General features: G+C 61.0%; 56 protein-coding genes (2 of these 56 cut by a window edge). 52 read left to right on the forward strand and 4 right to left on the reverse strand.

Annotation, left to right across the window (positions count from 1 at the left end):
- From rpmA to rsfS, 5 genes are all read left to right on the forward strand, one after another.
- Positions 1-245, forward strand: partial view of a 50S ribosomal protein L27 gene (rpmA, locus tag DW037_RS02860; protein WP_006236075.1) — the 3' portion only. It extends 13 nt beyond the left edge of the window; the window shows 245 of its 258 coding nt (coding positions 14-258); its start codon lies beyond the left edge, outside the window; the stop codon is at positions 243-245.
- Between the two features lie 85 nt (positions 246-330).
- Positions 331-1,797: a GTPase ObgE gene (gene obgE / locus DW037_RS02865; protein ID WP_199408844.1), complete on the forward strand. Its 1,467-nt coding sequence runs from the start codon at positions 331-333 to the stop codon at positions 1,795-1,797.
- Between the two features lie 3 nt (positions 1,798-1,800).
- A complete protein-coding gene (gene nadD, locus DW037_RS02870) occupies positions 1,801-2,478 on the forward strand; it encodes a nicotinate-nucleotide adenylyltransferase (protein WP_117629159.1) in 678 nt (225 codons plus the stop codon).
- A gap of 87 nt (positions 2,479-2,565) precedes the next feature.
- Positions 2,566-3,099, forward strand: coding sequence for a bis(5'-nucleosyl)-tetraphosphatase (symmetrical) YqeK (gene yqeK, locus DW037_RS02875; RefSeq protein ID WP_199408850.1), 534 nt, complete (start codon positions 2,566-2,568; stop codon positions 3,097-3,099).
- A gap of 27 nt (positions 3,100-3,126) precedes the next feature.
- On the forward strand, positions 3,127-3,582 hold the full coding sequence (gene rsfS, locus DW037_RS02880; protein WP_117629161.1) for a ribosome silencing factor: 456 nt from the start codon (positions 3,127-3,129) through the stop codon (positions 3,580-3,582).
- A gap of 98 nt (positions 3,583-3,680) precedes the next feature.
- On the opposite strand, the gene dinB is transcribed toward rsfS, so the two are convergent.
- Positions 3,681-4,934, reverse strand: a complete 1,254-nt coding sequence (dinB, locus tag DW037_RS02885; RefSeq protein WP_199408845.1) for a DNA polymerase IV — start codon at positions 4,932-4,934, stop codon at positions 3,681-3,683.
- A gap of 201 nt (positions 4,935-5,135) precedes the next feature.
- Here dinB and rpsP point away from each other — a divergent pair, with 201 nt between their 5' ends.
- From rpsP to DW037_RS03015, 26 genes are all read left to right on the forward strand, one after another.
- Positions 5,136-5,477 carry a 30S ribosomal protein S16 gene (gene rpsP / locus DW037_RS02890; RefSeq protein ID WP_022094749.1) on the forward strand — a complete coding sequence of 114 codons (342 nt, stop codon included), beginning with the start codon at positions 5,136-5,138 and terminating at the stop codon, positions 5,475-5,477.
- Between the two features lie 42 nt (positions 5,478-5,519).
- Positions 5,520-5,765 (forward strand): KH domain-containing protein, encoded by a 246-nt coding sequence (locus DW037_RS02895; protein ID WP_171021534.1) that lies wholly within the window; start codon positions 5,520-5,522, stop codon positions 5,763-5,765.
- A 4-nt stretch (positions 5,766-5,769) separates the two neighbouring features.
- On the forward strand, positions 5,770-6,291 hold the full coding sequence (gene rimM / locus DW037_RS02900) for a ribosome maturation factor RimM (protein WP_117629163.1): 522 nt from the start codon (positions 5,770-5,772) through the stop codon (positions 6,289-6,291).
- 10 nt (positions 6,292-6,301) lie between these two features.
- Complete coding sequence (trmD, locus tag DW037_RS02905) at positions 6,302-7,060, forward strand: tRNA (guanosine(37)-N1)-methyltransferase TrmD (protein WP_055285126.1); 759 nt, start codon at positions 6,302-6,304, stop codon at positions 7,058-7,060.
- A 2-nt stretch (positions 7,061-7,062) separates the two neighbouring features.
- Positions 7,063-7,626 carry a signal peptidase I gene (lepB, locus tag DW037_RS02910; protein WP_117629164.1) on the forward strand — a complete coding sequence of 188 codons (564 nt, stop codon included), beginning with the start codon at positions 7,063-7,065 and terminating at the stop codon, positions 7,624-7,626.
- 59 nt (positions 7,627-7,685) lie between these two features.
- Complete coding sequence (locus DW037_RS02915; protein ID WP_006236091.1) at positions 7,686-8,597, forward strand: glycine--tRNA ligase subunit alpha; 912 nt, start codon at positions 7,686-7,688, stop codon at positions 8,595-8,597.
- A gap of 3 nt (positions 8,598-8,600) precedes the next feature.
- Complete coding sequence (gene glyS / locus DW037_RS02920; protein WP_117629165.1) at positions 8,601-10,697, forward strand: glycine--tRNA ligase subunit beta; 2,097 nt, start codon at positions 8,601-8,603, stop codon at positions 10,695-10,697.
- Between the two features lie 34 nt (positions 10,698-10,731).
- Positions 10,732-11,607 carry a pyruvate, water dikinase regulatory protein gene (locus DW037_RS02925; RefSeq protein ID WP_117629166.1) on the forward strand — a complete coding sequence of 292 codons (876 nt, stop codon included), beginning with the start codon at positions 10,732-10,734 and terminating at the stop codon, positions 11,605-11,607.
- A 297-nt stretch (positions 11,608-11,904) separates the two neighbouring features.
- Positions 11,905-14,655 (forward strand): pyruvate, phosphate dikinase, encoded by a 2,751-nt coding sequence (ppdK, locus tag DW037_RS02930; protein ID WP_118372805.1) that lies wholly within the window; start codon positions 11,905-11,907, stop codon positions 14,653-14,655.
- 210 nt (positions 14,656-14,865) lie between these two features.
- Complete coding sequence (gene rplS, locus DW037_RS02935) at positions 14,866-15,207, forward strand: 50S ribosomal protein L19 (protein ID WP_006236098.1); 342 nt, start codon at positions 14,866-14,868, stop codon at positions 15,205-15,207.
- Between the two features lie 93 nt (positions 15,208-15,300).
- Positions 15,301-16,089, forward strand: coding sequence for a ribonuclease HII (locus DW037_RS02940; RefSeq protein ID WP_117629168.1), 789 nt, complete (start codon positions 15,301-15,303; stop codon positions 16,087-16,089).
- 189 nt (positions 16,090-16,278) lie between these two features.
- On the forward strand, positions 16,279-16,764 hold the full coding sequence (locus tag DW037_RS02945) for a YraN family protein (protein ID WP_117629169.1): 486 nt from the start codon (positions 16,279-16,281) through the stop codon (positions 16,762-16,764).
- Positions 16,764-18,287, forward strand: coding sequence for a YifB family Mg chelatase-like AAA ATPase (locus DW037_RS02950; protein ID WP_117629170.1), 1,524 nt, complete (start codon positions 16,764-16,766; stop codon positions 18,285-18,287). The genes DW037_RS02945 and DW037_RS02950 overlap by 1 nt, the downstream gene beginning before the upstream one ends.
- Positions 18,284-19,219 carry a DNA-processing protein DprA gene (locus DW037_RS02955; protein ID WP_369831445.1) on the forward strand — a complete coding sequence of 312 codons (936 nt, stop codon included), beginning with the start codon at positions 18,284-18,286 and terminating at the stop codon, positions 19,217-19,219. Before DW037_RS02950 ends, DW037_RS02955 begins: the two co-directional genes overlap by 4 nt.
- A gap of 14 nt (positions 19,220-19,233) precedes the next feature.
- Positions 19,234-20,571, forward strand: coding sequence for a methylenetetrahydrofolate--tRNA-(uracil(54)-C(5))-methyltransferase (FADH(2)-oxidizing) TrmFO (gene trmFO, locus DW037_RS02960; protein WP_118372806.1), 1,338 nt, complete (start codon positions 19,234-19,236; stop codon positions 20,569-20,571).
- A gap of 8 nt (positions 20,572-20,579) precedes the next feature.
- Positions 20,580-21,488 carry a tyrosine recombinase gene (locus DW037_RS02965; protein WP_369831526.1) on the forward strand — a complete coding sequence of 303 codons (909 nt, stop codon included), beginning with the start codon at positions 20,580-20,582 and terminating at the stop codon, positions 21,486-21,488.
- Between the two features lie 219 nt (positions 21,489-21,707).
- A complete protein-coding gene (gene rpsB / locus DW037_RS02970) occupies positions 21,708-22,436 on the forward strand; it encodes a 30S ribosomal protein S2 (protein WP_006236109.1) in 729 nt (242 codons plus the stop codon).
- A 45-nt stretch (positions 22,437-22,481) separates the two neighbouring features.
- Positions 22,482-23,351 carry a translation elongation factor Ts gene (tsf, locus tag DW037_RS02975; RefSeq protein ID WP_118372807.1) on the forward strand — a complete coding sequence of 290 codons (870 nt, stop codon included), beginning with the start codon at positions 22,482-22,484 and terminating at the stop codon, positions 23,349-23,351.
- A 117-nt stretch (positions 23,352-23,468) separates the two neighbouring features.
- On the forward strand, positions 23,469-24,191 hold the full coding sequence (gene pyrH / locus DW037_RS02980) for a UMP kinase (protein ID WP_040359955.1): 723 nt from the start codon (positions 23,469-23,471) through the stop codon (positions 24,189-24,191).
- A gap of 2 nt (positions 24,192-24,193) precedes the next feature.
- Complete coding sequence (frr, locus tag DW037_RS02985; RefSeq protein ID WP_006236112.1) at positions 24,194-24,730, forward strand: ribosome recycling factor; 537 nt, start codon at positions 24,194-24,196, stop codon at positions 24,728-24,730.
- 1 nt (position 24,731) lies between these two features.
- Positions 24,732-25,526 carry an isoprenyl transferase gene (locus DW037_RS02990; protein WP_089573403.1) on the forward strand — a complete coding sequence of 265 codons (795 nt, stop codon included), beginning with the start codon at positions 24,732-24,734 and terminating at the stop codon, positions 25,524-25,526.
- A 2-nt stretch (positions 25,527-25,528) separates the two neighbouring features.
- On the forward strand, positions 25,529-26,428 hold the full coding sequence (locus DW037_RS02995) for a phosphatidate cytidylyltransferase (protein WP_233539903.1): 900 nt from the start codon (positions 25,529-25,531) through the stop codon (positions 26,426-26,428).
- On the forward strand, positions 26,428-27,615 hold the full coding sequence (gene dxr, locus DW037_RS03000) for a 1-deoxy-D-xylulose-5-phosphate reductoisomerase (RefSeq protein WP_117800138.1): 1,188 nt from the start codon (positions 26,428-26,430) through the stop codon (positions 27,613-27,615). The genes DW037_RS02995 and dxr overlap by 1 nt, the downstream gene beginning before the upstream one ends.
- Positions 27,616-27,640: 25 nt before the next feature.
- Positions 27,641-29,002: an RIP metalloprotease gene (locus tag DW037_RS03005; protein WP_117800137.1), complete on the forward strand. Its 1,362-nt coding sequence runs from the start codon at positions 27,641-27,643 to the stop codon at positions 29,000-29,002.
- A 13-nt stretch (positions 29,003-29,015) separates the two neighbouring features.
- On the forward strand, positions 29,016-30,098 hold the full coding sequence (ispG, locus tag DW037_RS03010; protein ID WP_117779087.1) for a flavodoxin-dependent (E)-4-hydroxy-3-methylbut-2-enyl-diphosphate synthase: 1,083 nt from the start codon (positions 29,016-29,018) through the stop codon (positions 30,096-30,098).
- Entirely contained in the window at positions 30,099-31,820 is a 1,722-nt protein-coding gene (locus DW037_RS03015; RefSeq protein ID WP_233542222.1) for a proline--tRNA ligase, read from the forward strand.
- A 173-nt stretch (positions 31,821-31,993) separates the two neighbouring features.
- On the opposite strand, the gene DW037_RS03020 is transcribed toward DW037_RS03015, so the two are convergent.
- Positions 31,994-32,758, reverse strand: a complete 765-nt coding sequence (locus DW037_RS03020) for an aminoglycoside phosphotransferase family protein (protein WP_006236119.1) — start codon at positions 32,756-32,758, stop codon at positions 31,994-31,996.
- A gap of 88 nt (positions 32,759-32,846) precedes the next feature.
- Positions 32,847-35,495, reverse strand: a complete 2,649-nt coding sequence (gene adhE / locus DW037_RS03025) for a bifunctional acetaldehyde-CoA/alcohol dehydrogenase (RefSeq protein WP_117800136.1) — start codon at positions 35,493-35,495, stop codon at positions 32,847-32,849.
- Positions 35,496-35,826: 331 nt separating this feature from the next.
- On the opposite strand from adhE, the gene DW037_RS03030 reads away from it, so the two are divergent.
- Entirely contained in the window at positions 35,827-36,603 is a 777-nt protein-coding gene (locus tag DW037_RS03030) for a transposase (protein WP_117564268.1), read from the forward strand.
- Between the two features lie 253 nt (positions 36,604-36,856).
- Here DW037_RS03030 and rpmB read toward each other — a convergent pair whose 3' ends face one another.
- On the reverse strand, positions 36,857-37,045 hold the full coding sequence (rpmB, locus tag DW037_RS03035) for a 50S ribosomal protein L28 (protein ID WP_022094725.1): 189 nt from the start codon (positions 37,043-37,045) through the stop codon (positions 36,857-36,859).
- 451 nt (positions 37,046-37,496) lie between these two features.
- On the opposite strand from rpmB, the gene pyrR reads away from it, so the two are divergent.
- The 20 genes from pyrR to DW037_RS03135 all read left to right on the forward strand — a co-directional run.
- A complete protein-coding gene (pyrR, locus tag DW037_RS03040; RefSeq protein WP_117800135.1) occupies positions 37,497-38,081 on the forward strand; it encodes a bifunctional pyr operon transcriptional regulator/uracil phosphoribosyltransferase PyrR in 585 nt (194 codons plus the stop codon).
- 4 nt (positions 38,082-38,085) lie between these two features.
- A complete protein-coding gene (locus DW037_RS03045) occupies positions 38,086-39,030 on the forward strand; it encodes an aspartate carbamoyltransferase catalytic subunit (protein ID WP_035138537.1) in 945 nt (314 codons plus the stop codon).
- Positions 39,014-40,303, forward strand: a complete 1,290-nt coding sequence (locus DW037_RS03050) for a dihydroorotase (RefSeq protein WP_117800134.1) — start codon at positions 39,014-39,016, stop codon at positions 40,301-40,303. The genes DW037_RS03045 and DW037_RS03050 overlap by 17 nt, the downstream gene beginning before the upstream one ends.
- A 116-nt stretch (positions 40,304-40,419) precedes the next feature.
- Complete coding sequence (locus DW037_RS03055) at positions 40,420-41,187, forward strand: dihydroorotate dehydrogenase electron transfer subunit (protein WP_117800177.1); 768 nt, start codon at positions 40,420-40,422, stop codon at positions 41,185-41,187.
- A gap of 14 nt (positions 41,188-41,201) precedes the next feature.
- Positions 41,202-42,110: a dihydroorotate dehydrogenase gene (locus DW037_RS03060; RefSeq protein WP_006236128.1), complete on the forward strand. Its 909-nt coding sequence runs from the start codon at positions 41,202-41,204 to the stop codon at positions 42,108-42,110.
- Positions 42,104-42,820: an orotidine-5'-phosphate decarboxylase gene (pyrF, locus tag DW037_RS03065; protein WP_117800133.1), complete on the forward strand. Its 717-nt coding sequence runs from the start codon at positions 42,104-42,106 to the stop codon at positions 42,818-42,820. The genes DW037_RS03060 and pyrF overlap by 7 nt, the downstream gene beginning before the upstream one ends.
- Before the next feature lie 239 nt (positions 42,821-43,059).
- Complete coding sequence (gene mihF, locus DW037_RS03070; RefSeq protein ID WP_117800132.1) at positions 43,060-43,368, forward strand: integration host factor, actinobacterial type; 309 nt, start codon at positions 43,060-43,062, stop codon at positions 43,366-43,368.
- Positions 43,369-43,938, forward strand: coding sequence for a guanylate kinase (gene gmk, locus DW037_RS03075; RefSeq protein WP_099431806.1), 570 nt, complete (start codon positions 43,369-43,371; stop codon positions 43,936-43,938).
- 5 nt (positions 43,939-43,943) lie between these two features.
- Entirely contained in the window at positions 43,944-44,225 is a 282-nt protein-coding gene (locus DW037_RS03080; RefSeq protein ID WP_035138532.1) for a DNA-directed RNA polymerase subunit omega, read from the forward strand.
- Positions 44,226-45,470: a tRNA uracil 4-sulfurtransferase ThiI gene (gene thiI / locus DW037_RS03085; RefSeq protein WP_117800131.1), complete on the forward strand. Its 1,245-nt coding sequence runs from the start codon at positions 44,226-44,228 to the stop codon at positions 45,468-45,470.
- Positions 45,471-45,683: 213 nt separating this feature from the next.
- The gene (locus DW037_RS03090; RefSeq protein ID WP_117800130.1) at positions 45,684-46,397 is read left to right on the forward strand and encodes a ComEA family DNA-binding protein; all 714 of its coding nucleotides are present in this window, start codon (positions 45,684-45,686) and stop codon (positions 46,395-46,397) included.
- On the forward strand, positions 46,394-48,697 hold the full coding sequence (locus DW037_RS03095) for a DNA internalization-related competence protein ComEC/Rec2 (RefSeq protein ID WP_117800129.1): 2,304 nt from the start codon (positions 46,394-46,396) through the stop codon (positions 48,695-48,697). Before DW037_RS03090 ends, DW037_RS03095 begins: the two co-directional genes overlap by 4 nt.
- Positions 48,698-48,775: 78 nt before the next feature.
- On the forward strand, positions 48,776-49,738 hold the full coding sequence (gene holA / locus DW037_RS03100) for a DNA polymerase III subunit delta (RefSeq protein WP_117800128.1): 963 nt from the start codon (positions 48,776-48,778) through the stop codon (positions 49,736-49,738).
- A gap of 133 nt (positions 49,739-49,871) precedes the next feature.
- Positions 49,872-50,138: a 30S ribosomal protein S20 gene (gene rpsT, locus DW037_RS03105; RefSeq protein WP_118372808.1), complete on the forward strand. Its 267-nt coding sequence runs from the start codon at positions 49,872-49,874 to the stop codon at positions 50,136-50,138.
- A gap of 96 nt (positions 50,139-50,234) precedes the next feature.
- Complete coding sequence (lepA, locus tag DW037_RS03110; RefSeq protein WP_117776228.1) at positions 50,235-52,046, forward strand: translation elongation factor 4; 1,812 nt, start codon at positions 50,235-50,237, stop codon at positions 52,044-52,046.
- Positions 52,047-52,050: 4 nt separating this feature from the next.
- Positions 52,051-53,094: a tRNA dihydrouridine synthase DusB gene (gene dusB, locus DW037_RS03115; RefSeq protein WP_117757121.1), complete on the forward strand. Its 1,044-nt coding sequence runs from the start codon at positions 52,051-52,053 to the stop codon at positions 53,092-53,094.
- 2 nt (positions 53,095-53,096) lie between these two features.
- Positions 53,097-54,329 (forward strand): radical SAM family heme chaperone HemW, encoded by a 1,233-nt coding sequence (gene hemW / locus DW037_RS03120; RefSeq protein WP_118372809.1) that lies wholly within the window; start codon positions 53,097-53,099, stop codon positions 54,327-54,329.
- 58 nt (positions 54,330-54,387) lie between these two features.
- Positions 54,388-55,491, forward strand: coding sequence for a DnaJ domain-containing protein (locus DW037_RS03125; RefSeq protein ID WP_199570264.1), 1,104 nt, complete (start codon positions 54,388-54,390; stop codon positions 55,489-55,491).
- Positions 55,492-55,572: 81 nt separating this feature from the next.
- Positions 55,573-56,721 (forward strand): molecular chaperone DnaJ, encoded by a 1,149-nt coding sequence (gene dnaJ, locus DW037_RS03130; protein ID WP_117800126.1) that lies wholly within the window; start codon positions 55,573-55,575, stop codon positions 56,719-56,721.
- Between the two features lie 9 nt (positions 56,722-56,730).
- Positions 56,731-57,671: the 5' portion of a MiaB/RimO family radical SAM methylthiotransferase gene (locus tag DW037_RS03135; RefSeq protein ID WP_118372810.1), read on the forward strand. The gene runs 352 nt beyond the window's last position; the window shows 941 of its 1,293 coding nt (coding positions 1-941); the start codon lies at positions 56,731-56,733; its stop codon lies off the right edge, out of view.

A 57,671-nucleotide genomic window follows, 5' to 3' on the forward strand; every position in this document is an offset into this window, starting at 1 on the left:
AAGGACTCGGTTCCTCCCGTAATGGCCGTGACTCCCGCGGTCAGCGCCTTGGCACGAAGCGCTATGCCGGCCAGACGGTAACCACGGGCACGATTCTCGTCCGTCAGCACGGCACTCACATCCACCCGGGTGAGAACGTTGGCCGTGGCAAGGACGACACGCTGTTCGCGCTGGTCGACGGTACCGTTGAGTTCCACAAGGGTATCAAGCACAGGGTCAGCGTACGCCCGCTCGCGAACGCGTAATTCACCCTTCATAGAGCACATATGTGGGAGGCACTTGAGTTTTAGGATTCAAGGGTCTCCCTCTTTTTTGTAGGAGGCGATTCTGTTGTCACAGTTCACCGATATCAGCCGCATTAACGTGTGCGGCGGCGACGGCGGAGCCGGATGCATGTCGTTTAGGCGTGAGGCATTTGTCCCCAAGGGCGGCCCCGATGGCGGCGACGGCGGTCGTGGCGGCAATGTCGTCATCCAGGCCGATGCTCAGCTGTCTTCGCTGATCGATTACCGCTTTAAGCATCACTTTCGTGCTGAGCGCGGAACGCATGGCCAGGGTGCTCGCCGCAATGGTAAGAGCGGCGAGGACCTGATTCTCAATGTCCCCATGGGCACCGTAGTTCGCGAGCTCGATCCCGAGACGCAGACCCCGATGTTCGAGATTGCCGACCTGGTACACGACGGCGAGCGCGTCGTCGTGGCGCCCGGTGGTGCCGGCGGCCTGGGCAACACTCACTTTGTGACGTCGGTGCGTCGCGCGCCCGCGTTTGCCCAGCTAGGCGAGCCCGCCGAGGAACACTGGATCGAGCTCGAGATGAAGCTTATGGCCGATGCTGCGCTCGTGGGCTTTCCCTCGGTTGGCAAGTCCTCTCTCATCGCGCGTATGAGTGCCGCCCGCCCCAAGATTGCCGACTACCCGTTTACCACGCTCGTGCCCAATCTGGGCATGGTGCGTGCCGGCGAATATTCTTACGTCGTTGCCGACGTCCCCGGTCTTATCGAAGGCGCGAGCGAGGGCAAGGGCCTGGGTCACCAGTTCCTGCGCCACATTGAGCGCACGGCCCTGATCATGCATGTCGTCGACATGACGGGCGGTTTTGAGGATCGCGATCCGGTCGAGGACTATCGCATCATCAACCGCGAGCTCGAGCAGTATGGCGCCGAGCTCTCGGAGCGCCCGCAGATCGTCGTCGCCAACAAGTGCGATGCGCCGGGCACGGCTGACAAGATTGCCGACCTCAAACGCGCTGCGCTCGACGATGGACATATGTTCTTTGCCGTGTCTGCTGTAACGGGCGCCGGCCTCAACACGCTGATGCTTGCCGTGGGCGAGCAGGTGGCTAAGCTGCGCACCGAGTTGGCTGTCTCCGATGAGCCGGTCGATCTGCGTGACGATGAGTGGGAGCGCCGTCGCCTGCAGCGTGAGAAGCGTTTCCGTATTGTTCAGGAAGAGCCCCACGCCTTCCGCGTGGTCGGTCGCGCCATCGAGCGCATGGTCATCCAGACCGATTGGGAAAACGAGGAGGCCGTCATCTACCTGCAGCATAAGTTTGCGCGCATGGGTGTCGACGATGCGCTCGAGAAGGCCGGCTGCCGTGCGGGCGACGAGGTTCGCATTTGCCAGCGCGCCTTTGACTTTGAGGGCGCTGAGGACTTCTCGGAGTACGAGGAGCTCGAGGACGCTGGCGAGGACGTTGCCGTTGAGGCCCTTGGCGTGACCGATGCCCCGGATGAGGGCGTCGAGGTTGTCGATGCGGCGGATGCCGCGGACGATGCCGAGACCTCGGAGGGCGAGTAAGCCATGTCGCTGCGCGGTGGAATCGGTCTGCCCGAGCTTCCCATAGAGGGCGGCCAGGAGTTTAGGCTCGGCATTATGGGTGGCACCTTTGACCCCATCCATTACGGGCATCTGGTGACCGCCGAGCAGGCGCGTGAGTCCCTCGATTTGGACGCCGTGCTCTTTATGCCGGCCGGCTCGCCTGCCTTTAAACTCGACAAACCGGTGACGCCTGCCGAGGACCGTTATGCCATGACGGTCCTCGCCACCGCTGCGAATCCGGCTTTTTTGGCGAGCCGATTCGAGATCGACCGTCCGGGCGTGACCTATACGGCCGATACGCTTCATGCCCTTCGCGACTTTTACCCGCCTCAGGTAAAGCTCTACTTTATTACGGGCGCTGACGCGATTATAGATATTGTGACCTGGCATGATGCTGACCGAATCGCCGAGCTTGCCACGTTTATTGCGGCGACGCGACCGGGCTTTGATATCGATACGGCGCGTGCCCGAATTAAAGAGTCGGGCCTGCCGTTTGACGTGCGTTATATCCAGATTCCGGCGCTGGCGATCAGCTCGACGAACATTCGCAAGCGAGTTGCCCGTGGCATGAGCGTGCGCTATCTTACGAGCGAGTCCGTGCTCGGCTATATTCGTAAACGCGGGCTGTATACCGATCTGGGTCAAGAAGATTTTGAGTGATGGGGGAGAACGTTGTCGGTAGAAGACCAGTTTGAGGGCGACGAGCGCGCGCTATTGACGCGTATCCACGAGTTGCTCGATGTGCGCATGAAGGATAAACGTAAACGCTACGTTCATTCGCTCGGGGTTGCCGAGACTGCGCTGCACCTAGCCGAGGTATACGGTGTCGACCGCTTTGATGCCGCTGCCGCCGGCCTGATCCATGACTGGGACAAAGTGCTCTCCGACGACGAGCTGGTCACGCGCGCCCTGCATTACGGCATTAAGATTGCCGGCTCTCCGTCTGCCGCGACGCCGCTTTTGCATGGCCCTGTTGCCGCCTATGAGCTTCCGCAGCTATTTCCCGAGCTATCGCCGGCCGTTTTCCAAGCTGTCGACCGTCACACCGTGGGCGCCTGCGACATGACGCCGCTCGATATGGTGGTCTTTGTGGCCGATGCCATCGAGCCCAACCGCCATGGTGATTATGCCCACGCGCTGCGCAAGATGATGGGGGAGTCGACGCTTGACGAGTTGTTCTTCTCCTGTTTTGCGCAGGGTTTGGTCTATGTGATCCAGTCCGGGCGCTATCTTTATCCCACGGCTATTTCGATTTACAACCATTACGCCCAGCTACGCTAGCTCGGGCTGTCTAGAAAGAGGTATTCCATGGCCGACGAGACCATGACCGACGAGCAGATTCTTGAAGGTGTGGAGCACAAGAGCTTCGTTGCCACGTCCGACCGCACCGCTGCCTCGCTGTCCACGAGCGGTGTCGCCGCCGAGGATGTCGCCCGCGCCGCCGCGCAGGCCGCCTACGACAAGAAAGGCGAGGACGTGCAGGTGCTCGATCTGACCGAGCTCTCCGACGTGTGCGATTACTTTGTGCTCGCCACCGGTACCAATAACCGTCAGGTCGATTCGATCGTCGACGAGATCGAGGAGAAGGTCGCCGAGGCTTGCGGCGAGCATCCGTTCTCCATCGAGGGCCGTGAGCAGAAGACCTGGATGCTCATGGACTACGGTTCGGTTGTCGTCCACGTCTTCACTCCCGAAGCCCGCGACTTCTACCGCCTCGAGAAACTCTGGGGAGACGCTCCCCAGCTCCCCCTCAATCTCCTCTAGTAGCTCATTTGAGACGGGGGTTTTAGCTACCCTCACGCATATCGCCGGGCAGTTGCGGTTTTCCGCACCTGCCCGGCTTTCTTTTTGCCCAAAGGCGGTTAATCGTTGAAGCGGGATTGGCGGCCGAAGGATAGGGCGGTGTCGCCGAACTTGTCGCGGACGGCGTCAATTGCGACGGAGAGGTCGCGTCGGTCGCTGGATTGGGCCCCGCGGTCATCGACTTCGCAGAACAGGTCGGTTTGGATACCGCCTTGGTGGTTGAAGTCGCTCATGCCGATACCTGCCAGACGCACGTGCATGCCTTCTTGCCAGATATTGTCGAGCAGCTCGAGCGCCACGGCAACAAAGATATTCTCGTCGTCGGTGGGGTGGGGAAGCCGCCGCTGCGCCGTTCGCCCGCTTCCATACGAATACTTGAGCTTGAGCGTCACCGTGGCGCCCGTTAGTCCCTGACGGCGCAGGCGGCGTCCCACTGACTCTCCCAACAACGCAATCGCCGCTTCGATGTCCCCACGCTCAGTCAAATCTTTCGCAAAGGTGCGCTCATTGCTCACCGATTTAACCTCGCGTTCCTCGTCCAGACTCGTGACTTCGGAAACCTCGAGTCCCAGCGCACGCTGGCGCATGCGTTCGCCGTTGACACCAAAAATAGAGGCCAAGGTGGATTCCGGTGCACGTGACAGCTCGCCGAGCGTGTAGATGCGCATGCGGCGCAGTCGCTCCTCGGCCGAGCGCCCGATGCCGCTCATGGCAGATACCGGCAGCGCGGCCAAAAAGCGCTGCTCGGTTCCGGGGCGCACGATGGTCAGCCCAAACGGCTTATCCCGCTCGCTTGCGATCTTTGCGACCGTCTTGTTGCAGCCCACGCCAATGGAGCAGGTCACTCCCAGCGCTGCCACGCGGTCGCTTATGCGCCGCGCAACCAGCAGCGGGTCTTCGGGCGCAAAGCGGCCCGGTGTGATATCGATAAAGGCTTCGTCGATGGATACGCGCTCCACGCGCGGCGTCTCCTCGGCGAGAATCGCCATGACCTGCGCGCTGACCTCACGATAGCGATCAAAATGCCCATGCGTCCAAATGGCTTGCGGACAGAGGCGCCGCGCCTCGGCCGAGGGCATAGCGGAGTGCACGCCAAAGCGACGTGCCTCATACGAACACGTGGACACGACGCCACGCGAATCGGCATCGCCACCCACGATGAGTGGCTTTCCGCGCCATTCGGGATGATCGAGCATTTCCACGCTCGCAAAAAACGCATCGAGGTCCATCAGGCCCACCGCCGGACCCGTCCAGGGAGGCGGCGTGACGCCCATGGCATCCTCATAACCGTATGTATGTTCGCGTCTTTCCATGTCATGAGTATACCGCGCAGCTCATGTGGGGTGCGTGTATGTGCTTGCAAATCCCGAATTCTTGTCTAAGATATGGATTTGCCCTCGACTACACCGAAGAAGTTGGTCTCACGGACTTCACCTGCCCGCGTCGATGGCGTATTATGTTCAACTGTTTGTTTGTAGTTGCAGCCTAAAGCTGCTTGGTTGGAGGAGTTTCCTTTGGCAGTCAAGATTCGCCTTGCTCGTCACGGCGCTAAGAAGCGTCCGTACTACCGTGTCGTCGTCGCCGATTCCCGCGCCCCGCGTGACGGTCGTATCATCGAGGAGGTTGGCCGCTACAACCCGATGACCGCCCCCAAGACCATCAACCTCGACCTCGAGAAGATCGCCGACTGGCAGTCCAAGGGCGCTCAGCTCACCGACGCCGTCGCCGCTCTGGTCAAGGCCGCCAACGAGGGCGAGAAGACCGAGACCGTCGTCAAGAAGTCCAAGAAGCAGCTCGCCAAAGAGGCCGAGGCCGCTAAGGCTGCCGCTGAGGCCGCTGAGGGCGCCGAGGAGTAAATCGTGCCTGAGGTTGACGCTGCACAGCTCGAGGGTGAGGCAATGCTCTCAGATCGCATCGCCGATCTCGTCGAATATCTCGTTGTTCAGATCGTCGACGACCCGGATTCCGTGAGCCTTGAGGTCATCGATGGTGACGACGCCTCTACGATTGAGGTTTCGGTCGCCGAGGATGACGTCGCCAAGGTCATCGGCCGTCGTGGCCGTACCATCAAGGCCATTCGCACGCTCGCCCGTGCGCTGGCCGCTCGCCTCGACACTGCTGTCGAGGTCGAGGTTCTGGGCTAGGACCTTGAGGTCCCAGTACAAAAACATCGCCCGTGTGGTCAAGCCGCACGGAAGGAAGGGGGAGGTCCTCGCGCAGCCGCTGCGGGGGCTTCCTTCTGTATTAGAGCCGGGTATGCGCGTCGCCCTGACGCCGCCGGCGCTCAAGCGCGACCGCTTTTGCACGGTCGTGTCCGTCACCGATGCGGGCGATGGCGATCTGGTCTCGTTTGAGGGCATTGACGATTTGACGGCCGCCGAGGGCATCACGGGATGCTACGTGCTGGCAAGTCGTGACGATTTTGAGCTCGATTCGCTCGACGCTGCCTATACCGACCTGATGGGTCGCGAGGTGGTCGACGAGCGCTTCGGTTCGCTCGGCACGATCGTCGAGATCATGTCGACGCCCGCTAACGATGTTTGGGTTGTCGAGGGCGATCGGTACGGCGAGGTACTGATTCCCGTGATCGAGCAGGTTGTGCTCGATCTTCCCGACACAGGAACAATTTCCGTCCACGTTATGGATGGTCTGATCGATATGGACAAGTAGGGAGGACAACATGCTGATCGAGACCCTTTCGGTCTTTCCCGAGATGTTTGAGCCCGTCATGTCCACATCGATCCTGGGCCGCGCCCGCAAGGCCGGCCTTTTTGATTTTAAGGCGTATAACCTGCGCGACTGGACGCACGACCGCCATCGTACCGTCGATGACGAGCCGTACGGCGGCGGGCAGGGCATGCTCATGAAGGTCGAGCCTATCGCAGAGGCCATCGAGGCCATTAGTGCGGAGGGTCCCAAGCCGACGGTGGTGTTCTTCACCCCGTGCGGCGAGCCCTTTACGCAGCATGTGGCCGAGCGCCTGCTCAAAAGCGAGCGCCTGCTGTTTGTGTGCAGCCGTTACGAGGGCGTCGACGAGCGCGCGTATGCGTATGCCGACGAGCGCCTGTCGATCGGCGATTACGTGCTCACGGGCGGCGAGCTGCCCGCTATGGTCGTTGCCGACGCTGTCGTGCGCCTGATTCCCGGCGCCCTTGGTGACGAGATGAGCAACGTCGACGAGTCGTTCTCAACCGCCGAGGACGGAGGCCTGCTCGAGTACGCGCAGTACACCCGTCCTGCCGAGTTCAACGGCGAGGGCGTGCCGCCGGTGCTCGTGAGCGGCGATCACGCCAAGGTCGATGCCTGGCGTCGCAAGAACGCCATCGAGCGCACCTGCCGCTGGCGTCCCGACCTGATCGAGACTGCGCGGCTCACGCCCGAGGAGCGCGCTTACGCGCAGGAGATCCTTGACGCTTCGTATTCGCAGAGCGAGGAGTGAGTATGGTTCCTACGCAACATTCCGCGTTGAGGGGCGCTTTTGAGTGGATCGCGGTCATCGCGATCGCGCTTGTGGCCACCTTTCTGATCCGCACCTTTGTGGTCGAGCCCTTTGTGGTGCCCACCGGCTCTATGGAGGACACAATCGAGATTGGCGACCAGATCCTGGCGCAAAAGGTGAGCCTCGAGCTCGGTCAGCCCGTCAAGCAGGGCGATATCGTGGTGTTTCACAACCCCGATGGCACCTCTGAGCATGATGTTCTTGTCAAACGCGTTATTGCCACGGCCGGCCAGACGGTCGAACTGCAGGACGGCAAGGTGGTCGTTGACGGCCAAGCGCTCGACGAGGACTATACGGCGGGCATGAGCTGGCCGCTTTCGGTCCAAGCGCCCGGCGCCCAAGTGAGCTATCCCTACACCGTCCCCGACGGGTGTGTGTGGGTGATGGGCGACAACCGAGAGAACTCAGCCGACTCCCGCTATTTTGGGCCGGTCGACCGCTCCGATTTAATGGCCGTGGCACTCGTTCGCTACTGGCCGCTCAACCGCATCGGCGCTATCGACTAAAAACCGCTATAGTACAGTACCTAACCGTGTAATCGTTTCGACGAGGGGATATTAGAGGCATGAACGCTTCATCGCTTTCCTTCCAAGACATCATCCTGCGCCTCCAGCAGTACTGGGGCGAGCAGGGCTGCGTCATTATGCAGCCCTATGACTCCGAGGTCGGTGCCGGTACCTTCCATACCGCGACCACGCTGCGCTCGCTCGGTCCCGCCGAGTGGCGCACCTGCTATGCTCAACCTTGCCGCCGTCCCGCCGACGGCCGCTACGGCGAGAACCCTAACCGCATGCAGCACTACTATCAGTTCCAGGTGCTCATCAAGCCGTCGCCGGTCAACGCCCAGGAGCTCTACCTGGGTTCGCTGGCCGCCATTGGCCTGGACCCCAACGACCATGACGTCCGCTTTGTCGAGGACGACTGGGAGAGCCCGACCCTGGGCGCCTGGGGCCTTGGCTGGGAGGTCTGGCTCAACGGCATGGAGGTCACGCAGTTTACGTACTTCCAGCAGGTGGGCGGTATCGAGGTCGACCCCGTGCCCGTCGAGATTACCTATGGCCTGGAGCGTATCGCCATGTACGCCCAGGGCGTCAACTCGGTCTACGATCTGGTGTGGAGCTACCTGCCCGACGGCACGCCCATGACCTACGGCGACGTGTTCCTCGAGAACGAGCGCGAGTTCAGTGCCTATAACTTTGAGGTTGCCAACGTCGAGATGATGCGTCAGAAGTTTGACGACTACGAGGCCGAGTGCCATTCCTGCCTGGAGCGCAAGCTGCCGCTGCCCGCATACGACTGCGTCATGAAGTGCAGTCACGCCTTTAACCTGCTCGATGCCCGCGGCGCCCTGTCCGCGGTCGAGCGTGCCAACTACATCCTGCGCGTCCGCGCCGTCGCCAAGGCGTGCTGCGAGGCCTACATGGCCGAGGTCGCCGGAGTGAACGAGAATGCCGACCAGGAAGGCGAGGTGGCGTAAGCCATGGCAGACGCTAAGGATTTCCTGTTTGAGATCGGTACGGAGGAAATGCCCTCCGCGCCGCTGAACAATGCCGTCAAGCAGCTTGGCACCATGATCGCCAAGGGTTTAGACGATGCAGGCCTGGCCCACGGCGAGGTCCGCGTGATCTCGAGCCCGCGTCGCCTGGCTGCGCTCGTTGCCGACGTCGCCACCGCGACCGATGAGGTTCACGAGGTCAAGCGCGGTCCCGCGGCCAACATCGCCTTCGACGCCGATGGCAACGCCACCAAGGCCGCCCAGGGCTTTGCCCGCAAGTGTGGTGTGGCTGCCGAGGATCTGGTCTGTCGCGAGGACACCGACGGCCGCGAGTACGTCTTTGCCGAGAAGAATATTCCTTCCGCACCGGCTACGCCGATTCTGACCGCTCTGTGCGAGAAGACCATCGCCGGCCTGCAGTGGCCCAACTACCGCTCTCAGCGCTGGGGTCACGAGCACGCCACCTTCGTGCGCCCGGTCCGTTGGATCTGCTGCCTTCTGGGCGAGGACGTTGTGCCCGTGTCGTTTGCCGACGTGACGAGCGGCAATACCACGCGCGGCCATCGCGTGCTTGGCCCCGGTGACCACGTTGTCGCTAGCCCCGCCGCCTACGAGCAGGTGCTCGAGGACGCCGGCGTGCTCTCTGCCGAGCGCCGTCGCGAGGCGATTCTCGCCGGTATCGCCGAGGTCGAGGCTGCCCGTCCCGGCTGCCATGTCGATACGCCCAAGAAGGTCTTCGAGGAGGTTATCAACCTCTGCGAGTGGCCGACGGTGCTCGTCGGTACCTTCGATGAGGAGTTCCTCAAGGTCCCGCACGAGATCATCTGCGAGTCCATGCTCACCAACCAGCGCTACTTCCCGATCTATGACGGCGAGGGCAAGCTGACGCGTGAGTTCGTGGTCGTCTCCAACAGCAAGCCCGAGAATGCCGAGCGCGTGATCGACGGCAACGAGCGCGTCGTGCGCGCCCGTCTGGACGACGCCAAGTTCTTCTACGAGGAGGACCTGAAGATCTCCCTCGACGAGTTCCGTGAGCGTCTGGCCAAGGTTGCCTTCCAGGAGAAGCTCGGTAGCGTGCTCGCCAAGTCCGAGCGCATCGAGCAGCTCGCGCTCGCTATCGCCCGCGAGGCTCACCTGGGCGCCCATCTTGCCGCCGACGCTGCTCGCGCCGCACACCTGTGCAAGGCAGACCTGGTGTCCAACGCCGTCGTCGAGTTCACGAGCCAGCAGGGCGTGATGGGCGGTTATTACGCGACCGCGATGGGGGAGAACGACGAGGTCGCCCATGCTATTCGCGATCACTATCGTCCCCGTTTTGCCGGTGACGAGCTGCCCGAGGGCACCGCTGGCTGCATCGTGGCCTGCGCCGACAAGCTCGATACCATCTCCGGTATCTTTGCCATCGGCGAGCCCCCGACCGGCTCCTCCGACCCCTACGCGCTGCGTCGTGCCGCTATCGGCATTATCAACATCCTGCGCGACCGTCTGCCGATCGACCCCACGTCGCTCATCGACTTTGCCCTCGAACTCTACAGTGAGCAGGGCATTGAGTTCGACGCCGCCGAGGTCGCCCAGCAGGTTCGTGACTTCTTCCATGGCCGCCTGGTGAGCATGGCCCGCGACGAAAAGATTCCGGCCGATACCGTCGCCGCCGTTTCCGCGGTGCACATCATCGCCCCGTCCGTCTTCTTCGCCCGCTGCGCCGCCCTCGACGAGGCCCGCAAGAACGACGCTGAGACGTTCGACAACCTGGCGACCGCCTATGCCCGCGCCGCGCATATCTCCAAGCCCGAGCTGGGTGCGGAGTATGACCGCAGCCTGATGGGCGAGGTCGAGCTTGCGCTCGCCGACGCCTCCGAGGCTGCTCAGACCGCCGTCGATGCCGCCCTTGCTGCCGAGGACTACCCGGCCGCATTTGCCGCCCTCGCCGCCCTGCGCGCGCCCATCGACCGTTTCTTCGATGAGGTCATGGTCATGGACAAGGACGAGCAGCTTCGCGATAATCGCCTTAAGCTGCTCAACCGCTTCGAGGCCGTTTTCTCCGGCATCGCCAACATCGGTGAGCTTGCCCGCAAAAAGTAAGCTAGCCTGCGCATAAGCGCAAAAGGAGCCCCGCATGGATTGCCCGGTCACCGCTCGTCCCACCGTTATCGTTATCTCCGACTCGCTCGGTGATACCGCTTGTGAGGTGGTGCTTGCGGCGTCCGGGCAATTTGATGAAGGGGCTTTTCACGTTTTGCGCCTGCCAAAGGTGGCCTCCGTGGAGCAGGTCAAGTCATTTGTGGGGCCGCGCGTCGATGCCGACCATCGCGATATCGCCGTGTTCCATACCATCGTCGACCCGGCCCTTCGTGCTCGCGTGCTCGACTACTTGGGCATGCTGCACATTCGCTCGGTCGACCTGATCGGTCCGACGCTCGCCGTGCTGTCTTCGCTCGTCGGCGTGCCGCCCAAGGGTGTGGCGGGCGTGATTCACAAGACCGACGATCGGTATTTCCATCGTATCGAGGCCATGGAGTATTTCGTTGAGCACGATGACGGTCGTGGTTGCGACGATCTGTCGGGTGCCGATATCGTGCTGCTGGGTGTGTCGCGTACATCCAAGACGCCGCTGTCGATGTATTTAGCCTATCAGGGCTACAAGGTCGCCAATGTTCCGTTGGCCCATGGCATGGAGCCGCCCAAGTCGATTTACGAGGTTGACCCGATGCACCTGTTCGGCCTGATTTCGACCGTCGACGTTATTTCTGAGATTCGCGATAGCCGCTTGGGCGATGACTACGCCCGTGCCGTTGCCGGCTCCTATGCCGAGCCCGAGAGCGTGCGCAGCGAGCTTGAGGAAGCCCGTGCACTCATGAAGCGCTTAGGCTGCTTTGTTGTGCGTACCGACGGTAAGGCGATCGAGGAGAGCGCCTCCGAGATCATTAGTCACTTGGAGGAAATCCAAGAAGCCCGTGCCCGCCGCGCCGCCCGCCGAGCCCAGCAAAGCTAGCTTATTGGGGTAGCTAAAAATGCCCGTCTCTAAAAGACTACCTAAAAATAATGCACGATATTGGTAAAGCGATTTAGCAATAAACTAGCATTTGACCTGCAAGCATCTTGCATTGGTATCTTCATAAGGTAACCACCTTTACCTACCGTTTACCGCCATATTTATCACGTTTACCAACCCCCGCGCCCTCTGCGCAAGCCCGCTCAATGCCCGCCGTATAGTACCCTCACGGCCCGCATCCGGCGGGTCGATTCGTTACCACGGTCGTGCGCGTAAGCGCATGGAAGGGGAAGTATCGTGAGCGATTGCAAGAGGGTTTACCGTTTTGGAACCGACGCCCAGGGCACCTGTGTCACTGAGGGCGACAAATCCATGAACTTCGTGCTTGGCGGCAAAGGCGCAAACCTTGCCGAGATGAGCCGCATCGGTCTGCCGGTTCCCGGTGGCTTTACCATTACCTGCCAGACCTGTGTCGAGTACTCCGGTGCCGGCAACGTCTGGCCCGAAGGCGCACTCGATGAGATCGTTGCCGCCGAGGCGGACCTCGAGGCCCGTTGCGGCAAGAAACTCGGCGATGCCTCCGATCCGCTGCTCGTGTCGGTTCGCTCGGGCGCTCCGTTCTCCATGCCCGGCATGATGGACACGGTCCTCAACCTGGGCCTCAACGACGATTCCTTCCAGGGCCTTATCGCCCAGACGCAGAACCCGCGCTTTGCCTGGGACAGCTACCGTCGCTTTATCCAGATGTTCTCCAACGTCGTCATGGGCGTCGACGCCGACCTATTCGAGAACGCCCTGACCCAGGCCCGCCTGGTCGCCGGCGTTCGTGTCGATTCCGAGCTTTCGGCCGAGGACCTGCAGGAGCTCGTCGAGACCTTTAAGGGCATCTTCTCCGAGAACGTCGAGGCGACCCTGTATCCCGAGCTCGAGGTCGCTGACGGTAAGCCCGTTTTTCCGCACGATCCGGAGCTCCAGCTGCGCCTTGCCATCCAGGCCGTCTTTGGCAGCTGGATGAACGAGCGCGCCTGCATCTACCGCAAGCAGCACGGCATTTCCGACGAGCTCGGCACCGCCGTCAACGTCCAGGCCATGGCCTTTGGCAACAAGGGCGAGACCTCTGCGACCGGCGTCGCCTTTACGCGCAACCCGGCCGACGGCACCAAGGAGTTCTATGGCGACTTTTTGGTGAATGCCCAGGGCGAGGACGTCGTCGCCGGCATCCGAAACACCGAGCCCATCGCCGACCTCAAGACCACCTCGGGCCTCGAGTCCGCAGGCGAGGAGCTCGAGCGCGTGTTCCTGACGCTCGAGGATCATTACCGCGATATGTGCGATATCGAGTTCACCATCGAGCAGGGTAAGCTCTGGATGCTCCAGACCCGCGTGGGCAAGCGCACCGCCACCGCCGCCCTGCGCATCGCCATCGAGATGGTCGAGGAGGGCCTCATCACCCGCGAGGAGGCCGTGAGCCGCATCGACCCCGCACAGCTCGACCAGCTCCTGCACCCGCAGTTCGACGCCTCCAAGAAGTACGAGGCCCTGGCCAGCGGCCTTAACGCCAGCCCTGGTGCCGCCGTGGGCGAGGTCGTGTTCTCGAGTGATGACGCCGTCGCGCGTTCCGCCGAGGGCCACAAGGTCATTCTGGTCCGCTGGGAGACCAACCCCGACGACCTGAAGGGCATGGTCGCCGCCGAGGGCATCCTGACCAGCCATGGCGGCAAGACGAGCCATGCCGCCGTTATCGCCCGCGGCATGGGTACGCCCTGCGTCTGCGGTGTCGAGCGCTTCCATATCGACGCCGCCGAGAAGGTCGTGCACATCGAGGGCAGCGACCGCGTGCTGTGCGAGGGTGATGTCATCTCCATCGACGGTACCCTGGGCGTCGTCGTCGACGGCGCCGTCGACCTGGTTTCGGCCGAGCTCACCGGCGACCTGGACACCATCCTGTCCTGGGCCGACGAGATTCGCTTGGACGAGACCTGCGGCCACGCCAACCACGTGCGCGTCAACGCCGACAACCCCGAGGATGCTGCACTCGCGCTCGAGTTTGGCGCCGAGGCCATCGGCCTGTGCCGCACCGAGCATATGTTCCTGGGCGACCGCAAGAACATCATCCAGAGCTTTATCCTGTCCGATGACGAGGCCGTAAAGCAGCAGGCCCTGGCCGACCTGCTCAAGGTTCAGACCGAGGACTTCCTGGCGATGTTCAAGACCATGTCCGGTCGCGATGTGGTCGTCCGCCTGCTCGATCCGCCGCTTCATGAGTTCTTGGATAATCCTCGAGAGCTCGAGGTCGCCATCACCAAGAAGGAAGCCGCTGGCGCCAGCGAGGAAGAGCTTGCCGTCCTACGCGCCCGCCTGCGTCGCATTGACGGCATGGTCGAGTCCAACCCCATGCTGGGCTTGCGCGGCGTGCGCCTGTCCGTCGTCTTTGGCGATCTGCCGCTCATGCAGGTCCGCGCTGTGGCCACGGCTGCTGCCCGCCTTATCAAGGATGGTGTCGACCCGCGCCCCGAGATCATGGTTCCGCTCGTTTCCATCACGGCTGAGCATCTCCAGACCCGCGAGGTCATCGAGCGCGTGATCGCAGAGGTTTCCGCTGAGGAGGGCGTCGAGCTCAACATTCCCGTGGGCACGATGCTCGAGCTGCCGCGCGCCTGTATGGTCGCCGACGAGATCGCCCGTCATGCCGACTTCTTCTGCTTTGGCACCAACGACCTCACGCAGACGACCTTCGGCTTCTCTCGTGACGATGCCGAGGCCAAGTTCATCCCGCTGTACATGCACAAGAAGATCCTGAAGGACAATCCCTTCGAGACTATCGACACGGCGGTGCTGGAGCTCGTGCGCTTGGCCGTCGAGAAGGGCCGCGCCACCAATCCCGACATGCACTTTGGCGTGTGCGGCGAGCACGGCGGCGACCCCAAGTCCATCAAGGGCCTGTTTAACGTGGCCGACGTGGACTACGTGTCCTGCTCGCCCTATCGCGTGCCCCTCGCGCGCCTGGCTGCCGCTCAGGCCAAGCTCGAGGCCAAGCGCAGCGCCTAGCCCCCTGCGCATCGACGCCTAGCGTAGCGCCCCTTCATACCGCCCGTCGCATTCGTGAGGCGGGCGGTTATCATGTGCGGGTTTTGTCTTTTTGTCTGCGTAAAAAATTGTTCTTGCAGCAGAAACCCGCGCGTGTATACTCGAATACGTTTGTTCAACTACGTGCCGGCCAGGGTGGTACGGCACCTCTAGAAGAGTAAGGAATTGCACATGGATTACATCCGCGCAATCGAGCGTCAGCAGATCCGCGAGGACATTCCTCAGGTTCGCGTCGCCGACAACGTCAAGGTTCACTACCGCATTAAGGAAGGCGACCGCGAGCGCATCCAGGTCTTCCAGGGCGACGTCATCCGCATGGCCGGCGCCGGTGCCCGCGAGACCTTCACCGTCCGCAAGATGTCCTTCGGTGTCGGTGTTGAGCGTACCTTCCCGCTTCACAGCCCCAAGATCGCCAAGCTCGAGGTCGTCCGTCATGGTCGCGTCCGTCGCGCCAAGCTGTACTACCTCCGCGACAAGGTGGGCAAGGCTGCTCGCATCCCCGAGAAGCGCTAAGAAGATCGCAGCGTCTGTCCACTCGTTTGGACACAAGGGTCACCTTCGGGTGGCCCTTCTTTTTATCTGATTTGTATGCAAGGAGGGCCTGGTATGGCCAACATGACGAGCTCGGTTTCGGCATCGCAGGTTGCCGGTGAGTTGGCGAGCGCTACGTTTGAGGAGATTCCCGCCCTCGTGGAGCATTATCGCGAGGACCCGCGCCAGCAGGTGATCAAGGCTTGTGAACGCGCCCTCAAACGCCATGACAAAGAGCTTGCCGAGCGCGAGCGCGTCAATGACATGTACGAGCTTATGCATGAGCTTGGCGGCGATGGGGTGGTCGTTGGTGTCGACGAGGTAGGTCGCGGATCGGTGGCCGGCCCTTTGACGGTATGCGCCGTCTGTCTTCCTATGGAGCCGCGCGTCTGGGGTATCAACGATTCCAAAAAGCTCACGCCCGCGCGCCGCGAGTTGCTCTCGGTGAAGATTGCCGAGGTGGCGACGGCAATCGGTTTTTGCCATATCGCGCCGAAGGATATCGATGAAATGGGCATGGCCCGCGCCATTCGAGCCGCTGTCGCGGGCGCCGTGGCCGATACGGGGCTCGAGCCCGACTGCGTCCTCATGGATGGCAACCCCTTGGGCGCCGTTCCCAACGAGCGCGATGTGGTGAAGGGCGATGCCAAAATCGCCTGCATCGCCGCAGCGTCCATCATGGCCAAGGTCACGCGTGACGAGATGATGGTCGAGTACGACGCCGAGTATCCCGAGTACCATCTGGCCGAGTCGAAGGGCTATGCAAGCCCCGAGCATATCGAGGCCATTCGCAAACATGGACTTTGTCCACTGCACCGCGTGAGCTTTTGCGGAAACTTTCTGCAGACTGAGCGCCTTTTCTAGGTCAATTGTGGAGACAGGGACCTCAGGGGTTTTATAAACCTGCTGGTAGCGGGCCGTATGCAACACCATTGCTGCGTACGGCCCGTTTTTTGACGGCATTTGGTCAGCTTTTGGTTTGCTTCCGGTACTTACCCGCATGAAAGGTGCCCTCATCATCGGGGCAATACAGCGTGCGGGAAAGGAGACCCCATGAGTGCCGCAAGCAAAAAGAGCAAGACGCAGCAGCTCAAGGAGCGTTGGGAAAACGGCGAGCTCGACTGCGGGGTGATGACGCCCGAGTTTATCAAGGGACTCAGTCCCCGCGAGCTGGGCATGCTGGGCGAGCTGATCACCATCGACTACTTTAACGAGCGCGGCTACACCTTGCTGGAGCAGGGTTATCGTTGCACCGAGGGCGAGGCCGATCTGGTGCTGCTCGATGAGCTCGACGATGTCGTGGTGATGGCCGAGGTCAAGACCAGACGCGTTGCACTGGATTGCAGCACGCGGGTCTTTCCCGAGGAGGCAGTGGACGCCCAAAAGCAACGCCGCTACCGCCGCATCGCAAGTTGCTATCTCATGGAGCATTATCCGCTCAAGGCGATTCGCTTCGATGCCGTGGGTGTCACCATTCGTGGCGGGCATATCGCTGAGATCGAGCATCAGTACAACGCGTTCGATTGGCAGGTGTCGTGATGGCGTTCGAGACGTTTGCCGTTCACGCGGCTTGCATCCGTGGCGTCGAGGCGATTCACGTCACGGTCGAGGTCTCGCTTGCCGGTGGTGTTCCGGGCATCCAAATGCTCGGCATTCCGAGTATGGAGGTGATGGAGTCACGCGGTCGTATTCGCTGCGCGATGCGCTCCGCCGGGTTCGAGATCCCACGCTCGGGCATTACGGTCAATCTGGCGCCCGGCGATATTCGCAAGACCGGTAGCGGCTTTGATCTGCCCATCGCCATCGCGGTTCTGGCGGCCGATGGGCAGATTCCCCGTGACAACCTCGATCGCTGCCTTATCGCCGGCGAGCTCGGCTTGGACGGTACGGTGCTTCCCGTCAAGGGCGAGGTGGCGTTTCAGCTGCTGGCTCGCGACATGGGGCTGTCTTTTATCGCCGGCAGGTCAGACCAGCATGTGCCACTCGCGGGCGTTGATTGCGGCTTTATCGATCATCTGTCTCAGCTTGCTCGCGGCATGGGCGATGCCGTGCGTCATTATCTGGATTCCGAGGGTGTTGAGGCGACCTTTGAGCCCGAGCTCGACTATGCCGATGTGCTGGGGCAGGAAGTCGCCAAGCGCGGCATGGCGCTTGCGGCCGCCGGCGAGCTCGGTTTGCTTATGATCGGGTCCCCGGGATCGGGCAAGACGATGCTCGCCCGTCGTATGACCGGCATCCTGCCCGAGCTTTCCGTTGAGGACCAGCAGGAGGCGCTGTGCATCCATTCGGTCTTGGGTGAGAACATCGATGGCTTGTTGGCGGGGCACCGGCCCTTCCGCAGTCCCCACCACAGTATTTCGACCGCAGGCCTTATCGGCGGCGGGCGCCCGGTGCACCCGGGTGAGATCAGCCTTGCTCATGGCGGCGTGCTCTTTTTGGACGAGCTTGCCGAGTTTCCCACGGGTGTGTTGCAGACGCTGCGTCAGCCCATCGAGCGCGGCTATGTGAGGATCGTGCGCGTCGACGGGGCCTTTACCTTCCCGTCGCGCTTTCAGCTGCTGGCTGCGAGTAATCCCTGCCCCTGCGGCTTTTTGGGCGACCGTGAGGTGCCATGCCGCTGTTCGGCATCGATGGTCGAGCGCTATCGGTCTAAACTGCGCGGTCCTTTGGCCGACCGTATCGACATGATGATCGATGTGACCCGTCCCGACCCTCAGGTGATTATCGAGGGCGCGGAGGGTATGTCGTCAGCTGAGTTACGTGACTACGTTGTGCGCGGTCGCGCTTTTCGCGCTTGGCGCGAATCCCGTATGGACGATGCGGATGCCGAGGCCGAGGATGACGAGACACGGTCCATTGACGGCGTCGTTTCGACCTTTGAGCTCGATGATGCGGCGGAGAAGTGTGTGCTCGGCCTGTCGAAGCGCACGCATCTCACGGGCCGCGGCATCGTGCGCCTGGTTCGCATTGCGCGCACGATCGCAGATGTCGCCGAGAGCGAGCAAGTGACGCAGGACCACGTGCTCGAGGCGGCGATGTACCAGGGAAGGAGGGACCAATGATGGCCGAGGGGACCTTCGAGCTGCATCCAGGTGACACGTTGTATCCCGAGACCGTTTTGGAGCTTTCTGATGTGCCCCAGACACTCTATGTGCGCGGCAACCCCGAGGTGCTTTCGACGCCCGCGCTCTCCATCATCGGCGCGCGTAAGGCCTCGCCGTATGGTCTTGCCGTGGCAGAGCTTGCGGCAAAGGTGGCGGTCGAGGCGGGAGTGACGGTAGTTTCGGGTGGCGCGGTCGGTTGTGACCAGGCCTCGGGTTGGGCTGCGGTCAACGCCGGCGGCAAACACGTCGTGGTGCTGGGGACGGGCGCCGACGTGGTCTACCCGCGTTCGAGCGCGGGGCTTATTATGCGCACGCTCGATACGGGTGGCGCGGTCGTGTCGATCTCTCCGTGGGGCATGGGTCCGCGCAAGTTTGCCTTTCCGCGCCGCAATCGCGTGATCGCGGCCCTGTCGCAAGCCCTCTTTGTATCCGAGGCGGGTATGCCTTCCGGGACGTTTTCTACAGCCGAGGCTGCTATGGATTTGGGGCGAGAACTTCTTGCCGTGCCGGGGTCGATCCTATCGCCCGAGTCGCGTGGCACGAATTACCTCATTGTGAACGGTGCCTGCTGCATCATCGACGAGGAATCTATCGAGATAGCTATCTCACGCATCTACGGCACCCTGCGCTACTCGCGCCCCGATGCTCCCGGCATTGCCGACCTGGATCCAACGCAGCAGACCGTGATGCATGCGCTCATCGCCTCTCCGCTCAAAGTCGACGACATCGCGGCGCTCGTCTCGCTCGATGCCGTCGGCGTACTTAAACTCCTGGGTTCGCTTGAGCTCGAGGGCCTTATCGAGCGCATGATGGATGGAAGGTATGCGCCCTCCAAGTTTGCTCTTCACGCCCAGACACCCTTCGGTCACAATGGAAAACATGTCAATTAGAAAGGTGTTTGCAGATGCTGTTTGATCAGGTGACGGTTATCGGTGGCGGTCTGGCGGGTTCGGAGTGCGCGATTCAGCTGGCAGACCGTGGTTTTGCCGTAAAGCTGTGCGAGATGCGCCCCCAGGTGAGCTCCCCGGCTCACCATACCGATCACTTGGCAGAGCTCGTCTGCTCCAATTCGTTTAAGTCGACCCGTCCGGATTCCGCGGCTGGTTTGCTGAAGGCCGAGCTTGAGCGCATGGGTTCAGTCCTGCTCGATTGCGCCCATCGCGCGGCTGTTCCCGCCGGCGGTGCCCTGGCGGTCGACCGCGTCAAGTTTTCCGAGCTTGTCGAGGCCGAGGTTGCCGCCCGTCCCAATATCGAGGTCGTGCACGGCGAGGTCACGCAGATTCCCGAGGGCCACGTGGTCATTGCCGCGGGCCCGCTGTGTTCACCGGCGCTGAGCGAAGAGGTCATGAAGCTCGTCGGTGGCGACGCCCTTGCGTTCTTCGATGCCGCGGCGCCGATCGTCGATGCCTCCACGCTCGATATGGACGTGCTGTTTTCGCAGTCGCGCTACGAGGAGCAGGGGAGCGGCGACTATCTCAACGCTCCGCTCAACAAGGAGGAGTACGAGGCCTTTATCGAGGCGCTTACCACGGCCGACCGCGTGGTGCTCAAAGACTTTGAGGGCGGCGATCTGTTTCAGGCCTGCCAGCCTGCCGAGGAAGTTGCGCGCACCGGCAAGGACGCCATTCGCTTTGGCGCCATGAAGCCCGTCGGCCTCACCGACCCGCGTACCGGACGTCGCCCTTGGGCGGCGATTCAGCTGCGTGCCGAGAACAAGGAGAAGACCGCCTATAACCTGGTGGGCTTCCAGACCAACCTGACCTTTGGCGAGCAGAAGCGCGTCTTCCATATGGTGCCGGGCCTGGAGAACGCTGAGTTCTTCCGCTACGGTGTCATGCACCGTAATACCTTTGTCGACGCCCCGCACGTGCTCGATGGCACCTTTGCCGTGCCCGGCACCGGCGTGCGCCTGGCCGGTCAGATCACCGGCACCGAGGGGTACATGGAAGCCGTGGCGACGGGTCTGCTCGCGGCGCTCAACACCTATGCCGAGGCTATCGGGGCCGCGGGCGTCGAGCTGCCGCGTGTGGGCGCCCTGGGTGCGCTCGTGGGCTATGCGACCGATCCTGCCACCGTGGGCTATCAGCCTATGCATGTCAACTTTGGCCTGGTGCCGCCACTCGAGGATGGTAAGCGCCGCAGCAAGCGCGACCGCTACCAGGCCTATGCGGACCGTGCGCTCGAGGCCCTTGATGCCTATCTGGCCACTCGCCCCGATTTGTTTGGAGGCGACCGGTCATAGCCTTTGACCTGTACGACACCGTCGACTCGTTTATCGCCTATATCTCACGTGTCGAGGGACTTTCTCCCAACACGGTGACGGCCTATGGCTCGAGGCTGGAGCGTTTTGCTGCCTGGTGCGAGCGTGAGGATATAGATGCTTTCGCTGCCGACGTGCGCACCATTCGTCGCTATCTTGCCGAACTTTCGCGTGAGCAGGTGGCTCCCCGAACGCTTGCGGCACACCTGTCTGCCATTCGCTCGCTCTATCGGTGGATGGCTGCCGAGGGGGTCGTGGAGGGCGATGTGGTCTCGGCAATTTCCTCGCCCAAGCTCCCGCGCGATCTACCCGGTGTGCTGACGACCCAACAGGTGGAGGCGCTGCTCAAGACGCCTGATACCTCAACACCCGCGGGACTGCGCGATGCGGCGATGCTCGAGCTGCTCTATGCCTCGGGCGCCCGTATCTCTGAGCTCGCAGCACTCAATGTGGAGTCCATTGTGTGGTCCGAACGCACGCTGCGCCTGTGGGGCAAGGGGAGCAAAGAACGTATCGTCCCTCTGTATCGTCGCGCGCTCGAGGCGACGCGTCTCTATATTGAGGAGGGGCGGCCGGAGTTGCTCGCTCAGGCAAAGCGCCGTGACCCCACTACCGGGCCGCATCCGCTGCTTATATCGGCGCGCGGTAATCGCATGAGTGCCGCCATGCTCAGGCGGCGGTTCCATACTCTGGCGACACTCGCCGGCATTCCGGCCGACATCGCCCCGCATGCGATGCGCCATACCTTTGCGACCGACTTGCTCGAGGGCGGTGCGGACCTGCGCTCGGTTCAAGAGCTGCTGGGTCATGCGAGCCTGTCCACGACGCAGATCTACACGCACCTCACGCCCGATCGGCTCAAACGTGCCGTGGCTCAAGCCCATCCCCGAGGCGAATAGTGGCTGGGACGTCCCGCGCCGCACTCAGGTGTGTGGTTTTGATTGCGGGTTGGCACGAAGATGCATTCCTGCTATCATTCATCGGGTTGCTTCACGGCAACATGTTTTTATCACGCACGCGCGGCTACTTCATACCGTGGTGCCCGGGCTTTGGTAGCACATGTCCGGGTTGGTTTTGGAGGATGACCCCGCGCGGAGGCAAACCACAGGAGGTTTAACATGGCTACCAAGATTAATATCCGCACCCTGCTCGAGGCCGGCTGCCACTTCGGTCACCAGACCCGTCGCTGGAACCCCAAGATGAAGCCGTTCATCTTCGGTGAGCGCAACGGCATCTACATCCTCGACCTCAAGCAGACCATCCTCGACGCCGACCAGGCCTACACCTTCGTCAAGAACGTCGCCAAGGGTGGCAACGTGCTGTTCGTCGGCACCAAGAAGCAGGCTCAGGAGGCCGTCAAGAACGCTGCTGAGCGCGCTAATATGCCCTACATCAACCAGCGTTGGCTCGGCGGTATGCTGACCAACTTCGTCACCATCCGCTCCCGCATCAACCGCATGGAGGAGCTCGAGGCCATGGTCGAGGACGGCCGCATGGCAGTGCTCCCCAAGAAGGAGCAGGCTGTGCTCGGCAAGGAGCTCACCAAGCTCCAGACCAACCTCGGTGGCGCCCGCGACATGAAGGGTCTGCCCCAGGCTCTCTTCGTCATCGACACTAAGCGCGAGGAGAACGCCATCAAGGAGGCTCAGCGCCTGAACATCCCCGTCGTCGCTCTGATCGACACCAACTCCGATCCCGACGAGGTCGAGTACGGCATCCCCTGCAACGATGACGCTATCTCCGCTGTCACCCTTATGTGCGAGCTCATGGCTGACGCCTGCCTCGCTGGCTCCGGTAAGGAGCAGGTCTCCGAGGCCGAGATGGCCGCTGAGCCCAAGGCCGAGTAAATCAGTCTTAGTTAATTCTTTTTCATCTCTTTGAAAGGAACCACAATGGCCCAGATTACCGCCGCTATGGTCAAGCAGCTCCGCGAGATGACCGACTCCCCGATGATGGAGTGCAAGAAGGCTCTCGTCGAGGCTGACGGCGACATGGACGCCGCTGTCGACGTTCTGCGTAAGAACGGCCTTGCCAAGGCTGCCAAGAAGGCTGGCCGTGAGACCAACGAGGGCGCTGTCGCCGCGTTCGTCTCCGAGGATGGCAAGACCGGCGCTCTGCTCGAGCTCTCCTGCGAGACCGACTTCGTTGGCTCCAACGCCAAGTTCACCGGCTTTGCTTCTAAGGTCGCTGAGGTTGTCGCTACCACCGAGCCTGCTGACGTCGACGCTCTGCTCGAGAAGCCGATGGGCGAGGAGACCGTTTCCTCCGAGCTCACCGAGATGATTCACATCATGGGCGAGAACATGAAGATCTCCCGCTTCGCTGCCCGCAAGGCCGAGAACGGCGCGCTCGCTTCTTACATCCACATGGGTGGTAAGATCGGCGTCCTCGTCGAGTTCGCCTTCGAGAAGGCCGAGACCGCTCAGGCTGAGTCCTTCAAGACCTTCGCTCACGACGTTGCCCTTCAGGTTGCCGCCGTCGCCCCGATCTGCGCTACCCGCGATCAGGTTCCGGCCGAGACCGTCGAGCGCGAGAAGCAGATCTACATGGCCCAGGCTGCCGAGTCCGGCAAGCCCGAGGCTATCCAGGAGAAGATGGCTGTTGGCCGTCTGGAGAAGTTCTACAAGCAGTCCGTGCTCACCGAGCAGGAGTTCATCAAGGACAGCTCCCTCACCATCAAGAAGTACGCTGAGCAGGTCTCCAAGGAGCTCGGCGACACCATTACCGTCGTTGCCTTTGACCGTCTGGTCCGTGGCGAGTAAATAAGCTCTTGTAGCTGGTAATGAGCAGGCTGTGGGTTTTACTCACAGCCTGCTTTTTCATGGCTCTTATCAGAGCCTTTGATATCATATTGAGAGTCTAATTAAAGGAGGATCGCTTTGTCCGACATCCGATATAAACGAGTGCTTCTTAAGCTTTCCGGCGAAGCGCTGATGGGCGACGGCCAATATGGCATCGACCCCAAGGTTACCGATCATCTTGCCAAGCAGGTCAAGGAGCTGCTCGCCGTTGGCCATGAGGTCGGCGTCGTTGTCGGCGGCGGCAATATTTTCCGCGGCATGGCAGGCGCTGCCGGTGGCATGGAGCGTGCTCAGGCCGACTACATGGGCATGCTCGCGACCGTTATGAACGCGCTCGCCCTGCAGGATGCTTTCGAGCATAACGACGTTCCCTGCCGTGTGATGAGCGCTATCCAGATGAACGAGATCTGCGAGCCCTATATTCGCCGTCGCGCCATCAACCACCTTTCCAAGGGCAACGTCGTTATTTTTGCCGCCGGTTCGGGCAATCCGTACTTTACGACCGACACCGCCGCGGCTCTTCGTGCGTGCGAGATCGGCGCCGAGATTCTGATTAAAGCCACCAAGGTTGACGGCATCTACGACAAGGATCCCGTCAAGTGCGCCGATGCCGTCCGTTTTGACAAGATTACCTATCACGAGGTTCTCGTTCGCGGTCTGCAGGTTATGGATTCCACAGCTACGGCCCTGTGCCAGGATAACCGTATGCCTATTTTGGTCCTCAACATCGATGGCGAGGACACCGTCAAGCGCGCGCTCGCGGGTGAGCCCGTCGGCACGCTCGTCTATCAGGAGGATTAAGCATGGCAGAGAATATCACCGCCCATATGGACAAGTCGCTCGAGTCCCTCAAGCATAACTTCTCCAAGGTCCGTACCGGTCGTGCCAACGCCAACATTCTGTCCGACATCACCGTCGATTATTACGGTGTCCCCACGCCGGTCACGCAGGTTGCCGCCGTCAAGACCCCCGAGGCTCACATGCTGCTCATCGAGCCGTGGGATAAGGCGCTCATCAATGCTATCGTCAAGGCCATCGGCGCTTCCGATCTGGGTATTACCCCCAACTCCGATGGCACCGTCGTTCGTCTTCCGTTCCCGGCTCCCACTGAGGAGCGCCGTCGCGAGCTCGTCAAGGAGTGCCGCGAGTACGCCGAGCAGGCCAAGGTGTCTATCCGTAACATCCGTCGCGACTTCAACAATAAGCTCGAGCGCGATGAGGAGCTCACCGAGGACGATGTCCGTCGCGAGCAGGCCAAGGTCCAGAAGCACACCGATGAGTATGTCGCCAAGGTCGAGGAGCTTCTGAAGGAAAAAGAAGCCGAGGTCATGGAGATCTAAGGTGCAATACGACGAGCATAAACTGGTCGAGTACTTTGCCGACGCCCCTGCGGGCGTCGGTTTTTCCGACCTTGACCTCAATAACATTCCGCACCATATCTCGTGCATCATGGACGGCAACGGTCGTTGGGCCACGTCGCGCGGTCTTGCACGCACCGAGGGTCATAAGGCAGGTATCCTCTCGCTGCGCGAGATCATTACCGCCTGCGTGCGCCTGGGCGTCGACGTGCTTTCTGCCTATGCGTTTTCTACCGAAAACTGGAACCGTCCGCAGCATGAGGTCAACGTCTTGATGCATCTGTTTGCCAAGACGTTTATCGACGAGCTGCCGCTTCTGAAGCGCGAAAATGTGCGTGTTGTCTTTTTGGGCGACATTTCCGCGCTGCCCAAGAAGACCCGCGACGTTTTTGAACGCGGTCTTGCCGAGTGCGCCGATCACACCGGTATGACGCTGGCGCTTGCCGTCAACTACGGCGCGCGTGCCGAGATTACCCGCGCTGTCCGTCAGATTGCACTCGACGCTGCCGCCGGTAAGATCGATCCTGCCGCAATTGATGACGACATGGTGGCTTCCCACCTCTATACTGCCGGCCTTCCCGATCCTGAGCTTGTGATTCGCACCTCTGGTGAGCTGCGCCTTTCGAACTATCTGCTGTGGCAGGTGGCTTATTCTGAATTCTACGTCACCGATACCTATTGGCCCGACTTTGATCGTTGGGGCCTTGTCGACGCCATTTTGGCCTATCAGGGCCGTGACCGTAGGTTTGGTGGACTGAGCAAGACCGAGGAGGCTTAATCGTGTCCGATCGTCCCAAGGCATCTGCTCCCAAGACGCCTGCGCGCAAAGCTGCCACTGCGGGAGCGCCTGCAGCGAAGAGCGGCACCGGTTCGTGGCTGGCGGGCTTTATTACCCGTGCCGCCGCCGGTATCGTCTACGCCGTTGTCTTTATCCTGTGCCTGGTTTTGGGTATCGTGCCCACGGCCATCTTTGTTTCCGTCATGAGCGGTCTGTGCTGCTATGAGTTTTTCCGTATGACAAGGCTCGATGGCAAGATGGCTAACGAGCGCATGGGTATCGCTGCCGCCGTACTCTTTCCGCTGTCGGCGTTGGGCGATTCGATGTTGCTGAATGCCCTGCTTTTTGCCTTGATGCTCGCTGTGGGCATTTGGTATGTCTGGTCGCCGCGTACCCGCATCTCTGATGTGGCCGTGACGCTCATGGGTCCCATCTACACTGGCTTTATGCTGTCGGCTATCGTGCTGCTGCGCGATGCCGTGCCCGGTTTTGCCGGCGCCCTCCTTTCAGTGGGCGTTTGCGCGTCCCTTTGGGTCTCCGATTCGTTTGCCTACATCGTGGGCAGCCGTATCGGCAAGCACAAGATGGTTCCCAAGATCTCTCCCAAAAAGAGCTGGGAGGGGTTTGCCGGCGGCATCTTGGGCTCGGTTTTGATTTGGCTCATCCTGTGGGCGACGCACTTCTACAAGCTCAGCCTGCCCTATGCGCTGCTGTGCGGCGTGGTCGTGTCCATTCTGGGCGTTATCGGCGACCTTATCGAGTCGCGCATCAAGCGCGGTGTGGGCGTCAAAGATTCCGGCAACCTTATCCCGGGCCACGGCGGAATGCTCGATCGTAGCGATTCGCTTATCTTCGGCTGCATCACCGCGCAGCTGTTGCTGATGATCGGAGGCGTGCTGTAATGTCCTTCCAGACGACGTATGGCCCCGATGGACGCCTTCGCGTTGCCATCCTGGGCTGTACAGGCTCTATTGGCACCCAGGCGCTCGATGTGTGCCGCCAGCATGCCGATCGCCTGCAGGTGACGGCGCTGTCCGTTAACTCCAGTACCTCCGAGCTCGTTGCCGCTGCCCGCGAGTTCTCGGTTCCGGCGGTTGCCGTGGCCGATGTCGATCATGGCGATGACGCCGTGCTGCAGGAGTTGCCCGAGGGAACGAAGCTCGGCGTTGGCGCGCAGGCGGTTTGCGAGCTCGCGCGTCGCGACGATGTCGACTGCGTGCTTGTCGCTATTGTGGGCGCCGCCGGTCTCGAGGCGAGCCATGCGGCCTTGACCTCGAATAAGCGCCTTGCCCTTGCCAACAAGGAGTCCCTCGTCGTCGGTGGCGACTTGCTTATGCCGTTGGCGCAACCGGGCCAGCTTATTCCAGTCGACTCTGAGCACTCCGCCATTTACCAGTGCTATCTGGGGGAGAACCCGCGCGAGGCTCATTGTATTTGGCTCACCTGCTCGGGCGGTCCGTTCTTTGGCTGCACGCGCGACGAGCTCGATCGCGTGACGCGTGTCGATGCCCTCGCGCATCCCACGTGGGCCATGGGTGCCAAGATCACCATTGACTCCGCCACCCTCATGAACAAGGGCCTGGAGCGCATTGAGGCCATGCATCTGTTTAACTGCGACCTCGATTTCATTAACGTGGTCGTGCAGCGTCAGTCCAAGATTCACTCTATGGTCGAGTTCGCCGACGGCTCCGTGATGGCGCATCTCGGTGCATCCGACATGCGTATTCCCATCCAGTTCGCGTTCTCGTATCCCGAGCGTTGGGATACTCCGGCGCCTCGTATCGATTTCCGCGAGCTGGGGCAGCTCACGTTTGATGCTGCCGACATGGATACCTTCCGCTGTCTGGCACTGGCCGAGCGTGCCGGCAAGACGGGTGGCACCATGCCGTGCGTGCTCAATGCCGCCAACGAGGTCGCCGTCGATGCCTTCCTGCACGATGGCTGCAGCTTTACCGATATCGATCGCATTGTGGAATCCTGCATGGACGCCCACGATATGCAGGTGGTCGATTCGTTTGAGCAGCTTCGCGACATCGATGCGTGGGCGCGTGAAAAGGCTGCGCAGGTGCTCGCCGCAACCCGTTCCTAACCCATAAGGATTGCATTTTCGTTTTATGGATACTGTTCTGAGCGTTCTCTCATCGGTCTTTTGGGGCCTGCTGATGCTTTCCGTCCTCGTGTTTTTGCACGAGGGCGGCCACTTTTTGGCGGCGCGTGCCTGCGGCGTCCGTGTGACCGAGTTCTTTTTGGGTCTGCCGTGCCGCTTTGACATCCATTACACGTCGCGTCGCATTGGAACCAAGTTTGGCGTGACCCCGCTGCTGCTGGGTGGTTACGCTGCCATCTGCGGTATGGATCCGACCGATGTTTCGTGCGCCGACCGCGTGCTCGCGGCTATCTATCGTCATGGTCGCGTGACCGTGGCCGACCTTGCTGTCGAGCTCGAGCTTTCCGAGGAGGATGTGCTCGAGGCATGCGCCCTTTTGCTGGGCTGGGGCTCCATCGCGCCCTGGTATGAGGAAGGGGAGAAGCCCTCGCCGAGCTACTATCCCACCAAATATCAGACGTTGCCGCGAGACAAGGCAGGCTATACCACCTTTGATGGTCGCCGTTTCGATCGCGAACATGCGACTGCCGAGGGCGATGTGTGGGAGCTGCCGTGCGGCGAGGCCGAGTTCCTTGCGCGCGAGCGCTCGCACACCTATTTGGGCCAGGGCTTTGTCAAGCGTGCCTTTATGCTGCTTGCGGGCATTATCGTCAATATCCTGACGGGTTTTTTGCTCCTTATGAGCATCTATTCCATCGCAGGTGTCACCGTGCCGGTGGATACCAATGTGATTGGCCAGGTTGACGAAGGCTCGATTGCCGCCTCGGCGGGAATCGAGGGCGGCGACGCGATTCTTTCGGTCGACGGTGTATCGTGCTCTACCTGGATGGACGTTTACGATGCCATCGGCAAGGCTGCCGGTAAGGACGATATCGCCATTGAGTACGAGCGTGACGGCAAGCAGCATTCGACCACGGTTGCGCTCAAAGAGGACGATCGCCTAGGTGTGTATGCCTCTACGCAGGTGGTCCGTTTAGACCCCATCACGTCGGCTCGTCTGTCGTTCTCCTATGTTGTGCAGACAGCGGAGGGCGTGATGCGCCTGCTCCAGCCGCAGCATACGATGGAGATTCTCGATCAGTCCTCTTCGATCGTGGGTATTAGCGTTATGTCCTCACAGGCTGCTGCTGCCGGCCCTGCCACGTTCCTTTCGTTTGCCGCCCTCATTTCATTCTCGCTTGGCTTTATGAACCTGCTGCCCATCCCGCCACTCGATGGCGGCAAGCTAGTCATCGAGATCATTCAAAAGATTGCGGGCCGCGAGCTTCCGCTCAAGGTCCAGACGATTGTGAGCTATGTGGGCATCGCGCTCTTTGCGCTGCTGTTTGTCTATATGCTTCGTTCCGACATCCTTCGATTTATTCTGTAGGGGAGTGTTTGGATTGTCTTTATCCCATCCTTTGCCTCGCGAGCTGACGCGCCCCGTGCATGTGGGCGGCGTGCAGATCGGTGGCGGCGCGCCGGTGGTGGTCCAATCTATGACCTGCACCGATACCGCTGATGCCCAGGCAACGCTTGCGCAAGTGTGCGCGTTGGCGCAGGCTGGCTGCGATATCGTGCGCGTGAGCGTGCCCTCCGAGGCCGCGCTTGAGGGCTTCCGCACCATCTGTGCCGAGTCTCCGGTGCCGATTGTCGCCGATATCCACTTTAACCATAAGCTCGCCATTGGTGCCGTTGAGGCCGGTGCCGCCAAGCTGCGCATCAATCCCGGCAATATCGGCGATTGGGCCAAGGTTGACGCGGTGATCGATGCTGCGGGTGCCGCGGGCTGTGCGATTCGCATTGGCGTGAACGCGGGCTCGCTTGAGCAAGATATTGCCGAGCGCGACGACCTCACGCAGCCCGAAAAGCTCGTGATGTCGAGCGAGCGCTTCGTCAAGCACTTTGAGGATCGCGGCTTTACGAACATTGTGCTTTCGGCCAAGGCCCATAGCGTGCAAACGACGCTCGATACCTATCGAGCCCTGTCACGTGAGATTCCCCACGTTCCGCTTCACCTGGGCGTGACGGAGGCGGGGACCAAGCTTCAGGGCACCATCAAGAGCTCTGTAGGCTTGGGTATCTTGCTTTCCGAAGGCATCGGCGACACCATGCGTGTGTCGCTCACGGCCGATCCGGTTGAGGAGCCGCCGGTCGCCTGGGGAATTCTACAGTCGCTGGGCCTGCGTCGCCGTGGTCCCGAGATTGTCTCGTGCCCCACGTGCGCCCGCTGCCAGGTTAACCTCATTCCCATCGCCGAGGAGGTCACCGAGCGGCTTAAGAACTATTCCGCGCCGCTTTCGATTGCCGTCATGGGATGTGCCGTTAATGGCCCCGGCGAGGCTTCTGATGCCGACCTGGGCGTTGCTTGCGGACGTGGTCAGGCCTTGCTCTTTTCGCATGGCCAGATCATTGGTAAAGTAGCTGAGGACCAAATTGTCGACGCGCTTATGGCAGAGGTCGACAAGCTTATTGAGGAGAAATAAATGACCCGAGCAATGTATATGTCTAAGCTCTATGCGCCGACGCTTAAAGAGGATCCGGCGGACGCTGAGCTCGCCAGCCACCGCCTGCTGCTCCGTGCCGGCATGATCCGCAAGGAGGCCGCCGGTCTGTATTCCTACCTGCCGCTCGCATGGCGCTCGATTCGCAAGATTGAGAACATCGTGCGCGACGAGATGGACGCCGCCGGCGCCCAGGAGCTTATGATGCCTATCATGGTCGATGCCGAGTTGTGGCGTGAGTCCGGCCGTATCGATGCCTATGGCAAGGAGCTTGTGCGCTTTGACGACCGTCATGGTCGCGAGTTCGTGCTGGGCCCCACGCATGAGGAGACCGTGACTGCTCTGGTGCGCAATGAGCTGCGTTCCTACAAGCAGCTGCCGGTGAATCTCTATCACATCCAGGACAAGTTCCGCGACGAGTTCCGTCCCCGCTTTGGCCTGATGCGCGGTCGCGAGTTCATCATGAAGGACGCCTACAGCTTCTCCGCCACGCAGGAGAGCCTGCAGGAGGAGTACGACAAGATGAAGCAGGCTTACGCCAATATCTGCGAGCGCTGCTATATCAAGGCCCTGCCCGTTGTCGCCGATTCCGGCGAGATCGGTGGCGATACCTCCGTCGAGTACATGGCTTTGGCCGACGCCGGCGAGGCTTCTCTCGTCTATTGCGATGACTGCGGTTTTGCCGCCGATGATGAGGCTGCAAGCACCAAGGTCGTCGTGACTGAGGGTCCCGGTGACGGTACGCTTACCAAGGTTGAGACTCCGGGCATGGGCACCATTGAGGCTGTTGCTAAGTTCTTTGGGTTCCCCGAGAACGGCACGCGCAAGTCCCTGGCGCTCATCGATGCCGAGGACAAGCCCGTCGTGGCCATTGTTCCGGGCGACCACGAGCTCAACGACTGCAAGGCCGAGCATGTCTTTGGCAAGGGCTATCGCATGATGACCGACGAGGAGCTCCAGACCTACGGTCTGCACAAGGGCTTTATCGGACCGGTTAACTTGCCCGAGGGCATCCGTCTGGTGTGCGACGAGAGCCTGCGCGAGTCCAAGCAGTGGGCCTGCGGTGCCAACGAGGTCGATTATCACTTTACCGGTGCCTGCCCCGAGCGCGACTTTACCGTCGATGAGTGGGCAGATCTGGTCACCGTCGTTGCCGGCGATCCCTGCCCGCACTGCGGCAAGCCGCTCTCTGCTGCCCGCGGCATCGAGGTCTCTCAGGTGTTCCAGCTGGGCACCAAGTACTCCGAGGCCATGGGTGCCACCTTTATGGACGAGGACGGCAAGGAGAAGCCGCTCATCATGGGTTGCTACGGCGTTGGTGTGTCCCGCTCGCTTGCTGCCGTCGTGGAGCAGCACAACGACGAACACGGCATCGTCTGGCCGGTCTCCGTTGCCCCGTACGAGGTCGCGGTGATTCCGCTCGATCCCAAGAAGGAGGAGTGCGCTAACGTTTGCGACCAAATCGTCGAGGGCCTGTGCGCCGAGGGTATCGAGGTTGTCGTCGATGACCGTGACGAGCGTCCTGGCTTTAAGTTTGCCGATAACGACCTCATGGGCTTCCCGTATCAGGTCGTGCTTGGCAAGCGTGGCCTCAAGAATGGTACTGTGGAGCTCAAGGACCGTGCCACGGGCGAGCGTGAGGACGTGGCGATCGACGAGGTCATCGCCAAGATTGCCGAGCTTGTTAAGGCGGCCCGCCGTTAATCGACGTTTCTGCTATTAGATGTAATTGCGGGGCTGCTCCGTATCTCTCTTAGGATGAGATGCGGAGCAGTCTATTTTGTTGGAATAAACTCGATGGGTAAAGAAAAACCCCACAGCCCATATGAGCTGCGGGGTTTTCTTGTGCCTCCGATGCGAAATAAATCGCTCAGATATTACTGATAATCGACGACGTCGATCCAGTTCTTCAGGAACTCATCGTTCACGTTGCGCTTACGAGCGAGCTCGGAAGCGGCGACGATGCTCGTCCACTGACGCACGACCTGCATGGGCATGTCGGCGCGGTCGCAGTAGAGCTCCAGGTAGGCCTCGGCCTGATCCTTGCTGTTGAGGGCGAAGAGCAGGTAGGTGGTGGCAACGTCGGCAGCAGGGGAGCCCTGGGTGGCGTGTGCCCAGTCGCACACATAGAGCTGGCCGTCGTCGCCGACGATGACGTTGGAGGGGTTGAAGTCGCCGTGGCAGACCTTGAACTCCTTGGTCATGCCGTCCAGACGCTCCTGAAGGTTGTAGCGCGTGGTGGCATTGAGCTGATCAAGGCTGTCGATCATGCGGGCGAACTTGTCGCGCTGACGGTTGAGCAGCGGGGAGGTGTAGCCGTGGATCTCGATCTGGAGGTCGACGAACATCTCGAGATACTCACCAAAGCGCTGGGGCTCAGCAGTCATCTTCTCGGCAAGGGTGGTGCCCGGAACCTTCTCGGTCACGAGCGCCCAGCCGTTGGCGTTCTCGAGCTGGGAAACCTCGAGAGCCTTGGGGCTGCGGATGCCGCACTCATTGATGCGGGCAAGATTCAAAGCCTCGTTGAACACGTCGGAGACAGGCTTGGTCTCGTTAAAGACCTTGACGATCTTGTCCCCCAGGTCGTAAACGACCTTGTTGCCACGGCGGACGAGCTCGGTCTTGGAATCGGGTAGCAGCATGGTTGCATCCTTTCAACGATGCGATAGAAGCGACGGCGGGGGTGTGTGAAACACCCGTGCACCCCCGCCGTTAAAAACCGTGCTAAAACTAGCAGACGGCGTAGTCCTGAGGCTCGCGGCCGTAGTAGGCGTCCAGGTAGAGCTCCTTGATTTCGCTCATGAGCGGGTAGCGCGGGTTTGCGCCGGTGCACTGGTCGTTGAATGCCTGCTCGGTCATCTCGTCGAGGGTGTCGAGGAAGTACTGCTCGTCAACACCGTAGTCGGCGATGGTCTTCTTGACGCCGATGAAGTCCTTGAGTTCCTCGAGCTTCGTGATGAAGTTCTCGAAGACCTCCTTGTCGTCCTTGCCGTCGATGCCGCAGTACTTGGCCATCTCGGCGTAGTTGTGCAGCGCGTTGGGGTAAGGATACTGGGAGAAGGTACCCATCTTGACGGGAGCCTCGGCGGCGTTGTAGCGCATAACGCGGGTCAGGATGACGGCGTTGGCGAGGCCGTGAGGCAGGTGATGGAAGGCGCCGAGCTTGTGAGCCATGGAGTGGTTGAGGCCCAGGAAGGCGTTGGCGAAGGCCATACCGGCCATGCAAGAGGCGTTGTGCATCTCCTCGCGGGCATGCGGGTCCTTGGCGCCGTTCGTGAAGCTGGAGGGCAGGTTCTCGAAGACGAGCTTAGCAGCGCGCTCGGAGAGGCCCTTGGTGTAGTCGGAAGCCATGATGGAGACGTAGGACTCGATGGCGTGGGTCATGACGTCGATGCCGGAGGCAGCGGTCAGGCCGCGCGGGGCGGTCATGCAGTTGTCGGCGTCAACGATAGCCATGTTGGGGAGCAGCGCGTAGTCGGCGAGCGGCCACTTGATGCCGGTCTCCTTGTCGGTGATGATGGCGAACGGCGTGCACTCGGAGCCGGTACCCGAAGAGGTCGGGACGGCGACGAAGTAGGCCTTCTTGCCCATCTCGGGGAAAGTGAAGATACGCTTGCGGATGTCCATGAAGTCCATGGCCATGTCCTCAAACTTGCACTCGGGGTGCTCGTACATCATCCACATGATCTTGCCGGCGTCCATAGCTGAGCCACCGCCGACGGCGATGATGACGTCCGGCTCAAAGAGAGCCATCTGCTTGGCGCCGCGACGTGCGCACTGCAGCGACGGATCGGGCTCGACGTCGTAGAAGCAGTCGTGGGCGATGCCCATCTCGTCGAGCTTGGCCTCGATGGCGCGGGTGTTGCCATTCTTGAAGAGGAACTGGTCGGTGACGATGAAGGCGCGCTTCTTGCCCATGACGGTACCGAGCTCGTCGAGAGCGACGGGCGTGGAACCCTTCTTGAAGTAGACCTTCTCGGGAGCGCGGAACCACAGCATGTTCTCACGGCGCTCGGCCACAGTCTTAACGTTGATCAAGTGCTTCACCCCAACGTTCTCGGAGACGGAGTTGCCGCCCCAGGAGCCGCAGCCCAGGGTCAGAGACGGCTTCATGCCAAAGTTGTACAGATCACCGATGCCGCCGTGCGAGGACGGGGTGTTGATGACGATACGGCAGGCCTTCATGACGTGCTCGAACAGGCTGATCTTCTCGGCCTGGGCGGGGTGCACGTACAGAGAGGCGGTGTGGCCCGGGCCACCGGCGAGCACCAGGTGCTCGGCCTTGTCGACGGCCTCCTGGAAGTCCTTGGCGTGATACATGGCCAGGACCGGGGAGAGCTTCTCGTGGGAGAACTCCTCCTTGGCGGGGTCGGTGGAGGTGACCTCGGCGATCAGGATCTTGGTCTTGGCAGGAACCTCGATGCCGGCGAGCTCGGCGATCTTGGCGGCAGCCATGCCGGGAATGCGGTGATCGAGAGCGCCGTTCTTGAACATGGCGGCACGCAGGGCCTCCATCTCGGCACCCTGCTTGACGAAGTAGCAGCCGCGCTTCTGGAACTCGGCTTTGACCTGGTCATAGATGGTGTCGATGACGGTCACGGACTGCTCGGAAGCGCAGATCATGCCGTTGTCGAAGGTCTTGGAGTGGATGATGGAGTTGACGGCGAGCAGCACGTCGGCGGTGTCGTCGATGATGACCGGGGTGTTACCGGCGCCAACGCCCAGGGCGGGCTTGCCCGAGGAGTAGGCGGCCTTGACCATGCCCGGGCCACCGGTGGCGAGGATGATGTCGACGTCACGCATGACCATGTTGGTCAGCTCGATGGAGGGGACATCGACCCAGCCGATGATGCCCTCGGGGGCGCCGGCCTTGACGGCGGCGTCAAGCACGAGCTTGGCGGCGGCGATGGTGCACTTGGCGGCTGCCGGGTGCGGGGAGATGATGATGCCGTTGCGGGTCTTCAGGCTGATCAGCGTCTTGAAGATCGCGGTGGAGGTGGGGTTGGTCGTCGGGATGACGGCGCCCACGATGCCGATGGGCTCGGCGATCTTGGTGATGCCGTAAGCCTCGTCGCGCTCCAGAACGCCACAGGTCTTGGTGTTCTTGTAAGCGTTGTAGATGTACTCTGCGGCGTAGTGGTTCTTGATGACCTTGTCCTCAAGAACGCCGCGGCCGGTCTCCTCGATGGCCATCTTCGCCAACGGGATACGAGCCTTGTTGGCGGCCATGGCGGCCTCATAGAAGATCTTGTCGACCTGCTCCTGCGTGTACGTAGCAAAAAGCGCCTGGGCCTCTCGCATCTGAGCGAGCTTAGCCTCAAGCGCCTCTACGTTGTCCACAATTGCGGGAGTAGTGTTTTCCGGTGACTTTTTCACCATTTGTGTCTCCTTGCGATCGGAGATTTACCCTACGACTTGCATGATAGCAAGAAATTATTCGGCGAACGGCAAGATTCCCGTAAAAGGCATACTAAAACGCTTCAATATACTGAAGCGTTTTAACTAAAACTATCTGCCAGTGCATCGCCCCGCTCATTGGGGACAGACTTACATGAGTGGTTTCACTCATTTGGGACAGACATCGATTTGCGATTTTGTCGTTTTGGGCCTGTTTTTGTCGCTGATTGGATATAAATAGGTCACAGGCTCAGCATTTCGCGTTTCTTCTCTCCTTTTAGGTGTTGCCTGTACGGCTTTGAAAGGAGAGACCATGCCCCGATGCGCCCGCGAAATTTCGCTCACCGGCTATTACCACGTCTTTGACCGCGGTAACTCCAAACAGATCATTTTTGAAGATGATTCCGACCGCTATCGTTTCCTATCGGACATATCGGACAGGTTTGCGTGCCATGACGTGGCGGTGTTGGCCTGGTGTCTTATGGACAACCACTTCCATTTGATGGTTGATGACCCATATGACAACCTTTCAAAGGCAATGCAGTGCGCGCTGACGGCGTATGCCAAGTATTTCAATGGGAAAACGGGAAGAACGGGCCATCTGTTTGACAATCGCTATTCGCGGGTCGCGGTTGAGTCGGACACGCAGGCAGTGCAGCTGCTCGACTATATTCATCTCAATCCTGTGAAGGGTGCGCTTGACTCGCTCGAGGCGTACCGCTGGTCAAGCTATAAGGCGTATCAGCTGGGCTATGATCCCTTTGACATCTGTGATGCGGCCCCTATGCTTGATGTTGTCGGAGGCTCCCGTCGCTATTGCGAGCATCTCAAGAAAGTTGCCGGGCGCATCTGGTCAGTGGAGGTTCTTCCGCGCCGGCGGATCCCCGATGAGGAGGCCCTTTTCGTTGCGCGCGAAGTCCTGACGAGCATAGATCCTGCGTTGCTCAAGGCCCTGCCACGCCCCGAACGCGATGCCTGCCTGCTGAGGCTCAGGCGGGCACATCTCACGGTCAAGCAAATTGCCCGTATCACCGGTATCGGCGCCACAAGCGTGACCAAGGCTACTGCAGGCTGGAAGGATGCAGCGTGAGATAGGGGCCGGAGCCGATCGGGACGCCGCATGCGTGCGTCATGTCTGTCCCCAATGCGTGAAAACACTCATCTAAGTGTGTCCCCAATGAGTGGGGCTATGATTCCTTTGACATCTGCAAACACTCATGTAAGTCTGTCCCCAATGAGTGCAAAAAGGCGCCCTCCGTGGGGGAGGACGCCTTTGGTAAGTTCTATGTGAACGCGAGGTCTTTGACCCGGAGAGTCCGAGGTACTTGTTGGTAAGACCTTATTTAGGAGCGCGCAACCTTGCCGGACTTGAGGCAGGTGGAGCAAACGTTCATCTTGCGACGGTGACCATCGACGACGACGTAGACGCGCTGGATGTTGGGGCGGAACTTACGGTTGGTGACGCGGTGAGAGTGGCTGATGGAGCGACCGGCAACGGGGTGCTTACCGCAAACTTCGCAAACTTTGGACATAACTGACCCTCCTTGGGCGACAAACGAACATGTCGCGTTAACAAACAAGCCTGAACTATAGCACAGAAGTCACTCCCTGTGCGCAATCTACACAGAGATATTCCTCTTTTGGCGATAGTGCCCACGCTACGGCCCTGGACGTAGATCCGATTTGCGTGCAGCAGGGGGGATTATGCCAGCTCGCAACAAGGTTTTCAAGCTCGTCCCACAAATATATATAGGTTTATTGAGCGTAGGGCTCCGTTTACGGATTGCTCTGTATTTATGCTCGCAATTAAGCTCAACGTTGGCTACACTATCCCTTGACCATTAAAGGGGTACGAGATACCCACATGGAATTACATAGCTGCCAAAGAGCAGCCCTTCCTGTGGGTGTCTGGTCCGCTTTGAGCGGTCGGGCATCTATTTTTTTGACTGTGTCAGCAGTCAAGACATGTGAGGAAGGAGATCGATGGGCACGACTTCCCCCAAGGCGGTCATCATGGACGAGACCGCCGTCAATCGAGCGATGACCCGCATCGCGCACGAGATTCTCGAGCGCAACGAGGGCTGTGAAGACCTCGCTCTGGTCGGCATCGTCACGCGCGGCGACCTTCTGGCAAAGAAGCTCGCCGAGGAGATCAAGGAGATCGAGGGCGTCGACGTTCCGCTCGGCAGCCTCGATATCAGCTTCTACCGCGATGACTATGCGACCAATTTCGCTCCCGCGATCCACGCTACCAACATTCCCTTCAGCGTCGACGGCAAGCGCGTCGTGCTGGTGGACGACATCCTGTATACGGGCCGTACCATCCGCGCCGCTCTGGACGCCGTTATGGACCTGGGCCGTCCGAGCCGTGTTGAGCTGGCAGTTCTCGTTGACCGTGGCCACCGTGAGCTCCCCATCTCGCCGGACTTTGTCGGCAAGAACGTTCCCTCGTCGCATGAGGAGAACGTGCACCTATATATGAAGGAAGTCGACGGCCACACCGCCGTCGAGATTAACGACGTCGCGCCGGGTTCCCACGTGGGCTCCGCGCCGCTGGGAGGTGAGTAGTACCGTGGCGTTCAACCATAAGCACCTGATCGACATTACCGAGTACTCCGAAGAGGACATCAAGCTCATCCTCGAGACCGCCAAGGCGTTCTCCGAGGTCAACGAGCGTGCGATCAAGAAGGTCCCCACGCTCAAGGGCAAGACCATCGTCAACATGTTTAACGAGCCCTCGACGCGCACGCGCAGCTCCTTCGAGCTCGCCGAGAAGCGTCTTTCGGCCGACAGCCTCAACTTTGGCGGCTCTTCGACCTCCACGGTCAAGGGCGAGAGCCTCGTCGATACCGTCGAGACCCTCAACGCCTATAAGATCGACTGCATCGTCGTGCGCGACAAGCACGCCGGCGCGCCCTACATCGTCACGCAGAACTCGCCCGCGAGCGTCATCTGCGCCGGCGACGGCAAGCACAACCACCCCACGCAGGCCCTGCTCGACCTGTACACCATCTGGGAGCACAAGGGCGACTTCCACGGTCTGAAGGTCGCCGTCGTCGGCGATATCGCGCACTCCCGTGTCTGCGGCTCGCTGATCCCCGCCCTTAAGATCATGGGCTGCGAGACCTACGCCGTCGCCCCCGGCACGCTGCTGCCGCCGGCGCCCGAGGTCCTGGGCTGCGACCACGTGACGAGCGACCTCGATTCCGTCCTGCCCGAGCTGGACGTCGTCTACATGCTGCGCGTGCAGCAGGAGCGCCTCGAGGGTGCCCCGTTCCCGACCATTCGTGAGTACCACAAGCTCTTCGGCCTGACCAAGGACCGCGAGAAGCTCATGAAGCCCGACGCGATCATCTGTCACCCGGGCCCCATCAACCGCGGCGTCGAGTTCGACTCCTATATGGCCGACCACCCGCAACGCTCCGTCATCCTGGAGCAGGTCTACGCCGGTATCTGCGTGCGTATGGCTATCCTGTATCTGCTGCTTGGAGGTGCCGATAATGGCCTTGCTTCTTAAGAATGCCCACGTCGTCGACCCGTCCGTCGAGCTTGACGGTGTCGTTGACGTCCTGATTGACGGCGATAAGATCGCCGAGGTCGGCGAGAATCTCGCCGTCGAGGGAGCCGAGGTCCGCGACCTTTCCGGCAAGTATCTCGTCCCCGGCCTGGTGGATATGCACGTGCATCTGCGCGAGCCTGGCTACGAGGTCAAAGAGGACATCGAGAGTGGCACTCGCGCTGCTGCCAAGGGCGGCTTCACCGGCGTGTGCGCCATGCCCAACACCGATCCCGTCACCGATAACGGCACCGTCGTGGAGTTCGTCAAGTCCCGCGCTGCCGAGGTCGGTCACTGCCGCGTCTATCCGTCGGGCGCCATGACCCGCGGTCTTAAGGGCGAGGCTATGTCCGAGATGGGCGATATGGTCGCCCACGGCGCCGTCGCCTTCACCGACGACGGTCGTGGCGTGCAGGGCGCGGGCATGCTCCGTCGCTGCATGGACTACGGCAAGATGTTCGGCAAGGTCTTTATGAGCCACTGCCAGGACGAGGACCTGGTCGGCCACGGCCAGATCAACGAGGGCAAGGTCTCGACCCGTCTGGCTCTCGAGGGCTGGCCGGCTGCCGGCGAGGAGCTCCAGATCGCCCGCGACATCGAGATTGCCAAGCTGACCGGTGCCAAGCTGCACATCCAGCACATCTCCACCGCTCATGGCCTGGAGCTCGTGCGTGCCGGTAAGGCTGCCGGTATCCAGGTGACCTGCGAGGCTACCCCGCACCACATGTTCCTGACCGAGAACGACCTGGACGAGACCTACAACACCTCGCTCAAGGTCAATCCGCCGCTGCGCACCGACGAGGATGCCGAGGCCATCCGTCAGGGTGTCATCGACGGTACCGTCGACGCTATCGTTACCGACCACGCTCCCCACACCCCGTGGGAGAAGGCCCGCGAGTTCGAGCTCGCGCCCTTTGGAATGATTGGCCTCGAGACTTCGCTGTCGCTCGTGCTCACTGAGCTGGTCAACACGGGCAAGATGAGCGTGAGCCGCATGGTCGAGCTCATGGCCATCAAGCCGCGTGAGATTCTGGGCCTCGATCAGGTTCAGGTCAAGGCGGGCTCTGTCGCCGACCTGACCGTGTTCGACCCCTCCGCAACCTGGACGGTTGGCGAGGACGGTTACGAGTCGCGCGCCGAGAACTCCGGTTTTGCCGGCCGCACGCTCACCGGTCGTGCCACCGATGTATTTGTCGGTGGCAAGCAGACGCTCGCCGACGGCTGCATCTGCTAGCATAGCCTTATCGCTTTTGTGCGCGGCGCCCTTGCGGTGCCGCGCTTTCTGTTCGTTTAGACCATGCAACCGCATGGGGGATTGGAGCGTCTATGCCCACACCTTCCACTGCACGCATGCACGACTTCGAGGTCGTCTCGAACCGGGAGATCGCCGACGGCATCTTCTCGCTCGTCATCTCGGCCCCCAAGCTTGCAAGTGCGCTCAAGCCCGGTCAGTTTGTGAACATCGCCGTCCCCGGCGATGCGTCTTCTCTGCTTCGTGTGCCCTTGAGTTTCTACCGCGCCGACGCCGAGGCTGGCACCGTCGAGCTGTGGTACGCCGTCGTGGGCGACGATACCCGCCGTTTGTCCCAGATGGGCCCTGGCTCCACCTCTAACCTGTTGGGCCCCGGTGGCCGTGGCTGGATGGTACCCGAGGGCACCAGGAAGGCACTGCTCGTCGCCGGTGGCATCGGCGTTCCGCCTGTGCTGTGTCTTGCCGGCATGCTTGCCGAGCAGGGTGTTGATGTGGACGTGTGCCTGGGCTTTGGCACCGCTTCCAAAGTCGTGGGTGTCGATGAGTTCCGCGCGCTGGGCGCCACGGTTAACGTGTGCACCGACGACGGTTCGCTCGGCACGCACGGTTTTTGCACCGATCCTGCCGCAGAACTGCTTGGCGAGGGCGGCTACGACTACGTGGCCAGCTGCGGCCCCGCCGTCATGATGAAGAAAGTCGCCGCCGCTGCCGCTGAGGCCGGTGCGTACTGCGAGGTGTCGCTCGAGCGCATGATGAGCTGCGGCTTTGGCGCCTGCAACACCTGCAATGTCGAGACGGTCGACGGTATGAAGGGCGCCTGCATGTGCGGCCCCGTGTTCGATGCTTCCAAGGTGGTGGTCTTCTAGTGGGTACCGTGAACATGGCCGTCGATTTCGGCGGCGTCAAGATGCAGAACCCCATCAACACCGCAGCCGGTACCTTCGGCTACGGTTGGCAGTTCCAGAATTTCTTCGATGTTTCCCAGCTGGGCGCCATTACCACCAAGGGCTGTGCCGCCGAGCCCTGGCCGGGCAACCCTGCGCCTCGCATGGCCGAGATTCCTGGCGGTATGATCAACTCCGTGGGACTGCAGAACCCCGGTGTCGCCGCCTTTGCCCGTGAGTCCGGCCCGTGGCTCGAGCAGCTGTCCAAGGACGGTTGCCAGGTCATTTGCCAGGTTGCCGGGCACTCCGTTGACGAGTTTGTCCGCGCACTCGAGATGTATGTCGAGCTGTGCCCCTGGGCTGCCGGCTACGAGATCAACGTGAGCTGCCCTAATATTGCCGCCGGCGGTGCCGCCATGGGATCAACGCCCGAGGGCGCCTCTTCCGTTATGGCTGCCTGCCGCAAGGTGACCGATAAGCCGCTGTTCGTAAAGATGGCTCCGGTCAACGTTGCCGAGATTGCCAAGGCTCTCGAGGCCGCCGGCGCCGACGGCCTTTCGGTCATCAACTCCATCCAGGGCATGGCCATCGACGTTCATACCCGCAAGTCCCGCGTGGCCAAGCCCAAGGGCGGCCTTTCGGGCCCGCTGTGCCACCACATCGCCGTGCGCATGGTCTGGGAGGTTGCCCAGGCCGTCGATATCCCCATCAACGGTGTCGGCGGTGTCATGACTGGCGAGGATGCGGCTGAGTTTATCCTGGCCGGCGCCACCTGCGTGTCGGTCGGCATGGCCAACTTCGTCGATCCGTGTGCTTCGCTTAAGATCGCGCATGAGCTCGAGGCCTGGGCCGAGTCCCAGGGCGTAAAGGACATCAACGAGCTGGTGGGTGCTTTCGAATGCTAGAGAATGATGCCCGCGACCGTGTTATCGTCGCCCTCGACTGCGACCGTGAGCGCGCGCTCGAGCTCGCCCACGAGCTTTCGGGCCATGCCGCCTGGCTCAAGGTCGGCATGACGCTCTATTACGCTGAGGGTCCCCAGATCGTCAAGACCTTTAAGGACCTTGGCTTTAAGGTCTTCCTCGACCTTAAGTTCCATGACATTCCGCATCAGGTGCGCGGCGCTGCCCGCTCGGCCTCGCTTGCCGGTGCCGACCTGCTTTCGGTCCACGGCCTGGGCTCGGGTACTATGCTCGCTGCCTGCCGCGAGGGTGCCGAGGAGGCGCGCGAGGACCGCGCCAAGCTCGTCGCCATCACCGTGCTCACGAGCATGAATCAGGATGCCTTGAGCGAGATCGGCGTCGAGTCGCCCGTGGCCGAGGAGGCCGCCCGCTTGGCAAAGCTTGCTCAGGCCAACGGCATCGATGGCATCGTGTGCTCGCCGATGGAGGCTCACGACATGCGTGAGCTGCTGGGTCCTGATGCCCTGATCGTGACTCCGGGTGTGCGTCCGGTGGGTGCCGCCCTTGGTGACCAGTCCCGCGTGGCGACGCCCTCCCAGGCTATCGAGCGCGGCGCAAGCCACATTGTGGTGGGCCGTCCCATCACCGGTGCCGACGATCCGGTTGCCGCCTTTGACGCCATCGTCGCCGAGCTGGTCGAAAACGTCGCGTAAAAGATTCCCCTAAGTCACCACTTTTGGGTCTCATTAGCACAAAATAGCCTCTGTGCCTGCGTAAACTTTCCCATCCTTTGTGTGGAATCGCAGGTCAGGGGCTTAACTTTGGGCGCAGTATATTGCACTTTTTGCGGGTATCGTCTAACCTATGGAGCCGCGATTGGGCATTTTGTACGTTCTACGTGCTAAAATGCTAATTATTGAATCAGATATAACCCAACTATTTGGAGGTACGAATGGCACTCCCTCAGCTTACCGACGAGCAGCGCAAGCAGGCTCTTGAGAAGGCTGCTGCCGCACGTCACGCCCGCGCTGAGCTTCGCGAGCAGATCAAGAAGGGCGAGAAGTCCCTCGAGTCCGTGCTCAACTCCGATGACCCCATCGCTTCCCGCATGAAGGTTTCCACTCTCATCGAGTCTCTCCCCGGTTATGGCAAGGCCAAGGCCGCCAAGATCATGGAGGAGCTCGGTATCTCCGCTTCCCGTCGCGTCCAGGGCCTCGGCGTCCGTCAGCGCGAGCAGCTCCTCGAGCAGCTGACCAAATAAGTGAGCGCTCAGGATTCCAAGCTCTTTGTGATTTCTGGACCGTCAGGCGCAGGCAAGGGTACGCTCGTCACTCGTGTGCGCGAGCGCCGCTCGAACCTGGGCCTGACGGTTTCGGCTACCACGCGAGCACCACGCAAAGGTGAGGTCGACGGCGTCAACTACTTTTTTCTGACGCGCGAGGAGTTCGACCGCCGCGTGGCAAACGGTGAGTTTGTTGAGTGGGCCGAGGTCCACGGTAACTGCTACGGCACGTTGGTGAGCGAGGTCACATCCAAGCTCGCCTCGGGCTCGTCTCTGATTTTGGAGATCGATGTCCAGGGCGCCCTGCAGGTGAAGGAGCGTTTCCCCGAGGCCGTGCTGATCTTTATCAAGCCGCCTTCGCTTGAGGTGCTCCGCGAGCGTCTAGTCGGTCGCGGTACCGAGACGCCCGAGACGATTGAGCTGCGTATGGCAAACGCCGCCGATGAGCTTGCCCTTGCCGACCGCTACGACGACGTCGTGGTGAATGACGATCTCGACCGCGCGACCGATGAGCTCGTTCGCGTTCTCGATATGCATGAAAGGATCTGAGGTCCGTGTCCGTTGTAAAGCCTTGCATTGACGATCTTCTGGAGAAGACCGATCACAACCGCTTCCTGCTCGCTTCGCTTGCCTCCAAGCGCGCCTGCGACATCAATAGCATGCTGCGTGGCCAGCACAACCGCGTGCTTGCCGTCCAGGATGTCGATGACATCACCATCGGGCTTTCCGGTGCCGATACCATCTCGATGGCTATGGACGAGATTGTCGACGGTGACATCTCTTACGACGAGGCCCGTTACGAGAAGGCGCTCGGCCACAAGGTTGCTGAAGCCTAAATGGCGGCTCGCGTCTGCCTGGTCCACTATCACGAGGTTGGACTGAAGGGCAAGAACCGCGCACATTTTGAGCATATCCTCATGGATAACATCGAGGCGGCCTTGGCCGCCTTTTCCGTGAACGCCGTGTCTCGAATTTCCGGTTATATCCTCGTGACCTTTAACGAGCATCAGGCCGACGAGGCGGCGCGTGTCATCCGCACCGTCCCCGGCGTTGCTCGTGTGTCTTTGGCGTATCACACCAACCGCGACCCGCAGGAGTACTGCGCCGCCGCCGTGAAGGCGCTGCGCGAGTTTGGTTCCTTCGATTCGTTTAAGGTGCACGCCAAGCGCTCCAATACTGACTATGAGCTCACCTCGATCGATATCAATCGTCAGGTGGGCGAGGTACTGTGTGAGGCCTTCCCCGATAAAAAGGTTCAAATGCACGACCCCGATGCAATGGTGCACGTACTGGTGGTCCAGGGCAGCGTTTATGTGTACGCGCGCTCTGAGCGCGGCGTGGGCGGTCTGCCGGTGGGTTCTGCCGGCAAGGTCGTGACGCTGCTGTCGTCGGGTATCGATTCTCCGGTGGCGACCTGGATGCTCGCGCGTCGCGGCGCGGTGTGCGTGCCGGTGCATTTCTCCGGTCGTCCGCAGACGCCCGATACGAGCGAGTATTTGGTGCAGGACATCATCCGTGCGCTTGCGCCGGGTGTCCAGATCGGTCGTCTGTACGTGGTGCCGTTTGGCGACTGCCAGCGTGAGATTTCGGTTACCTGCCCCAGCAACCTGCGCGTGATCATGTACCGCCGCATTATGTATTCGGTTGCTGAGCGCATTGCACACATCGAGGGTGCCAAGGCTATCGTTACGGGCGAATCGCTTGGGCAGGTTGCCTCCCAGACGCTTGAGAACATCATGGCCGTCAACGAGGCCGTGAAGATCCCCGTGTTCCGTCCTCTCATCGGTTCGGACAAGCAGGAGATCATCGCACGTGCCGAGGAGATCGGTACATTCGATATCTCGACTGAGGCCGCTCCCGACTGCTGCACGCTGTTTATGCCGCGCCGTCCCGAGACGCACGCTAAACTCGATGCCGTGCATGAGGCCTGGGAGTTGTTCGATCATGAGGAGATGATCGAGCGCCTGCTTAAGCAGACCGAGTACATCGACTTCGAGAGCAACACGTACAAGGCCCCTAAGACCTTAAAACGCAAACATTCGGAGCTTGCTCCGCGTGAGATTTACCAAGATCACGAATAAATTTGTGCATAGACCGACGATGCGCCTGCATCGTCGGTCTTTTGCTATCTGGGCATTAGGCGATAAACGGTTCATTTGTCTACGTTTGCCTGAATAAATGGACATTATTGCGCAAGGTTTTGGTCAGCTTTTGGTTTGACCGCGAAAACCGGTTTTGGGGCGTGGCTGTTGCGGAGCTCCTTTCCTGACACGATGGTGTTGGGAGGTTTTGCTATGGCGCAGCGCGAACAACATGAACGAGTCAAAAAGATGGACCGCTGGGCGGGCAAACTGCTCGGTCATAAGGCAGTGGTGATGGCGATACTGGTCGTCATTGCGATGGCGAGTGGACTGGCAATGGCGAACCTTGGCGGCAGTGCCGGCGGCGTGTCGTTTGAGCGTACTGATGGTTCGGGCTCGTTAGTGGAGCCGGGATCCGGCGATGCCTCGAGCGGAAAGACATCCGAAGGCTCTTCGACTAAGGCTTCTGCCGCGGCAGAGGTCTATGTCGATGTCGATGGCGCCGTTGTGTCGCCCGGCGTATATCGTCTCAAGGACGGCGCGCGGGTGGCTCAGGCGATTGATGCCGCCGGCGGGCTGGCGCCCGAGGCAGACGTCACGGGGCTCAATCGGGCATCTAAGGTCGTCGATGGACAGAAGATTCACGTTCCAACGGTAGGGGAGCAGCAGGCGTCCATTGCGGAAGCCGGTGTTGATGTTGGGGCTTCCGCATCGTCGGGCGTTAGTGGCGCAACAGGTCTAGTAAACATCAATACGGCAAGCGCAGAAGAGCTGCAGACGCTCTCGGGCATCGGCCCCTCCATGGCCCAGTCGATTATCGATGAGCGGACAAAGAACGGTGCTTTCGCCTCGGTTGACGATCTGATGCGTGTGTCGGGAATCGGCGAGAAGAAGCTTGCCAAAATCAAAGATTGCATCTGCGTATGAGTGCGACCGAGCGCGAGCACGTGATGCCTCCGCGGCCCCTGATTCCGTGGACGATGGCCCTGTGTGCCGGCATGTGCATGAGCTGCGTCTTGGTGCTCAACATAGCCGCTGATGCGCTGCTGAGGGAGCGGGCGCCGGCGGTCGGGCCGCTATGGGCCATTCCCGTTGCGGCAGCGGTATTCGTTGTGCTGGCTCAATCTTGTGCGCGGCTTGCCCCTTGGAAGCGGTGGCTGTATGCCGCTTCCGTCGGTCTCGTGGCGGGAGCGGTCGTCTCGGCGTGGTGGGCCGTGGATGTGCTCAGTGCCTCGAAGGCGCTCGATGGTCGAGCGGCAAGCAGCCTCGAGTTTGTCGTGCAGGGTGACCCATCCATAAACGACGACGTGTATTCCTATACCTGCGAGGCACGCGCGGACGGTAAGAACTTGGCAACGGTTCGCCTATCGTGTGATCGTGAGCTCAAGGTCGGGGCGCACGTGCGTGTTATCGGTCGCGTTTCACGTTTTGAGAACGATGCATATGGACGATCGCGCGTGCTCCGAGGCGAGGCGCGCAAGGTTAAAGCCGTTCGGATTGTGTCGGTCGATGAGGGTTCTCCGGGGCCGCTGCTTCGGCTGCGAAATGGGCTGCTTGCGTCCATCGCGCCTGCGACCGACCCGGCGCGTGCGCTCATAGCCGGTGTCGTCTGCGGTCGTTCGGCCGAGCTGCGCGTCCAGCCGGCGGGCGACTGGTTTTCGGTGACGGGAACGGCGCATCTTATCGCCGTCTCGGGCAGCCATTTGGCCATCGTGGGGTTTGTAATCGAGGGTGTATTGCAAAAGATTCGGTGCCCACGTTGCCTTCAGCGGGCGATATTGGCGATAACGCTTGTGGGTTACGCTGCCTTTACTGGCGCGTCTCCCTCGGCCGTGCGTGCGTGCTGTATGGTGTTCGCGACGCTTGTCGTAAACGGCGCGGGGCGTCGCCGGCACGGCGCATCGGCACTCTTCGTAACCATGTCCATCTTTGTGCTACTGCGGCCGACGGTGCTGTTCGAGATGGGCTTTCAGCTTTCATGTGCCAGCGTCTTTGCCATTCTGTGCTTTTGCCCCTATGCGACCTACGCTTTGAGTGAGCTGGGTGTGCCATCGGGCGTTGCCAGCATGCTTTCCGTCACGCTGTGCTCGCAACTGGCGACACTTCCCATTACCATTCCTGCCTTCGGTACATTCTCGCTCATTGCTCCGTTGGCAAATGCGGTCATCGGTCCGGTTGTGAGCGTATTGCTCGCTGTGTCGATCGTGCTGGCTCCCTTTTCGCTCGTGGGACCGTTGCGGACTTGGGCTCTCGTTGTGCCCATGATTGCCGCCCGTTGCGCGCTGTTCTTCGAGCAGCTGTTTGCCGCCATGCCGGGTGCATCCGTGGGCGTGCCGCCCGATAGCATGTGGATTTACCTAGTGCCGTGTTTGCTGGCGGTTCTGCTGGTCTGGTGGCCGCGTCCCCGTGTACGTCCTATGGCGGTGGGGCTTGCATGCCTGGTGCTCTTGGCTGCGATTCCGTACGTCTATTGGGATCGATTTGCTCCGCCTTCGGTGACGGTGCTCGATGTGGGCCAGGCCGATGCGATTCTTATCCGCCAAGGCGGCGCAGTAGCTCTCGTCGACTGCGGGCTCGACGAGCGTGTGGTTGCGGCGTTGGTTCGCAATAACGTGCACCATATCGATGCCGTCTTTGTGACGCATTGGGATGAGGACCACTGGGGTGGTTTGCCTGCCGTGCTCGAACAGTTTTCGGTCGGAACGATTGCCGTGGCGGCGGATGCGCTGGAGGATGCTCCTGCCGAGGTATTGAACCGACCTGGCGTGGAGTATCGGCAGGTGCGCCGTGGGGATACGGTCGACATCGGCTCATTTTGCGCTCGCGTGATGTGGCCATTCGAGTTCGTGGATGGCGAGGGAAATGAGGACTCGCTTGTCCTGCTGCTCTCTTATGTTCAGGAAGGCAAGGGCCTGCGAATACTTCTCACCGGTGATGCCGAGCTCGACCAAGAGCGGGAATTCGTGCAGGAGGTGGGGGATATCGATGTCCTTAAACTTGGGCATCACGGCTCCAAGGTTTCAGTCGATGGCGAGTTGCTGGACGTCCTGAAGCCCGAGCTTTCCCTCGCAAGCGCCGGTGAGGGGAATCGATACGGCCATCCGTCCGATGCCTGCATCGATGCCGTTAAGGAAGCGGGTGGTGTGTTCGCGTGTACCATCGAACACGGCGACATTACCGTCACACCGACTGCGAATGGCTTTGCGATGCGATGCCAGCGACCGTGACGACGTCGTTGGCGTGTGGTGGGCCCCTGGGCTAGAATGGCACGGAACGAATACGAAGGCCTGCGGGAGGGGAGCGCAATGTCCGAAACCGGTTTGCTGCCGGCATATCTGATCGTCGGTACCGACGGAGTCAAGCGCGACCACGCCGTCTCGCGTATGAAAGCGCGTCTGGAAAAATCGGGTATGGTCGAGTTCAACCTCGACGAGCGAGACATGACCAAGGACCCCGATATCGAGTCCATTATCGGATCGCTTAACACCTTTCCGATGGGCAGCGAGTTTCGTCTGGTAATCCTCGATGGCTGCTCAAAGCTCGCCAAGGCGGTCTCGGAGCCGCTCGTTGGGTATCTGGCGAGTCCCAGCCCAACAACGGTCTGCCTCATCATCGCTGACTCACTTGCCAAGAATACGCGCCTGTATAAGGCAATCGCCAAGATCGACAAGAAGGCTATCGTCGATTGCTCGGGTACCAAGCGCTGGGAACTGCCGCGCCGTGTTCAGCAGATGGCGACGCAGCGCGGTAAGTCGATTTCGACGGCGGCCGCCGAGGAGCTCGTCTCGCGTTCGGGCGAAAACACGCGCATGCTCGATAACGACTTGGCCAAGCTTGCCCAGATGGTCGAGTCGCCCCAGATTGAACTTGCCGATGTTGATCGCTGGATTGTACGTACGGCCGAGGTCCAACCCTGGGACTTCCTCAACGCCGTCTCGGCTCGCGATATGCGGCGTTCGCTCGAGCTCTTTAAGCTCCTGCCCTCCAAGAGCTACGTGTGGACTTACACATTGCTGTGCGGTCGCATTCGCGAGCTTATCGTCGCCAAGGCGCTCGACGCGCGTGGGCAGGGTCGCGAGCTGGCCGCAACGCTCAAGCTCCAGTCCTGGCAGGTCAAGAATCACCTTACCTGGGCGCGTCGTTTTTCGATGACCGAGCTCGTCGCAGCGCTCGAGGGTGCCGTTGATGTGGAGCTCGCGCTCAAGGGTTCGGCCGATTCTCAGACGGCGCTTTTGCTCTGGATTACGAACATCTTGAGAAAATCGTGATGATACCTGCCTATTTGACAAATTCGTTCTATCCCTTTGAGAGGGAGCGTGCTATAGTAGGCGCTTGCATGACCTCACCGTGTCTCAGAGGTGTCATACATTTTTTGCAAGGAACTCGAAAGGAACTCCAGAAGTGGCAAACATCAAGTCTCAGAAGAAGCGTATCCGCACCAATGAGGCAGCTCGCATGCGTAACAAGGCTGTCAAGTCCGAGCTCAAGACGCTGACCAAGCACGTCCAGTCCGCCGTCGCCGAGGGCGACCCCGAGAAGGCCCAGGCTGCCCTCAAGACCGTCACCAAGCGTCTCGACATGGCTGCCGCCAAGCATGTTATCCACAAGAACCAGGCTTCCAACCGCAAGTCCGGTCTTGCCAAGCTCGTGAACAGCATCAACGCCTAAGTTGTAAATTTCACACCACACAGATTACGCGCATAAATGGAGCCTGTTTTATGGAACAGGCTCCATTTTTTGTACCGCTCGGGTAAGATAGTCCGCATGAATACTTCAATTGACATTTCCCACATCCGCAACTTCTCGATCGTTGCGCATATCGACCATGGCAAGTCCACGATCAGCGACCGCATCCTCGAGCTCACCCATACCGTCGACGAACGCGACATGGAGTCGCAGCTGCTCGACACCATGGATATCGAGCGCGAGCGCGGCATTACGATCAAGTCCAATGCCGTCCGCGTTTCCTATGACGCCGACGATGGTGAGACGTATCAGTTCAATCTGATCGATACGCCGGGCCACGTGGACTTTACCTATGAGGTCTCGCGCTCGCTGGCAGCCTGTGAGGGCGCGGTACTCGTTGTCGACGCCACGCAGGGCGTCGAGGCGCAGACCGTTTCCAACGCGACGCTCGCCATGAACGCCAATCTGGACATTGTGCCGGCCATCAACAAGATCGACCTGCCCTCGGCCCATCCCGATGAGGTTAAGACCGAGATCGAGGATGACCTGGCGATCCCTGCCGATGATGCTGTGTGCGTCTCGGGCAAGACCGGCGAGGGCATTCACGATCTGCTGGAGTCCATTGTCTTTTTGATTTCGCCGCCTAAGGGCGATGCAAACGCTCCGCTCAAAGCGCTCATTTTGGATTCGTACTTTGACGAGTATCGCGGTGTGGTGGCTACGGTGCGCGTCTTCGATGGTTCCATCAAAAAGGGCGATACCCTGCTTATGATGCAAGCCAAGGGCGACTTTTTGGTCGACGGCGTGGGCGTCAAGCGTCCTGCCGAGACCCCGGTCGACGCGCTGACGGTCGGCGAGGTCGGATATGTGGTCACGGGCTTGAAGGATCCCGAGGCCGTTCGCGTGGGCGATACCCTTACGTGGGCGTCGAACCCCTGCCCCGAGCCGCTTCCCGGTTATCGTGAGGCCAAGCCCATGGTCTATACGGGCCTGTTCCCGATCGACAACAAGGACTACGAGAACCTGCGTGACGCGCTCGATAAACTGCACGTCAACGACCCGTCGTTGGTGTGGGAGCCCGAGACCTCGGTGGCGCTCGGCTTTGGCTTCCGCGTGGGCTTCCTGGGCCTGCTGCACATGGAAGTCGTCAAGGAACGCCTGGAGCGCGAGTTCAACCTGGACCTCATTGCCACGAGTCCCTCGGTTGACTATCACGTCTACAAGACCGACGGCGAAATGATCGATGTCCGCAGTCCGCAGGACCTTCCCGAGGCCACACGCATCGATCGTATCGAGGAACCCTACCTCAAGGCAAAGATCATCTGCCCGCCTGAGTACACGGGTGCCGTCATGCAGCTCGCCATCGAGCACCGCGGCGTCACAACCGACATGATCCACCTGACGAGCAAATCGGTCGAGATGCGCTTCGATATGCCGCTCGCCGAGCTCATCTTGGACTTCTTCGATCAGCTCAAGAGCCGCACCAAGGGCTATGCCTCGCTCGACTACGAGTTCAACGAGTACCGTCCCTCCGAGCTCGTGAAGCTCGATATTTTGCTTTCGGGCGACGAGGTGGACGCGCTTTCGTTTATCGTCCATAAGGACAAGGCATATGGCCTGGCCCGTGGCCTGTGCGACAAGCTCAAGGAGATCATCCCGCGTCAGCTGTTCGAGGTGCCCATCCAGGGTGCTATCGGCAACAAGATCATCGCCCGTTCCACCGTCAAGGCGCGTCGCAAGGACGTTCTTGCTAAGTGCTACGGCGGCGATATCTCGCGTAAGCGCAAGCTGCTCGAGAAGCAGAAAGAGGGCAAGAAGCGTATGAAGGCCATCGGATCGGTCGAGGTCCCGCAGGAGGCGTTTATGGCGATCCTCAAGGTGGACGAGTAGGTCCATGGCGCTTTCTGAATACAGCAAGCGGCTGCTGGGTGCCTATGCCGAGCAGCCGTTCCTTATGGCTCCCATGGCGGGCGTGACCGACCCCGCCTATCGCATCATGTGTCGCCGCCGCGGTGCCAACCTTGCCTACAGCGAGATGGTGAGCGTGGCGGGTCTTGCCTATGCCAGCAACAAGACCTGGCGCCTGGTGCTACCGGCCGACGAGGAGCAGCAGATTTGCGTGCAGCTCTTTGGCTCCAAGCCCGAGCAGTTTGCGAGCGCCGTCGTCGCCGTCGAGGAGCGCGTTGGCGATCGCCTGTCGCTCATCGATATCAATATGGCATGCCCCGCCCGCAAGGTTGTCACCAAGGGCGAGGGTTCGGCGCTCATGCGCACGCCCGACCTGGCGGAGAAGATCGTCGAGGCCACGGTTGGCGCGGCGCACGTGCCCGTGACCGTCAAGATTCGCAAGGGCTTTTATGCCGAGGACCGCAATGCCGCGACATTTGCCCAGATGCTTGAGAGTGCAGGGGCTGCCGCAGTCGCCGTGCATGGTCGTTGCGCCACGCAGCTCTACACGGGCCAGGCCGATTGGTCGGTCGTCGATGAGGTTGCCGACGCTGTCGAGATTCCCGTGATTGGTTCGGGCGATGTGTTCTCGGCCGAGGACGCTGCTGAGCATCTGCACGGCTCGGGTGCCAGCGCGGTGTTTATCGCGCGCGGCATCTACGGCAATCCGTGGGTGTTCGGCGATGCCCGAGCCCTTGCACTCGATGGCACGCCGGTTCCTTCTCGCTCCTCGGTCGAGCGCCTGGAGGCTCTGCGCGAGCACCTGACGTTGACGCACGAGCTTCTGCCGCTCATGTCGCGTGCTCGCACGTACGCAAGCTGGTACTTAAAGGGCATGCCCCATGCCGCCGCCTGGCGCGCTCAGGTGGTGCGTTGCTCTACGTACGAGGAGTTTATGGCGCTGGTCGATGATATCGAGCGCGACGTGGTGGCCTGCGAGGCCGCGCTTGCCGCCGGCGAGTCGGTGCCTGCTCATCCGCTGGAGGCCTAACGGTGGCCGTTACCGCGCTGTACGTGCACGTGCCGTTTTGCGCTCAAAAGTGCCGGTACTGCGACTTTGACTCGCGCAGCTTTGCTGCGTGTGATTTGGATGCCGCGCTTGATTCCTATTTTGAGCAGTTGTATGCGCGCCTCGATTCCTTTGGCGACGCCGGGGCGCTTGCGCAGGTCCGCACGGTCTATACTGGCGGCGGCACGCCATCGCTGGCAGGGGAGCGCTTGGTGGAACTTGCCCGGCGTATCTCCATGTGGTGCAAACCCGTTGAATTTACTTGCGAAGCCAATCCTGAGTCCCTGACCGCTGAGCTCGCCTCAGCGCTTGCCGAGGCGGGTGTCACGCGCATCTCTCTGGGCGTGCAAACCCTCGACAATACCGAGCTGGCTGCTATTGGCCGCATTCACGATGCCAATCGGGCACTTGCGGCTATCGCGACGGTGAAGGACGCTGGCCTCGATGCGTCGTGCGACCTGATGTGCGGCCTTCCCGGGCAGACGGCCGCAAGCTGGCGGAGCACGCTCGATGGCGTGCTGGCGGCGGCGCCGCATCATGTATCGGTGTACCCGCTCACGCTCGAGGAGGGCACACCACTCTATCGCATGGCATGCCGTGACGAGTCGCTTGAGCCCGATGAGGATTTCCAGGCCGCATGCATGGACGTTGCGCGCCAGCGGCTGAGTTCGGCCGGCTACCATCCGTATGAGGTGGCGAGCTACGCGCTCGATGGGCATGAATGTGCCCATAATATCGCCTACTGGACTGGTCGGGGCTACCTGGGCCTGGGTCGTTCTGCCGCGGGCATGCTCGACGACGAGGATTTCGACCGCTTGGCTGGACTGTTTCCCGGCGTGGCTCCCCGTGGTGACTTTCACCGCGTGCGTTTGGTACAACGCGACGATGCCGCGACGATGTTTGATGCCGAGTATCTGTCGCGGCGCGAGGCGGCGGCCGAGGACCTGATGCTCGCTTGTCGCATGACGCGCGGTGTTGATTCCGACCTGTTGGTTCGCGCGTCTCGTGTCATCCCTGCCGATGAACTGGCAGCGGCTTGTGATCGCGCTCTTGAGCTTGGGCTTGCCACTTGGGTGCCCGAGCACGGTGATACCCATGCGGGGCCTATCGCCTCTGTCGATGTCATCGCTGGCTGCTCCTGTGCCCGTCTGGCGCCGACCCATCTGGGCTGGCTCGATGGAAATGTTCTGTTCGAGCTGTTTTGGGATCTAGCTTAGGCCGCTCGGGTAGAATTACCGGAATATATACGCTGCTGTGAGCAGGAGGTTGCCGCGCATGGCGACGATGAACGAAAAAGATTACTACGAGATTCTGGGTGTCTCCAAGGACGCCACCTCGCGTGATATTCAAAAGGCCTTCCAGCAAAAGGCCCGTAAGCTCCATCCGGACGTCAATAAAGAGCCGGATGCCGAGGAAAAGTTTAAAGAGGTTTCCGAGGCCTACGCCGTGCTTTCGGATGAACAAAAACGTGCGCGCTACGACGCCATGCGTTCTGGCAATCCCTTTGCCGGTGCTCCTACGGCTTCGCCCTATGGTGGCGGCTACGCCGGCAGCACGGGCTATGGCAATCCCTTTGAGGGCGGCTTTCCCTTTGGTGGCGCCTGGGGCCAGCAGCGTCGCGGCCAGGCTGCCTACAATCCCGAGAACGGCGCCAACGTGGTCGTCGATATCAAACTCGACGCCAAGGAGGCCAAGGGCGGTGCCCGCAAGACCGTCCGCTACACGCGCTTCGATACCTGTAGCAACTGCGGCGGCTCGGGCTCCGTTTCGTCTGAGCATGCCCATACCTGCCCGAGCTGCGGTGGCCGCGGGCACATCGACGTCGACTTGTCCTTCCTGTTTGGTGCGGGCACGTTCCAGTCGGTCTGCCCCGAGTGCGGCGGTTCCGGTAAGGTCGTGGCCGACCCCTGCCCCGATTGCGGTGGCAGCGGTCGTACTCGCGTAACCTCCGAGCAGACGATTGAGTTTCCTGCCGGCACGCACGATGGCGACGAGGTCCGCATTAGCGGCATGGGTCACGCCGGCACTAACGGTGCCGCTGGCGGTGATCTAGTCGGCCGTGCCCATGTCGAGTCCGAGCGCTTGGAAGGCAAAGCTCGTACCGGTTTTTACCTGATGGGCATCGTGGCGCCGTTTTTGGTACTCTCGGCCATCTCGGGCGTGTTCTCGGCCTTTGCCGTGATGTGCTTTATTCCGTTTACCATGGGCCTGTTCATGGTGCTTTCGGACGGCGTGCTTCATCGCAGCCTGCTGTGGTGGAAGCGCGGTGCGATGCAGTTTGCCAACGGTTTTGCCAATGGCTTCATGTTCGCGCTCGTGTCGGTTTGGTTCGCGAGCTGCTCGCAACGGGCCATGCTTTCGCCTTACGGAATGCAATAACATCAAACCCTCTGTTTGCGGTTGGCCCAGCTTGGGTATAGGACGCACTGTGACAATAATGAAAGTCGGAAGGATTCGGTCGTGTCGGAAAATAGGGATTACTACGAGGTACTTGGCGTCGACAAGGATGCCGACGCGCGGACGATTAAGCGCGCGTTTCTAAAGAAGGCCCGTACCGTACACCCGGACGTTTCGGACGACCCCGAGGCCGAGGCCAAGTTCAAGGAGCTCAACGAGGCCTATTCCGTTCTTTCCGATGAGCAGAAGCGTGCTAACTACGACCGTTACGGCACTGCCGACGGCCCTGGTGGTTCGGGCTACGTCGATATCAACGATATCTTTGGTGGTATGGGCATGGACGACTTGTTCTCGTCGTTTTTTGGCGGCGGTGCCGGCGGTGGCGCCCGCAGCCGTCGCGAGCGTCGTCGCGGTCGTGACATGGCCATCTCGCTTTCGGTGACGCTCGAGGAGGCGGCGCTCGGCTGCAAAAAGACAATCAGCTATGACCGCCTTGCTCCCTGCGAGGACTGCAACGGTACCGGTAGGGCCGAGGGTGCACAGGAAAAGCAGTGCAGTCGCTGCCACGGTACGGGCTACGTCACGACGGTTCAGCGATCGTTTTTGGGCCAGGTTCAGTCTTCCTCGCCTTGCCCCGACTGCCATGGCGAGGGCACGGTTATCGACCATCCCTGCGAGACCTGCGACGGTCGGGGCCGCACGCCTTCGCACGAAAAGATCGACATCGATATTCCCGCCGGCGTTTCGACCGGTCGCCAGCTGCGTGTGAGCGGCTTTGGCGAGGCCGGCCTTCGCGGCGAGCCTTCGGGCGACCTGATTGTCAACGTGCGCGTTGCCGACCATGAGCGCTTTAAGCGCAACAGTGACGACCTGTACCTGGTGAGCGATATCTCGATTGCGCAGGCTGCGCTTGGCTGCGAGATCGAGGTCGAGGGCATTATGCCCGACGAGGTCGTTAAGGTGACGGTTCCCGCCGGCGCCCAGTACGGCGACACCGTGAGCGTCAATAATTACGGCATGCCGCGTATCGGCGGTGGCGGTTCGCGCGGTCGTCTGGTCGTGCAGCTGCGCGTGGTCGTCCCCACCAATCTCTCCAACAAGCAGCGCGAGCTGCTTCGCGCCTTTGCCGACGAGATGGGCGATGACGTCGCATCCGGTAAGAAGTCGGTGACCGACCGTATCAAGAGTGCCCTCGACGACATCCTCGATTAAGGAGCCCGTGTGCTCGCACCTCATATCTCTGTTGTCAACCTCGGTTGTCGTGTCAACCGGGTTGAGTCCGACCGTATCACTGCCGATCTTATGCGCTTGGGTTTTGCAATGGTGGAGCCCGAGGATGCAGAGCTGATCGTCATTAACACCTGTGCCGTGACGGGGGAGGCCGAGGCCAAGACCCGTAAGGCCGTCCGCCATGCGCTGGCCTATCCGGGCGAGCCTTACGTGGTCGTAACCGGCTGCGTCGTCAACTTGCATCCCGAGGAGTTGCTGGAGCTCTCCGATCGCGTGATCGCCGAACCGTCCAAGATTGACGTCGCCGAGCGCGTCTGCGAGGTGCTGGGTGTCGAATCCGATAGCGTGCCCGCCTGCAGCGATGGCGACGTGGTCGATGCGCTCGGTCGTTCGCGGCTGGGCGTGAAGATCCAGGATGGCTGCAACCACCGCTGTACCTATTGCATCGTGTGGAAGGCCCGCGGCCCCGAGCGTTCCGTGCCCGTCGAGTCCGTTCTCGAACAGGTGCGCGAAGCCCAGGAGGCCGGCGTGCCCGAGGTGGTGCTGACCGGTGTGAACCTGGGTGCCTACGATGGCAAGAGCGCGACCGACGAGCATGTCGAAATCGATGAGCTGCTCGAGGCCATCATGGAGCGCACGACTATTGCGCATGTGCGCATTTCCTCGGTCGAACCCATGGATATCTCTGAGCGCCTGCTTAAGGTTATGGCGCGCTATCCGCAGCGTATTGCCCCGTTTTTGCACCTGCCCGTACAGTCCGGCTGTACGGCGACGCTGCATCGCATGGGCCGTCCCTATAGTGCCGAGGCCTTTGAGGACACGGTGCGCATGATTCGCGCCATCCTGCCGCAGGCGTCTCTTTCGTGCGACGTCATCGTCGGTTTTCCTGGTGAGACGGACGAGGAGTTCGAGGAGTCGCTGGCGCTGTGCCG

The organism is Collinsella sp. AF39-11AT (genome assembly GCF_003474585.1).
Lineage (GTDB): Bacteria > Actinomycetota > Coriobacteriia > Coriobacteriales > Coriobacteriaceae > Collinsella.

What these genes read in the sequence shown, in the direction of transcription:
- DW037_RS02950 (WP_117629170.1), top strand. Translation starts at nt 16,764, where the DNA reads ATGGCGTTCGAGACGTTTGCCGTTCACGCGGCTTGCATCCGTGGCGTC.
- dxr (WP_117800138.1), top strand. Translation starts at nt 26,428, where the DNA reads ATGTCCTTCCAGACGACGTATGGCCCCGATGGACGCCTTCGCGTTGCC.
- nadD (WP_117629159.1), top strand. Translation starts at nt 1,801, where the DNA reads ATGTCGCTGCGCGGTGGAATCGGTCTGCCCGAGCTTCCCATAGAGGGC.
- DW037_RS03030 (WP_117564268.1), top strand. Translation starts at nt 35,827, where the DNA reads ATGCCCCGATGCGCCCGCGAAATTTCGCTCACCGGCTATTACCACGTC.
- trmD (WP_055285126.1), top strand. Translation starts at nt 6,302, where the DNA reads ATGCTGATCGAGACCCTTTCGGTCTTTCCCGAGATGTTTGAGCCCGTC.
- tsf (WP_118372807.1), top strand. Translation starts at nt 22,482, where the DNA reads ATGGCCCAGATTACCGCCGCTATGGTCAAGCAGCTCCGCGAGATGACC.
- lepA (WP_117776228.1), top strand. Translation starts at nt 50,235, where the DNA reads ATGAATACTTCAATTGACATTTCCCACATCCGCAACTTCTCGATCGTT.
- rsfS (WP_117629161.1), top strand. Translation starts at nt 3,127, where the DNA reads ATGGCCGACGAGACCATGACCGACGAGCAGATTCTTGAAGGTGTGGAG.
- rpsB (WP_006236109.1), top strand. Translation starts at nt 21,708, where the DNA reads ATGGCTACCAAGATTAATATCCGCACCCTGCTCGAGGCCGGCTGCCAC.
- rpmB (WP_022094725.1), bottom strand. Translation starts at nt 37,045, where the DNA reads ATGTCCAAAGTTTGCGAAGTTTGCGGTAAGCACCCCGTTGCCGGTCGC.
- pyrR (WP_117800135.1), top strand. Translation starts at nt 37,497, where the DNA reads ATGGGCACGACTTCCCCCAAGGCGGTCATCATGGACGAGACCGCCGTC.
- DW037_RS02925 (WP_117629166.1), top strand. Translation starts at nt 10,732, where the DNA reads ATGGATTGCCCGGTCACCGCTCGTCCCACCGTTATCGTTATCTCCGAC.
- mihF (WP_117800132.1), top strand. Translation starts at nt 43,060, where the DNA reads ATGGCACTCCCTCAGCTTACCGACGAGCAGCGCAAGCAGGCTCTTGAG.
- DW037_RS03005 (WP_117800137.1), top strand. Translation starts at nt 27,641, where the DNA reads ATGGATACTGTTCTGAGCGTTCTCTCATCGGTCTTTTGGGGCCTGCTG.
- DW037_RS02945 (WP_117629169.1), top strand. Translation starts at nt 16,279, where the DNA reads ATGAGTGCCGCAAGCAAAAAGAGCAAGACGCAGCAGCTCAAGGAGCGT.
- dinB (WP_199408845.1), bottom strand. Translation starts at nt 4,934, where the DNA reads ATGGAAAGACGCGAACATACATACGGTTATGAGGATGCCATGGGCGTC.
- yqeK (WP_199408850.1), top strand. Translation starts at nt 2,566, where the DNA reads ATGAAGGATAAACGTAAACGCTACGTTCATTCGCTCGGGGTTGCCGAG.
- rplS (WP_006236098.1), top strand. Translation starts at nt 14,866, where the DNA reads ATGGATTACATCCGCGCAATCGAGCGTCAGCAGATCCGCGAGGACATT.
- lepB (WP_117629164.1), top strand. Translation starts at nt 7,063, where the DNA reads ATGGTTCCTACGCAACATTCCGCGTTGAGGGGCGCTTTTGAGTGGATC.
- DW037_RS03055 (WP_117800177.1), top strand. Translation starts at nt 40,420, where the DNA reads ATGCACGACTTCGAGGTCGTCTCGAACCGGGAGATCGCCGACGGCATC.
- DW037_RS03050 (WP_117800134.1), top strand. Translation starts at nt 39,014, where the DNA reads ATGGCCTTGCTTCTTAAGAATGCCCACGTCGTCGACCCGTCCGTCGAG.
- DW037_RS03125 (WP_199570264.1), top strand. Translation starts at nt 54,388, where the DNA reads ATGGCGACGATGAACGAAAAAGATTACTACGAGATTCTGGGTGTCTCC.
- holA (WP_117800128.1), top strand. Translation starts at nt 48,776, where the DNA reads ATGTCCGAAACCGGTTTGCTGCCGGCATATCTGATCGTCGGTACCGAC.
- DW037_RS03020 (WP_006236119.1), bottom strand. Translation starts at nt 32,758, where the DNA reads ATGCTGCTACCCGATTCCAAGACCGAGCTCGTCCGCCGTGGCAACAAG.
- DW037_RS02955 (WP_369831445.1), top strand. Translation starts at nt 18,284, where the DNA reads ATGATGGCCGAGGGGACCTTCGAGCTGCATCCAGGTGACACGTTGTAT.
- DW037_RS02895 (WP_171021534.1), top strand. Translation starts at nt 5,520, where the DNA reads ATGCTCTCAGATCGCATCGCCGATCTCGTCGAATATCTCGTTGTTCAG.
- DW037_RS03060 (WP_006236128.1), top strand. Translation starts at nt 41,202, where the DNA reads ATGGCCGTCGATTTCGGCGGCGTCAAGATGCAGAACCCCATCAACACC.
- DW037_RS03015 (WP_233542222.1), top strand. Translation starts at nt 30,099, where the DNA reads ATGACCCGAGCAATGTATATGTCTAAGCTCTATGCGCCGACGCTTAAA.
- dusB (WP_117757121.1), top strand. Translation starts at nt 52,051, where the DNA reads ATGGCGCTTTCTGAATACAGCAAGCGGCTGCTGGGTGCCTATGCCGAG.
- DW037_RS02940 (WP_117629168.1), top strand. Translation starts at nt 15,301, where the DNA reads ATGGCCAACATGACGAGCTCGGTTTCGGCATCGCAGGTTGCCGGTGAG.
- thiI (WP_117800131.1), top strand. Translation starts at nt 44,226, where the DNA reads ATGGCGGCTCGCGTCTGCCTGGTCCACTATCACGAGGTTGGACTGAAG.
- DW037_RS03095 (WP_117800129.1), top strand. Translation starts at nt 46,394, where the DNA reads ATGAGTGCGACCGAGCGCGAGCACGTGATGCCTCCGCGGCCCCTGATT.
- trmFO (WP_118372806.1), top strand. Translation starts at nt 19,234, where the DNA reads ATGCTGTTTGATCAGGTGACGGTTATCGGTGGCGGTCTGGCGGGTTCG.
- pyrF (WP_117800133.1), top strand. Translation starts at nt 42,104, where the DNA reads ATGCTAGAGAATGATGCCCGCGACCGTGTTATCGTCGCCCTCGACTGC.
- adhE (WP_117800136.1), bottom strand. Translation starts at nt 35,495, where the DNA reads ATGGTGAAAAAGTCACCGGAAAACACTACTCCCGCAATTGTGGACAAC.
- frr (WP_006236112.1), top strand. Translation starts at nt 24,194, where the DNA reads ATGGCAGAGAATATCACCGCCCATATGGACAAGTCGCTCGAGTCCCTC.
- DW037_RS03090 (WP_117800130.1), top strand. Translation starts at nt 45,684, where the DNA reads ATGGCGCAGCGCGAACAACATGAACGAGTCAAAAAGATGGACCGCTGG.
- DW037_RS02915 (WP_006236091.1), top strand. Translation starts at nt 7,686, where the DNA reads ATGAACGCTTCATCGCTTTCCTTCCAAGACATCATCCTGCGCCTCCAG.
- glyS (WP_117629165.1), top strand. Translation starts at nt 8,601, where the DNA reads ATGGCAGACGCTAAGGATTTCCTGTTTGAGATCGGTACGGAGGAAATG.